Below are 57671 nucleotides of genomic sequence, written 5' to 3'. Positions count from 1 at the left end.
TCCGATAGCAAGACGGAAGTTCTGCGCCCCGACTATCAGTTCGCCAACGATGCCTTTTTCGGTTTCACGCGTTCCGTCGATGGCGTGAACGAGGAGATTGTGGCGCTCACGAGTAGTGTCCAATCCTGCGAGGGGGATATTGATCCCGAGGATGTCGATGCGGCCCAGGTAGTGTCTGCTCAGCAGCCTTTCACGGTCACCGGCAGTATCACACTGCCGGACGAGTTCACCTCGCCAGCGCTAGAGTTCGATACTCGCAATGACCGTTTCCGGCCGCTACGGTTTGGCTTCCTGGATGAAGAAATGAGCTCCACGCCAGGGGTCAGCAATACAGAAGGGTTTGACTGGGCGTTCTACTACCCGTTCGACAATTCCAGCGAGTTCGTGGCGGACCAGCCCAACCTGATCAACATCGCCTACCTGAATCGCCATGGCGGCAGCCGGGCCTGCGGGCGGGAGTTCGAAAGAGCGCCCTCTGCGGCCTATGCCCGGGTGAGCTATACCTATCAACGACTTTCGGAATACTTGTCGGGATTGGTGGAGTAGGGCCTGTTGCGCGCGAGGTGGCTATTCGCGAACGTGTGCAGAGTCATGCGTTTGCGAGCGCAGGTTTGTTGCGACATGTGCTTATAAAGGTGTCGAATTCGTAACACTTCCTGAGGGAGGAAGTGGTGCCGAGGAGAGGACTTGAACCTCCACGGGGTTGCCCCCACTAGCACCTGAAGCTAGCGTGTCTACCAATTTCACCACCTCGGCAGGTGATTTGCAGTCTCTCCGGTGGGCATTCAAACGTTTTACTTCGTTGAATTTCCGGGCTTTCTGCCGCAGCTTCGGGCATTGCCGTCAACCGATGGCGCGTACTTTAATCATTCGGAAAAAGCCTGTCAAATATTTTTTGTCCTGCCAGCGCCGGTTTTTATGCCTATTTTAGGCGGTCGGTTAGGCAGGTGGGTGCTGGCGGCGTTATACTTCTTTGCAAACGTAATATAACGATTGATTTCCAACAGGGAAGTCAGACTAAGGATACGAATGGTTTCCAGAAAGAAGACGGACAAAGACCCACATGCGCAGCGTGAGGCCAGCAAATACGACAACCCGATTCAAAGCCGGGAATTCATTCTCGACCATCTGAAGGAACGGGGAGCGCCGGCCACTCACGAAACTCTGTGTGGCGAGTTGGGGCAGCAGTCCGAGGAGGGCATCGAAGCCCTGCGTCGCCGGCTGATTGCCATGTGCCGGGACGGACAGTTGATCTGTAATCGTCGGGGAGCCTACCTGCCCATTGAAGAGGCGGATCTGGTCACCGGCCGTGTCACTGGCCATAAGGATGGATTTGGTTTTCTGATCCCGGATGACGGCGGATCGGATCTTTTCCTGACAGCTCGCCAGATGCGCCAAGTCTTCCACGGTGACCGCGTTGCCGCCCGGGTGGATCGGGTGGATGATCGTGGTCGTCGCGAAGGGGTGATAGTAGAAGTGCTGGAGTATCGCACCCATCAAACCGTTGGTCGTCTGTTTCAGGAAAGCGGCATCTCCTTTGTGGTTCCGGAGAACGCCCGTATCAACCACGAAGTATTGATTCCCGCAGAGCAAATTAATGACGCGCGGCACGGCCAATACGTTGTGGTCGACATTATGCGTCAGCCTACCGTACGTACCCAGCCGACGGGAAAGGTGGTGGAAGTGCTTGGCGAGCACATGGCGCCGGGTATGGAAATCGATGTGGCCATCCGTTCCTACGATATCCCTCACAGTTGGCCGCCGGCCTTAGGCGAGCAGATTGCCGGCATTGCCGATGAGGTGACCGAAAAGGACAAGCAGAATCGGGTGGATATCCGCAATCTGCGCCTGGTGACCATTGATGACGAAACCGCCCGGGACTTTGACGACGCGATCTATTGTGAGCCGCGCCCGCGCGGTGGCTACCGTCTGCTGGTGGCGATTGCGGACGTATCTCATTATGTGCGTCCTGGCTCTCCGCTGGATGAAGAAGCGATTAACCGTGGCAACTCAGTGTATTTTCCGGATCACGTGGTGCCCATGTTGCCGGAAAAGCTGTCCAATGGCCTGTGCTCCCTGAACCCGGGTGTGGATCGGCTCTGCATGGTGGCGGACATGACCATCAGTGCCAACGGCAGCGTCAGTGGCTACACCTTCTATCAGGCGGTGATGCACAGCCACGCGCGACTGACCTATAACAAGGTCAGTGACATGCTTGAACGGCCGGATTCCGAGCCGGGATACCGGTTGTCAGAACAGTACGCTCACGTGCTGCCGCACCTGCACAATCTCTACAACCTCTACAAATTGCTGCGCAGAGCCCGGACAGAGCGCGGTGCCATCGATTTTGAGACCACGGAAACCCGGGTCATATTCGACGCCAATCGCAAAATCGAGGAAATCGTTCCGGTTAAGCGCAACGACGCCCACAAGATCGTCGAGGAATGTATGCTCGCCGCCAACGTGGCGACGGCGCGATTCCTCAAAAAGCACAAGGTGCCTTCACTGTACCGGGTGCACGATGGCCCATCCGAGGAGCGCCTCAATGCGGTGCGGCTTTTCCTGGGCGAGCTGGGGTTGCAGCTGGGGGGTGGAGACAAGCCAACCTCCGCTGATTATCAGGCGCTGTTGTCCAGCATTGCAGACCGTTCCGACGCCAATGTCATCCAGACGGTGATGCTGCGCTCTTTGAGCCAGGCCGTCTATAGCCCGGATGAGGGTGGCCATTTCGGCCTGGGGTTTACCAGTTATGCCCACTTCACCTCGCCGATCCGCCGTTATCCGGACCTGATCGTGCATCGCGGTATCAAGTCCGTGATTCACGGCGAAGACGACAGCAAAGACGTGTCGGTGCCGCCCAAGCGTGACCCGGAACTGGCGGATTACCCTTATGACCTGCCCAGAATGCATCAACTGGGTGAGCACTGCTCGATGACCGAGCGCCGCGCCGACGACGCAACGCGGGACGTCATGGCCTGGCTCAAATGCGAATACCTCAAGGATCACGTGGGCGAGGAGTACGATGGCGTGATTGCAGCCGTTGTGCCTTTCGGGTTCTTTGTGGAGCTTTCCGGAGTTTACATTGAGGGCCTGGTGCACGTGTCTACCCTCAGTGGTGACTACTTCCATCATGATGCTGCCAAACACCGCCTGATCGGCGAGCGTACCGCTATGAGCTTCCGGTTGGGCGACGAGGTCCGCGTGAAGGTAATGCGTGTGGGCATGGAAGACCGCAAGGTGGACCTGGAGCTGGTGAGCGAGCCACAGCATCGCCAGGCAGACAGGGATGCGCTGGAAGTCACCAAGCGAGAGCCGCGGGATAAGGGCAAGGGCAAAGGTAAGGGGCGAGGTAAGGGTGGCAAAACCACCGCTGGCCGTGCCCCAGGAGCTGGCCGGGAGAAGGCTGGTGATGCGGCCGCCAAACCCCGCCGCAGGAAAGCGACTGGTTCAAAGCCCTCTGGCAAATCGGGGGCGTCCGACGCGGTCACGCCAACGTTCGATGATGATGGCGAAATGTCGGCCCGTGACAAGCTGGTGGCGGAAGCGGCCAAGCTTGCACTGGGTAAGGGCAAGAGCAAGAAGTCGCCGGCTAAAACCGCCGGCGCTGACAAGAAACGAAAGCCCCGAAAGTCAGGAAAATAGGCCGTGTCTGAAGAGTACATTTTTGGCTGGCATGCGGTTGAGGCCGTCCTCAAACGTGAGCCGGAGCGTTTACAGCAGGTGTGGATCCAGACTGGCCGCGAAGATCGCCGTGTCAAAACGGTAACGGAAACTCTGAATGAGCTTGGAGTCCGTTGGCAGGTGGTTCATCGCAAGGAACTGGATCAGCGCGTAGCCGGCGTGCATCAGGGTGTTGTGGCCGCGGTTTCCGAAAGCCGTGAATGGAGTGAGGACGATCTCCTGGCCATGCTGTCAGGGTCTGACAAGCCGCCGTTTCTGTTGATCCTGGATGGGGTTACCGATCCCCATAACCTGGGCGCCTGCCTGCGAACCGCTGATGCCGTGGGTGTCCAGGCTGTGGTCGTGCCCAAGGATAAGTCTGCGTCGTTGTCGCCGACCGTCAGGAAAGTGGCCTGTGGCGCGGCTGAAACCGTACCTCTGGTACGTGTCACCAATCTTGCGCGGTTTATGCGTACGATCAGGGATGATGGCGTCTGGCTCATTGGCACCGCCGGCGAGGCGGACAATACCCTGTATCAAGCGGATTTTACCGGCCCGGTCGCTCTGGTAATGGGTGCCGAGGGCAAAGGTATGCGGCGCCTGACCCGGGAACACTGTGATCTGTTGATCAATATCCCCATGCTTGGCCACGTGGACAGTCTCAATGTGTCGGTGGCCACCGGCGCCTGCCTTTACGAAGCCTTGCGTCAACGGCTTGCATAGTATCAGCCACGCGCCTAGAATACGTGACCCCCTTTTCAGGGGGCGGTGTTGTATTGCCTGAAATCCTGGTGATCAGTATCGGCTTTTTGAACAGGCTTTATACGTAATGTCTTGTTGGTAAAAGCAAAAAGAAGCCGGCAGCTTTGCCTGCCACCTCCTTGCTTCCTGCATTTGCCCTGTTTGTTGAAACCGGCGCCTGTGCTGGAGGCTGTTCAAACCGTAGGGAGAACTCATGCGTCACTACGAAATCGTATTTATGGTACACCCGGATCAGAGCGAGCAGGTGCCCGCGATGATCGAGCGCTATACCGGCGTCATCAATGAAGATGGCGGCAAGGTACATCGCCTGGAAGATTGGGGCCGTCGTCACCTGGCTTATCCGATCAACAAGATCCACAAGGCTCACTACGTTCTGATGAACATTGAATGTTCACAGGCAGCGATGGACGAGCTGACTCACAACTTCCGTTTCAACGATGCCATCATCCGCGACATGATCCTGCGCCGCGATGGTGCCGACATCGAACTGTCCCCGATGAAAGCTTCCGAGTCCCGTGAAGACCGTCGTGGCGGCGATGATCGTCCGCGTCGTTCAGCCGAATCTGACGAGCCACGTCAGCAGGCTGAAACCCAGGACGAAGAAGAGTAAAACCATCACCGGAGTTGAGGAGTTAAGTTATGGCTCGTTTTTTCAGACGTCGTAAGTTCTGCCGCTTCACGGCAGAAGGTGTTAAAGAGATCGATTACAAGGATCTGGACACCCTGAAAGGTTACATCACTGAAACCGGCAAGATCGTGCCCAGCCGTATTACCGGCACCAAGGCACGCTATCAGCGTCAGCTGGCTACCGCTATCAAGCGTGCCCGCTACCTGGCACTGCTGCCGTATTCGGACAGCCACGATAACTAAGTAACAGAATAAACAGGACCCGGGACCATGCGTGCACTGGCACAGTTTGTAATGCGCGGTCCTCTGCAGGCAGGCGGGGTGGCAGCAGTTACCACTGCAATACCCTTGTTGTTCTGGATAGGTGCGGCGGTTATTGGCCTGGTCATTCTCAGACTGGGTATCAGCCAGGGGCTTAGTATTGGTCTCTGGGCATTGCTTCCGGCACTCGGCTGGAGCTGGTTCGGGCAGGACCCGACGGCACTGGTGGTGTTGCTTCAGGCAATGTTAATGGCGTCCATCCTGAGAATAACCCTGTCCTGGGAGAAAGCGCTGCTCGCAGGCAGTTTCCTGGGGATTGTGACAGGCTTGATGTTGCCCTTGGTGTACCCGGATCTATTGAACGATCTGGTGCAGGCCGGGGTGAGATTTTACGAAGAGTACAACGCCGAAATCGCCAGTAGTCTTGGCAGTGAGCTGGAAACAGTCATTCGGCAAACCATGAATGCGAGCATGGCGGGCACCTACCTGGTAATCGGGGTGTGCATGACCATGCTGGCAAGATCCTGGCAGGCCGGGTTGTACAACCCCGGCGGATTCCGGACCGAGTTTCACTCGCTCCGGCTGTCACCGGCAATCGCGGTTATTTGTGTGATTACCATGGTGGCAGGGCCCGTTCTCGGGTTGAATTCCATGTTGCTGGGCTGGGTTGGAGGTTTGCCGCTGTTTGTGGCGGGCCTGGCCCTGGTTCATGGCGTTGTCGGTCGTAAGAATCTGAGTGGTCAGTGGTTGGTGCTGTTCTACCTGGCGCTGGTACTGCTTGGTCCAAGCCTGATGATTCTGTTGGTAGTTCTGGCTTTTGTGGATAGCTGGCTGGATATCCGGAGGCGAATGAAGCCCTCCGGCCCGGCTGAATAAAGCACGAAGAGGTTAACGAGATGGATGTTATTCTGCTCGAAAAAGTAGCAAACCTTGGTTCACTGGGTGACAAGGTCAAGGTAAAGGCCGGTTACGGTCGTAATTTTCTGCTGCCTTATGGCAAGGCTGTTGCGGCAACCGCTGACAACCTGAAAGCGTTCGAAGAGCGCCGTGCAGAGCTGGAAAAAGCGGCAGCTGAGAAGCTGTCTGCAGCTCAGGCTCGTGGCGAAGCTCTGGAAGGCGCCTCAGTCACCATTACCTCCAAGGCTGGTGAAGAAGGCAAGCTGTTCGGCTCCATCGGTGTGCGTGACATCGCAGATGCGATTACCGCCGCTGGTACCGACGTTGAGAAAAGTGAAGTTCGTCTGCCCGAAGGCCCGCTGCGTGTGGTTGGCGAGTACGAGATCGAGCTTCAGCTGCACTCTGACGTAACCGTTCACATTAACCTGGCCGTTGTGGCCGAGTAAATTGACGGTTTAGTCTGAACATCGGGTTACTACCCGGTGGCAGCCATACAGGCCCGGAATCCATTCAGGTGGATTCCGGGCCTGTTGCTTTCTGGTGTATGATTTGTGTTTTCCGTAGCTCTCCCATCGCATCGACAATCCCCGTAAACTGTCACGGATGTGATGCCTAGACGAAGACGTTTCCATGGCCAACCCGAATTTCAAACCGGTAAACAGCGACCCTGAGACCAGCCGAATCAAGGTTCCACCTCATTCCGTGGAGGCCGAACAGGCGGTGCTTGGTGGCCTGATGCTGGACAATCGCCGATTTGATGAGATCTCGGAGATCATTTCCGCTGGCGACTTTTACCGTCAGGATCACCGCCTCATTTTTGGTGCTGCCGAGCGACTGGCGGGCGAGAGCGAACCGCTCGATGTTGTCACACTGACTGAATTCCTGGAGCGTGCCGGTGATATCGAAGACGCGGGTGGGCTTTCCTATCTGGCAGAACTGGCCGAGAAAACCCCCGGTGCCGCCAATATCCGCGCTTATGCCGAGATTGTGCGGGAGCGCTCTATCCTGCGACAACTGGTGCAGGTGTCCGGGCAGATATCCGATTCGGCGTTTAACCCCCAGGGCCGGAACAGCAACGAGATCCTGGACGAAGCCGAGCGCAACGTCTTCCAGATCGCCGAATCGCGGGTCAAGGAAGGTTCCGGTCCCCAGGCCATCAACCCGATTCTCACCAAGGCCCTCAGTCGCATTGAGGAGCTGTTCGAGTCCGGCGAGACTACAACGGGTCTGACAACGGGCTTCAAGGACCTGGATGAGTGGACGTCGGGAATGCAGCCCTCGGATCTGTTGATCGTGGCGGGGCGACCGTCCATGGGTAAGACCACCTTTGCCATGAACATCGTCGAGAACGCCTTGATAAGCACCGGCGCGCCGATTCTGGTGTTCAGCATGGAAATGCCGGCGGATGCGCTGGTCATGCGTATGCTGTCGTCCCTGGGGCGAATTGATCAGAGCCGGATTCGTAGCGGTAAGCTTGAAGAGGACGATTGGCCCAGGCTGACGTCCGCGGTGAGTCTGCTGAAAGACAAACCGCTCTATATCGACGACACGCCTGGTCTGAGCCCAACCGAAATGCGTTCCCGGGCTCGCCGTATTGCCCGGGAGAACGAAGGCAAGCTTGGTCTGATCATGGTGGATTACCTCCAGTTGATGCGGGTGCCCGGTAACACCGAGGGCCGGACCGCTGAGATTTCCGAGATCTCCCGTTCCCTGAAAGGGATCGCCAAGGAGCTCAGTTGCCCGGTCGTGGCGCTTTCGCAGCTGAACCGGAGCCTGGAGCAGCGGCCGAACAAGCGCCCGGTAAACTCTGACTTGCGGGAATCCGGCGCCATCGAGCAGGACGCGGACGTGATCATGTTTGTCTATCGGGATGAGGTCTACAACGAAGACACCTCCGACAAGGGCATTGCCGAAATCATCATCGGTAAGCAACGTAACGGCCCCATTGGCACCGTGCGACTGGCCTTCATCGGCAAGTACACCAAGTTCGAGGATCTGGCCCACGGCGATTACGGAGGGGATTATTAATGCCACGGAAGACCGTTGCCCGTATTGATGCCCGTGCCCTCCGCCACAACTATCGCCTCGCCTGCCGGCTGGCCAGCCCGGCCCGCGCAATGGCTGTTATCAAGGCCGATGGCTATGGCCATGGTATCCGTGAAGTCGCACGGGCCCTGGCGAGCGACGCACCCAAGTTTGCTGTTGCCTGTCTGGAAGAGGCCCTGGCGATCCGGGAGGCCGGTGTTGACCATCCTGTGGTGTTGTTGCAGGGCATGCACAGTGCCGAGGATGTCGCGACGTGTGTTCGCGAAGGTTTTGAAGTGGTGGTCCACAGTCGTTATCAGTTGGACTGGTTGGCGCAGGCTGGTGAGACGCCGACGGTCTGGGTGAAAGTGAATACCGGCATGAATCGGCTTGGTTTCGCGCCGGGCGTGTTGGCCGATGTTATGGCACGACTGGGTACCATTGCTGCGGCGGAGAAGGTGGCGGGTTTCGTAACGCACTTTGCCTGCGCGGACGATATCTCCAGCGATGGCACTGACCAGCAGACGCGGATATTCAGTGAAGCAGTGGTGGACTGGCCAAAACTTGAGAAAAGCGCGTCAAATTCTGCCGCCCACTTTCTCCCCGCCCAGCCGTCGTTTGACTGGACCCGCCCCGGCATCATGCTTTATGGCGCCTCCCCGACCTTGGGCAAGACCGGCCCAGAGCTGGGTCTGGAAGCGGTGATGACACTGGAAGCCCCTTTGACCGCAGTGCGAACGCTAAAGCCGGGAGAGTCCGTGGGCTATGGCTACAGCTGGACCGCGACCCGGGAAACACGAATGGGGATTGTGGCCATTGGCTATGGTGATGGCTATCCTCGCCATGCCGGTACGGGCACTCCGGCGTGGGTCGGCGGTAACCGCATACGCCTGATTGGCAGGGTGTCCATGGACATGCTGGCCGTGGACCTGACGGGTGCCCCAAACGCCTGTCCTGGCGACTCTGTGGAGCTCTGGGGCCGGCATGTCAGTGTGGATGAAGTGGCGCAACACGCCGGTACCATTGGCTACGAACTGCTAACGGGTATTACAGCCCGGGTGCCCAGGCTGTACGAAAATTCGGGAAACGCTGCAGCAGGGTAGGTGATCAGGAAGCGGGTTCCGGCTCGTGGATGATTTCCTCGATGAAGTCGAGAATCGCGGCCAGGCTGCGGTCGTCCAGTTTCTTAAGGACTTTGTGGACAACCATCTTGCTGCCTTTGAGCATGCTGCTGATGCCCATTCTGGCCATACCCATCAGCATGCTGCTGGCGTTGAGTCGGCGCAGGGGTTCCAGGAAAAAGAAATCCAGACCGTTGTCGGTCATCTCGACAATCAGTTCGAACAGTTTGTCGATGGCTTCCTTATCTGCCTTTCCCCGCTCCCGCAGCTCATTGACGGTGTAAAGTGCGCGGGTCCGGAGCTCATCCGGTATGGGTGCAACGATATGGCTTTGTTGTTTCAGCATGTGTGATCCTGTTGTTGTATGCTCGTCAGGTCTGCTCAGTACTTCGACACGTATTCTATGGGGTGTACTTCGCGTGCCATTGGCTCGAACGTTATCGGGTGTCCGTCATATCAGTGATATCCCGTGTATACGTTCCAACAGACTGTGGGAACGATTACAGTGTGTTTAAGGTATACAAACAACTGCATACAGATTAAACGGCAACGGTACTGTCACCCGTTGCGAAGAAAGACATTGGAGGCGGTGAGCGCTCGTGCACGTTCTTGTTGTTCATGATTATGGCCCATTAGGGCGGGTATTGCTGGAGCGTCTGAGGGACACCTCGCTCCACGTCAGCCCGCTGCTGATCAGCGAGCTTGAAACCGCGGACCTTTCGGCGCTGGAAGGCTGGATTCCCGACGACACCGACTTGATCGTGAATGCGCTTTGGCTGGCGGACCCTGAAAGTGCGGAGAGGAACCCCGAATTGGCCCACAAGGCGTCGTTTTCGTTGCCCGTGGCGCTGGCCGAGCATGCCTGTGAGCGCAATATCGCGTTGCTGCAGTTGTCGTCTTCCTATGTGTTCGACGGCCGAAAGCAGAGCGCCTACATTGCCTCCAATCCCGGTCAGCCCTGTAACGAGCTGGGTAACTGGCAATGGGAATGCGAGCAGGCGCTGAGAACGCTGTTACCTCGGCATATCCTGCTGAGGACGGGCTGGAGCCTGGGTCGCTTTATCCGCAAGGTGCAGTCCGTTGCCGCAGGGTCCGACACCATCAAGTTACCCGGCAAATGCCGTGGGCAACCTGTGACTGTCAGTGATCTTGCCCGGGTGATGACCGCGATTGTCCAGCAGATAGACTGTGGCGCGGAGGTGTGGGGCACCTATCAGTACGCCGGCGCGGAAGACATCACACTCTACGAGTTGGGGCTTGCAATCACCGGTTTGAGCGGCATTCCCGATGGTATCCGGGTGGTGGATGAAACGCCCGCATGGGCAACCCTTGAGCCCGCGAACGCCACCATGATCTGCACCAAGATCCGTAACACCTTTGGCGTCAAGCAGCTCCCGTGGCGTTCGGGGTTGGCCGAGGAGCTGGAACTGCTGTCGCTGAACGGCGGCAAGGAACTCACTGACGAACCCATAAGCTAGGGTCGTCAGGGAATCAGACTTTTCCGAATATCAGCGATGCATTGGTGCCGCCGAACCCGAAGCTGTTGGACATCACTGTATTCAGTGGCGCCGCTTTGGAATCAGGCCCCACGACCGGCATTCCGGCAATGGTGTCATCCAGGTTTGTCAGGTTTTTAGTGCCGGCAATAAATCCATTCTGCAGCATGATCAGGGAATAGATCGCTTCATGAACACCCGATGCCCCCAAAGAGTGGCCGGATAGGGACTTTGTGGACGAAATCTGCGGTACTTTGTCACCGAAGACATTTCGTACTGCCTTCATTTCCGCCACATCGCCTACCGGCGTGCTGGTGCCATGCGCATTGATGTAGTCCACCGGTGTTTCAACCGTGGACAGCGCCTGTTGCATGCAACGCATGGCGCCCTCGCCAGAGGGGGCGACCATGTCGTGTCCGTCGGACGTTGCGCCATAACCGGTCAGCTCTGCAATAATGGGGGCACCGCGCTTGAGGGCATGCTCAAGCTCTTCCATTACCACCATGCCGCCACCGCCTGCGATAACGAATCCATCACGGCCGGCGTCGAAGGGCCTGGATGCGGTTTCCGGGGCATCGTTATACTTGGTGGACAAGGCGCCCATGGCGTCGAACAGCATGGTCAGGCTCCAGTCCTCTTCCTCGCCACCGCCAGCGAATACAATGTCCTGCTTGCCAGACTGGATCTGCTCCGCAGCGTGGCCAATACAGTGGGCGCTGGTGGCGCAGGCGGACGACATGGAGTAGTTCACACCGCGAATTTTGAACGCGGTGGCCAGGCAGGCCGAGACGGTACTGGTCATGATCCGTGGCACCATGTAGGGCCCGATGCGTTTGACACCTTTTTCACGCATGATGTCGACGGCCTCCACCTGGCTGGCGCTGGACGCGCCGCCGGAGCCGGCAATCAAGCCGGTACGGTCATTGGAGACCAGATCGTCTGTCAATCGTGAGGACGCAATGGCCTGCTCCATGGCGAGGTAGCTGTACATCGCCGACTGGCCCATGAAGCGTCGGGTTTTACGGTCGATGACCGACGTATCCACATCAACAGAACCTGCCACCTGGCTGCGGAAGCCCATGTCACGATAGGTTTCATTGAACCGGATGCCCGATTTGCCGGCCTTGAGGCTTTCCAGCACCGCATCCGTGGAGTTGCCGAGGCAGGAAACAATGCCCATTCCGGTAACTACAACCCGTCTCATACTTTCCTCCTTAGCAGGGCCTGCACCGCGAACCGGGCCGGTCCCCTCTGTCTCTGACTATAACCATCAGTCTAGGCGCTTTGGCGCTGCGGCGATATTTGACCTTGGTAAGGTGCAAGAAGAGGCCAGGCGAGCCGGCATAGCCGTTACGTACAAGGCGGCGAACATGGACGTTGGTAAGATGGCGTTTATCAACAATAACCCGAGGGAGATTCACCGTGCGTTCACTGTCTCAATTTCTGCATGACTACGGCGACAGCCATCAGAACACCGTCAACCAGTGGGTCCATATTGCCTGCGTTCCGGCAATCCTGATATCAACACTGGGATTGTTCTGGCTGATACCGGTAGGCAGTTGGCTTGGCCTTTCTGGCTCTGGGGCCTATTGGGTCAACGGCGCCACGATTCTCGCGGGCTTGTCGGGTATCGTCTATCTGCGCTTGTCGCTTTGGGTGTTCGTATTGATGGCGGGCTGGTTTGTACTGTCTTTGTGGGCCATACAGAGTGTGCTGGCCAGTGGTCTGTCCCTGTTCTGGACCAGTCTTGTGGTCTGGATCGTTGCCTGGGCGGTCCAGGTGGTCGGCCATAAAATTGAAGGCAAGAAGCCGTCGTTCGTGGAAGACCTTGTGTTCCTGCTGATCGGGCCGATCTTCGTTAGCATCGAGCTTGCGGCGAAGCTGGGCATACCGGTACCTCATGCCCAAGGTGGCCATAACGGTGGGCGCCAGCCTCAGAGTCACTGAAACAAGGCTGCTTGAGGTATGCTTGCAGGGAAATGCAGAGTTGAGTGACACCATGCAGGCACCGCCCTTCAAAACACCAACCAGCGATCAGAGCCACAAGGGCACCGTGTTTTTGTGGCAGGATCACTGGCAGGTACTCGGGCAATTGATGCCCAACCGCTCCCACCGCCACATAAGCGCTTCTTTGCTGGTGGGGCTCGACCGTCCCTTTCGGCTGGCTGTGGACGGTGAATGGCGGGAAACCCGCGCCGCCATCGTCGCCCCTGACGTTCCCCAAGCACTGGAGCCTGGGGAGGCCAGAATCTGGAGCGTCCAGCTCGACCCCGACAGCGTTTACTGGCGGTCCCTGAAATCTGTTACGGCAGGCATGGCCTCCACGGATCTTTCGTTGACCGGTGTGGATCTGCCTGACCCCGGGGAGACAGGCTGCGAGGCCATGGCCGGCGCGCTGGCAAAAGTAATCTCCCGGAGCGGGCACGCGCCCGTTGCGCTGGACGACCGTATAGCGGCCATTTGCGGGAAGCTGAGGGCAGAACTGCCGGAACGCCTGGAACTGAACTCTCTGGCTCAAGGTGTCGGGCTGTCCTCGTCACGGCTGACGCATCTGTTTCGCCAGGAAACGGGCGTGCCGCTGCGACGTTTTCTTCTGCACCTGAAGATCAACCGGGCATTGGCGTTCTGGGAGCCGGGTATATCCGTCTCCCGGTTGGCGACGGAGGCCGGATTCTACGATCAGCCCCATCTGGTTCGCACGGCACGTGATATGTTCGACGCGTTGCCGTCCGCCTATGTAGCAGCGGGATGGTTCAACGTATGCCGTTGTGGTCTCGATGATCAGGCTTTGTCTGACTTCTCGCGTTGACGTTCAGCTTCTTCCCGGGCTTCCTGCTCCACCATGGCGGGCGTCTCCAGCGAAATTCGCCCGAGCTTCCCGGAGCGGAATTCGTTGAGCAGTATTTCCGACACCTTGTGCAGGTCCGGAACCCCGCCTCTCCCCAGAAATCGACGTTTTTCCGCGATGCCGTCCATCAGTGCCAGGCCGTCCCGAGGTCTTTCTTCGAAGCCGTAGCGTGCCATTGCCAGTTCGGGATACGCGTCCAGCAGATAATCCGCCTCGAATAACGCCACGTCCTCAAACTCAATCACCGCACTGCGAATGGCGCCACTAATGGCCAGACGGTATCCGCAGGCCTCCGGAGAAAGCTTGGGCCAGAGAAACCCCGGTGTGTCATAGAGCAGGACGTTGTCTGGCAGCTTGATGGCCTGCTGCGCCCGGGTTACTGCGGGCTCATTCCCGGTCTTTGCTGCCGGCCGGCCCGCCATGGTGTTGATCAATGTGGACTTGCCGACATTGGGGATACCGAGAATCATCACCCGCAACGCCCGCTTCTGGCGATCATGATCCGGCGTCATTTCACCGGCCAGTCGCAGGATGTCGAGGGCTTCCGCGCGCTGGTTGTGGGTCATGGTGATGGCCCGAACGCCACGTTCCTTTTCCAACCAGCCGAGCCATTGTTCGGTAATGGCCGGGTCAGCCAAATCTCGCTTGTTAAGCACCTTGATGACGGGCGTATCGCCGCGCAGGGCAGGGACCAGCGGATTTTCACTGCTGAACGGCAGGCGCGCGTCCACGACCTCGATAATGAGATCCATCTGGGGCATTACCTTTTTGATTTCCTTGCGGGCCTTGTGCATGTGCCCTGGAAACCAGTTAATGGCCATGGTTGATACTCCTGAAGTGGCTGAACGGCGCCATTATGGACGGGAATGACTAAATTTTCACATTTCTCTCAACCCGCCCATGGTGGGAGCTGAGGCATGTGAGGGTGTGAAGTATGTACAAAAAGAAGGGGGTTCGGGGTGAAATACCCGGTTGTTTTGATTTAGGGTGTAGGGCTCGAAAACCCAAAGCGACTTAAATAATCGATTAGTGGAGATTTCTATGAAGCTCGTGAAACTGTTCGGAATTGCCCTGATTGCTATCGGGCTGTCTTCTCCGGCGATGGCGCAGCAATCTGGCGGGCAGCCGGACCAGGTTGATCAGCTGGCTCAGATGGTTGGCTTGAGTGAAGACCAGCAGAAAGAAATTCGCGGCATCATTGAAGAGATGCAGGCTGAGATTCAGGAGCTTCAGGGCGAAGCCCAGCAACTGCAGCAGCAGATCCAGGCTCAGATCAAGCCGGATTACGACGAAGACGCGATTCGTGACAACGCCGAGAAGCTGGGTGATGTAACTGGCGAGATGACAGCAATGTCTACTCTGATGCAGGCCAAGGTGGATGCTGTGTTCACTCAGGAGCAGCGTGACGAGTTGAACAAGCGCATGCAGCAAATGCAGCAGCAGATGCAACAGCAGCGTCAGATGCAGCAGGGTATGCAGTAAACATCTGTTTTCCGGGTTAACCCCCGGAGCCCGAAAAAACCGCCTTTGCCTCTGGCTTGGGCGGTTTTTTTTGTGACGGTAGCCTGCTGGTTGGGAGTCAGGTCGCGGCGGGGCGGGCCTACATCGGTGCGACAATCACCAAATTGTGAAGGCTAGGAGAGTGTTACTCACAATTCAGCCCCGAACGGCTTAACCAGCACAATAAGCCGAGGCAACAACGTAAGCGCCCCCACCAGAGCCATAAACATGGCAAAGCCCGTAAACAACCCGAAGTAGATGGTCGGGATGAAATTCGACAGCACCAGGATCGAAAACCCGGTGATAATCGTCAGCGAGGTAAAGAACATCGCCTGCCCGATACTGCGGTGGCAGCGGTGCATGGTGGCGAGGTAGTCGCCGTCTTTCTCGAATTCCGTCTTGAAACGGTGGATGTAGTGAATGGTATCGTCCACTGCGATCCCCACCGTGATGGCCGCCACCGTGATCGTCATCATATCCAGCGGAATGCCCAGCCAGCCCATCAGACCCAGCACCGAACCCGCCGCGATCAGGTTCGGGGCCATGCCGATCAGCGCCAGCTTTATCGACCGGAACAGGATCAGGAACATCACCATGATGGCTAGGAACACAATGCCGATGGTCTTGATCTGGGAATCGAACAGGCTTTGCAGCATGTTGTTGTACATCACCGTCATGCCCGTGAGCTTCACCTGATCGTCCTCAAAGCCCATTTCTTCAGTGAGGTGAGTGCGTATGCGGTCCAGCAATGCCTGCCGGCGCAGGTCCGGGGAGGTCTCCAGGATGCGGATGCTGAAGCGGGCCTGGTCGTGTTCTTCGCTGATGTAGGGGGTCAGAAGAATGTCCTTCAGATCGTCCGGCACCGCCGAGGGTACGAACGCCAGTTCCAGGGCATTCAGGGGCTCGCCACCGTTAACCTGGGCAAGGATGTCCAGGGTGGTGTCGATGGACATGACCTTGCCGGTCTCTGGCAGGCTGTCCAGGTAGTCGTGAACCTTACCCAGGCGGTCCATCTTCTGATAGGTGAACCAGGTGTCCCGGTATTCCTCGGCACCCTCGCAGTCCTCCACAAACGGATCGCAATCACTGGCAAAGGGGTCGCCGCCGGCTTCGCTTTCGGGTGGTTTCTCGTCTGTGATTACCACATCCAGAGGGGTCGTGCCTCCCAGACGGTCATCAATGGTGATCATGCCCTGGTGGATTTCGGTGCTGGACTTGAAGTAGTCGATGAAGCTGTTTTCCACCGTCAGGCGGTTCAGGCCGATGACGCAGAGCACCGCGAGGATGGCGGAGCCGACTAGTACGGTTTTGCCGTAGTGCTCGGTAAACCGCGCAAACCAATCGGTAAAGGGAATTCGGTTGGAGCGAACCCGGTCGTCCACCGGCGGTGGCAGCAGTGCCAGCAGGGCCGGGAAGATGATAAATGTGATGAGGAAGGCCACGGTCAGGCCGATGGTCATCATCCAGCCAAAATCGATCACCGGGCGGATACCGCTGAAGGTAAGCGAGCCGAAAGCAACAATGGTGGTGATGGCCATGTAGAAGCAGGGTTTGATCATCGCCAGCAAGGTGTGCCGCAGCGTATCCCGTGATTCGGCTTCAGGGTCGTCGTGCTGGAACTCCCGATAGCGAACGATCAGGTGGATGGTCAGCGACAGGGTCATGATCAGCAGCAACGACACGAAATTGGATGAGATCACCGTGACTGGCCATTGCGCCCAGCTCAGGTAACCAATCACCAGCCACACCGTAAAGCTGCAGCACAACAGTGGTACCAGCACCCAGCGCCACTGGCGGAAAATGATTGCCAGGGTCAACAGCAGGAAGATCAGCACACCAACACCGAAGGTGGACAGGTCGTTCTGGATGAAACGGATCATGTCGGCAACGATCATGGGTACGCCGCCCAGGTAGATCTCGGCGCGGTCACGGTAGCTGTCGAGGATGCCCCTGACCCGTTTGATGGTGCGGTCCCTTTCCTCGCCCTGGGCCTCGGTGAACTCGATGAATGCCTGGCTGACGGTTTCCAGTCTTTGCTGTTCTTCTGCCGAGGCTTGGCCGCTCTGCACTTTATCCCGCAGCTCGTTGCGCTCCCGGAGCAGTTCAAAATAGCGCTCGGGAGTGGGCAGATTCACCTGTATCGCAGTGGTGCGCGCGTCTTCACTGATCAGCAGGTTGGGGTACAGTGGATTGTTGAGCAGCGCTTTTTTGGCGGTGTCCGGAGTAACGTCGTCCTCGTCAATGGTCTTGATCTCTGAGTTAACGGTGTCCAGGGTCAGGTCTGGGCTGTGGAGCAGGGGGACGTTGAGAATGCTGTTGGTGGAGCTGACATTCTCCAGGGCTGCGAGCTCATCTCGCAATGACGCCAGCAACGCCAGGCCCTCGTTGCTGAACAATTCCTGGTCGGGCGTATAGGTAACAACGAGAAAATCGTCGGAGGTAGTGAAGCGGCGGTTCACTTCCCGGTACTGCTCCAGGGAGCGATCATCTTCAAGAACCAGCGACTCGGCCGAGGCATCCAGGCGGAACTGGTCCAGCCGCAGGCTGGCTATCAACAGCAGGGCACCAAACAGCAGAAGTACCAGAACAGGACGGGGGAAAATCAGCCGGTCATAGAAAGATCGAAGCCAGGACATCGTAAGAATTACCCTACACAGTGAAAGCGAGTGCAGAGTGTGCCACAAACTGTCCGTCGACGGTGCCCCTGTTTGAGGCCTATTCCAGGGAATTGATCAGTGGTTCAGTCTACCGCTTTGACCGGAATCTGCTGTGCGTTGGAGGAAGCAGGTACGTCTGGCACCGCAAGGCCCAGGTTATTCTTTTCGAACACACGATCGGCACGGTAGCTGGAACGCACCATGGGGCCTGACGGCACTTCCATGAAACCTTTTTCCAGGCCAATCTCGCGGTAGCGATTAAAGTCGTCCGGGGTTACGTAATGTTCTACCGGCAGGTGGTTCTGAGTGGGGCGCAGATACTGGCCCAGGGTCAGTATGTCGACGCCGATAGCCCGCAGGTCGTCCATGGTTTCGAGGATTTCCTCTTCGGTTTCACCGAGGCCCAGCATCAGGCTGGTCTTGGTGAGCACGTCCGGACGGTATTGCTTGGCGTGCGCCAGTACGCTGAGGGTTTTCTCGTAGCCGGCGCGGGGGTCCCGCACGCGGGTGGTCAGGCGCTTCACGGTTTCCACGTTCTGTGCGAAAACGTCCAGGCCGGAGTCCACGACCTTCTCAACGTGCGCCATGACGGCGTCAAAGTCCGGTGTCAGGGCTTCCACTGCGACATGGGGAGTGCGCTGCTTGATGGCGGACACGCAGGCTGCGTAGTGAGCGGCGCCGCCGTCGTCCAGATCGTCCCGGTCTACGGAGGTTAGTACGATATAGCGCAGGCCCATGAGTTCAACGGACTTCGCGGTATTTTCCGGTTCCTCATGGTCCAGCCAGCCTTTGGGGTTGCCGGTATCAACGGCGCAGAAGCGGCAGGCGCGGGTGCACACGGAGCCCATCACCATAATGGTGGCGGTACCGTTGGCCCAGCATTCGCCGATGTTCGGGCAATGGGATTCCTGGCAGACCGTGCTCAGCCGGTGTTCGCTGACGTTCTTGCGCACCGCTTCATAGCGCTCGCCACCGGGCATGCGTGCACGCAGCCAGGACGGTTTACGCTGGGTTTTGGTGTCGATGATGCCCGAGCCCGAGCGCTTGATGCCATCCTTGATCGCTGAGAATCCATGTTCGTTGCGGAACTTTGAACCACTGGTGACGCGTGATTTGGCACTGTCGCTCATTACTGGGGGACTCTCTTCTCGGCGGCGGATAAAAGGCTTGGCTGACCCTAAAGGGTAATCTGCGCCGGCGGAGGATACAAGGCAGGTACGGACAATCACGGGGGTTCCGGGCACGACTTTCGTCGTACCCGGCAATCACATCAGGCGGTTGCTTTGTCCAGCGCCTGGCTGATATCGGCAATGATGTCATCCACGTGTTCGATGCCAATGGACAGGCGCACCAGATCCTCACTGACGCCCGCACTTGCCAGTTCCTCCGGATTGAGCTGCCGGTGTGTCGTTGTGGCGGGGTGACAGGCCAGGGATTTGGCATCACCAATGTTGACCAGGCGGTAGATCAGTTGCAGGGCATCGATGAATTTCGCGCCATTCTCAAGCCCGCCGGTGATGCCGAAACTGAGAATGCCTGACGCACGGCCGCCGCAGATTTTGTCGCAGGTGGCTTTGTAGGGGCTGTCGTCCAGGGTGGCATAGTTTACCCATTCCACCGACGGATGGTTTTGCAGGAAATTGGCCACTTTTTCGGCGTTTTCACAGTGTCTTTCCATGCGCAGGCCGAGTGTTTCAAGGCCCTGCATGATCAAAAAGGCATTGAACGGAGCCAGAGCGGCGCCGGTATTGCGCAGGGGAACCACGCGGCAGCGCCCGATGAAAGCCGCTGCGCCAAGGGCTTCGGTATAGACCACGCCGTGGTAGGACGGGTCCGGCTCGTTGAGCATGGGGAACTTCGCCTTGTTGGCGGCCCAGTCGAACTTCCCGGAGTCGACCACCACACCCGCTACGGTGGTGCCGTGGCCGCCGATGTATTTGGTCAGCGAGTGCACCACGATGTCTGCACCGTGTTCGAAGGGCCGGCACAGGAAAGGCGTTGCCACGGTGTTGTCGACGATCAGCGGAATGCCGTGTTTGTGGGCAATGTCCGCCCAGCGCTGGATATCAACCACATTACCGGCCGGGTTGCCAATGGATTCGCAGAACAGGGCGCGGGTATTGTCATCAATGGCTTTCTCCACCGCGTCAAAATCATCGTGTCGTACCATGCGGCAGTTGATGCCCTGGTTCGGCAGTGAGTGGGCGAACAGATTGTAGGTGCCGCCATAGAGCTGGCCGGTGCTGACAATGTTATTCCCCACTTTGCAGATGGTCTGGAGCGAGTAAAGGATGGCCGCCATGCCCGAGGCTACTGCGAGCGCACCCACACCACCTTCAAGCTGCGCCATACGTTCCTCCAGTACGGCGTTGGTGGGGTTCATGATGCGCGTGTAGATGTTGCCCTGTACCTTCAGGTCAAACAGGTCCGCACCGTGTTGGGTGTCGTCGAACGTGTAGGAGGTGGTCTGGTAGATGGGCGTGGTCGCGGCGTTGGTTGTCGGATCGCCGTTGAAGCCAGCGTGAAGGGCGAGAGTTTCCGGTTTCATGGTTGAGCATCCCTTTTATCAAGCGTTGTTGTTGAGGTCGAACATCCCGATTGAGTATGCCACAGGCACAGGAACGTGAGCATTGTTTCATGTTGACCCTCATTGGCTTGTGACTTCCGTGTTTCCGCGCTAGGTTCGAACAGATATGACAGCCACAAACCTGCAAATAACAACAGGCATCATCCGCCAGACAACAACGCCCCCCCTTGGCTCCAAGACGGGGGCCGCTTGGGCCGTCCTGCTTTCCCTGTTTCTGATCGCTTGCAGTGATGATTATCCGGAAGATGATGGTGGGCGGGCCCCAGCCGGCGCTGATGTAAACGCTCCGAAAAGCCGTCTGCTGGAACATCCGGAAACCGGTGAGAGACTGGCCGAAAGGCAGGTGCTTGTTCGTGGCAATGCCAGTGAACCTGCTTCCCTGGACCCCCAGCTGGTCCAGGACAGCGTGGGTGGCGCCATCGTGGTTGACCTGTTCGAAGGGTTGACCCGCAGCGGCCCTAGAGGGGATACCGAACCGGCGATGGCGACGTCCTGGGCCTCATCGAACAATAACCTGACCTGGACATTCCAGCTCCGTGAAGACGGCCGCTGGAGCGATGGCAGTCGCGTTACCGCCCAGGATTTCGTGTATGGGTGGCGCCGGGCGGTCGACCCGGAGGTAGGCTCAAACTATGCGTATTACATCGAGTCTGCCGGGGTGGCCAATGCCGGCGAGATCATCGCAGGGGAAAAGACACCGGATACGCTGGGTGTGCGCGCTGTCGACGACTTCACCTTCGAGGTGACCCTGGACGAGCCGATCACCTACCTGCCGGATATGACCGTCCACTACACGATGTTTCCTGCCCCCCGCCAGGCCATCGAGGCCCACGGCGAGGACTGGACTAGGCCTGGCAAGATGGTTTCCAACGGAGCCTATACGTTGAACGCCTGGCATATCGGCGAGAAGCTGGTGGCGGCTCGCAATCCCCGCTACTGGGGGGATGACAGCACCATCATCGACCGGGTGGTTTACCTGCCGATCGAATCTTCGTCCGCCGAGCTTCAGCGCTACGCCAGTGGCGAGCTGCACATGACCTCCACGGTGCCGGTGTCCCAGATGGCCCGGTTGAAAAAAGAGCGGCCCAAAGAGTTGGTGATGGTACCCAGCATGGCCACGTACATGTATGCCTTCAACGTCGACAGGCCGCCCTTTGACGACGTGAGAGTGCGTCGGGCGCTGACCTACGCCATTGACCGCAATATCATCGTCAGCTACATCACCCGGGGCAACCAGATGCCGGCATTCACACTGACACCGCCCTACGTCAGCGGTTTCGACTTCCGGCAGCCGGAGTACGCTACCTGGTCCCAGACCCGCCGCGACGAAGAGGCGCGCGAAGCCCTTGAGGAAGCCGGCTACAATGAAGACAACCCACTGGAATTCGAACTGCTCTACAACACCGACGAGAGCCACAAGGCGCTGGCCATCGTGGTCAGCCAGATGTGGAAAGAGAAGCTGGGGGCAAAGGTCACCATCAGCAATCTGGAGTGGAAAACCTTCCTCTCCGAGAAGCAGGCTGGCAACTATGGTATCGCCCGGTTTGGCTGGAAAGGGGATTACAACGAAGCCTCCACCTTCCTGACCCTGCTAACCAGCGACAGCGGTAATAACGACGGCGGCTGGAGCAATGAAACATACGACCAGTTGCTGCTGGATGCCCGTTCCAGCGACGACCCTAATCCCTACTATGTCAGGGCCGAGGAGATCCTGTGGCAGGCGTTTCCGGTGGTGCCGGTGTACTTCAACACCACGGTGGCGCTGGTGAGCCCGTCCCTGAAGGGCTATCCGGAGAAGAATCCCCGTAACATTGTTTACAGCAAGGATATGTACATCACTGCGGACTGAGGGAAGCCATGTTCAGTTTTATCATCAGGCGTCTGGCGGTAGCGGTACCAACCATTCTGGCGTTGATCACTGTCTCGTTCGTGCTGATGCACGCGGCACCTGGCGGCCCGTTTACCAACGAGCGTAATGTGCCGGAAGCGGTGATGGAAAACATCGAGGCCAAATACAACTTGGATAAGCCCCTGTGGCAGCAGTACCTCATTTACGTGGGCAACGTCGCCCAGGGCGACCTGGGGCCCTCGTTTCGTTATAAGGACTTCACGGTCAATGAGCTGATCGAGTCCAGCTTTCCCCGGTCCGCCTACATCGGTGCCTGGTCCTTCCTGTTCGTGGTTGTGTTCGGGGTGGGGCTGGGTGTGGTTGCGGCCCTGAAACAAAACCGTTGGCCGGACTATACGGTGATGACCGCCGCCATGACCGGGGTGGTGTTCCCCAATTTCGTGATGGCGCCGTTGCTGGTGCTGCTGTTTGCCGTCACGTTGCGCTGGTTGCCTGCCGGCGGCTGGGAAGGCGGTCAGGTGGAATACATCGTGCTGCCGATCATCGCCATGGCGACGTCCTACATTGCGCAGGTGGCGCGGATTACCCGTAGCAGCATGATAGAGACCCTGCGCAGTCCGTTCATCCGCACCGCCCGAGCCAAGGGCATTCCCCGCCACAAGATCGTATTGCGTCATGCCCTCAAGCCCGCGTTGATTCCGGTGGTGTCGTACCTTGGGCCGGCTTTCGTGGGCATCATCACCGGTTCGGTGATCATTGATCAGGTATTTTCCACGGGCGGCATTGGCCAGCACTTCGTCAACGGTGCCATCAACCGGGACTACTCACTGATTCTCGGGGTCACCATTCTGGTGGGCGTACTGACCATCGTCTTTAACGCGGCGGTGGATATTCTCTATACCTGGCTGGACCCGAGGGTGCGTTACTGATGTTTTTCTCCGACAAACATGCGGGCATGGGCGAACTGGCGGACACCCTTGCGGAAGACGCCTACACCGAAGGCCGCAGCCTGTGGCGTGACGCGCGACGGCGTTTTATGAGCCACCGTGCGGCGGTGGCTAGCCTGGTCGTGCTGGCACTGTTGCTGTTGTTCGCGGCCTTCGGCCAGTACCTGTCACCCTGGGATAACGAGTCCATCGACTGGGCCAGTTTGCCAAACCTGGATGAAGATGGCTTGCCCAGCCTGGCGAGCCAGCACTATTTCGGTCTTGATCCCATCGGCCGGGACCTCTACCAACGCACTGTGCAGGGCAGCCGTATTTCCCTCATGGTCGGCGTTCTCGGAGCGCTGACGGCGGTGGTCATCGGCACGCTTTATGGGGCCATTTCCGGTTACGTGGGTGGCCGTACCGACGCCATCATGATGCGGACGCTCGAAGTGCTCAGCGCCTTTCCCTTCATGTTCCTGGTGATCGTTCTGATGGCGGTGTTCGGGCGCAATGTACTGCTCATTTTCGTAGCCATTGGCGCGGTGAGCTGGCTGAATATGGCCCGGATTGTGCGGGGCCAGACCCTGAGCCTGAAGCGCAAGGAGTACATTGAGGCCGCCATGTCCGTCGGTGTGCATCCCTTCCTGATCGTGCTCCGCCACATCGTGCCCAATGTGCTGGGCGTGGTGATTGTTTATGCAACCCTGCTGGTGCCGGAGATGATCCTGTTCGAATCCTTTATCTCGTTCCTGGGGCTTGGGGTGTCGGAACCCTACACCTCATGGGGTGCGCTGATTTCCGAAGGCGCGGATGCCATGTGGACCGCGCCATGGACCCTGATTTTCCCGATGCTGATGCTGGTGCTCACCCTGTTCTGTTTCAATTTTCTCGGCGACGGGCTGCGGGATGCCCTCGACCCTAAAGACCGCTGAGCCGGCAGGAACCCGATCTATGGCAATGCTGGAAGTCAATAACCTCGAAGTGGCCTTCGATACACCGGATGGCACCTTGCAGGCAGTGAGGGGGCTCAGCTACCAGTTGGAGGCTGGGCAGACTCTGGGCATCGTGGGTGAGTCCGGCGCGGGTAAAAGCCAGGGGGTATTTGCGCTGATGGGCCTGCTCCCGGACAACGCCCGGGTCAATGGCGAGGTGATCTTTGAAGGCGAGCCACTGCTTAACTTGCCGGAAAAGCGGATGAATCAGATCCGTGCGGCCCGCATCGGTATGATTTTCCAGGACCCGATGACGTCCCTGAACCCGTTCATGAAAGTCAGCGACCAGCTCATCGAAGTGCTGGTGCAACACAAAGGCATCAGCCGCAAACAGGCTCTTCAGGAATCCCTGCAGATGCTGGAAGCGGTTCGTATCCCCGAGGCCCGCAACCGAATTCATTGTTACCCCCATGAATTCTCCGGGGGTATGCGTCAACGGGTCATGATCGCCATGTCCCTGTTGTGCCGGCCGCGCCTGCTGATTGCGGACGAACCCACCACTGCCCTGGATGTCACAGTTCAGGCTCAGGTGATGGACCTGTTGCAGGAGCTGCAACAGGAATTCAATACCGCGATTATCCTGATCACCCACGACCTGGGCGTAGTGGCCGGAAGCTGCGACCAGACATTGGTGATGTACGGTGGCCAGATGATGGAATTCGCTGCCACCCGGGACCTGTTCCGGGATCCCTCCCATCCCTATACCAAAGGCCTGATGGGCGCCATTCCGCGTATTGATGAGCAGATGGATGAACTGGTCACCATCCCCGGCAACCCGCCCAACCTGATGAACCTGCCGCCGGGCTGTCCATTCTGCGACCGTTGCCCCGTGGCGGAGCCGCGCTGCTATCACGAACTCGACCCACCGGAGCGATTCGGGGCAGAGCGGATTCGTGTATGCAACCTGCCAAGGGAGGCGATTCGATGAGCGAGCAACAGCGCCTGCTGACGGTGGAAAACCTGCGGGTCACCTTCGACATCATGCCTCGCAACGCCTGGCCCTGGACCCGGCCGCAGCCACTAAAAGCGGTGAACAACGTCAGCTTCACCCTCAACGAGGGCGAAACCCTCGGCATCGTGGGTGAGTCCGGCTGCGGCAAGTCCACCCTGGCAAGGGCCATCATGGGCATGGTACCCAGCCAGGCGGGAAAGGTGGTGTGGTTGGGCGAGGACCTGCGGGGGCTCAACCTGAAACAACTGCGCAAACGTCGCCAACGCCTGCAGATGGTGTTCCAGGATCCGCTTGCTTCCCTGTCGCCACGAATGACCGTCGGCGACATCATTGCTGAGCCCCTGCGTACCCACTACCCGGATATCAAGGGCGCCGAGCTAAGGGAGAAAGTGGATGCCATCATGGATCGCGTTGGCCTGCACCCTCACCAGAAAAACCGCTACCCCCATGAATTCTCAGGCGGCCAGTGCCAGCGGGTGGGCATTGCCCGGGCGTTGATACTGGAGCCGAAACTGATCATCTGCGACGAGCCCGTCTCCGCCCTCGATGTGTCGGTACAGGCCCAGGTGATTAATCTGCTCAAAAACCTGCAGCGGGACATGGGCCTGTCATTGATCTTCATTGCTCACGACCTGAGCGTGGTCAAACACATCAGTGACCGGGTGATGGTGCTGTACCTGGGCAATGTGGCCGAAAACGCCCCCCGTGCTGAACTGTTTGCCAACCCCCGGCACCCTTACACCCAGGCCCTGATGGCCGCGGTGCCGATCCCGGACCCGGAGAGGGAACGGGCCAAGCCCCCGGCGGAACTGGAAGGCGACCTGCCGTCGCCGATGAATCCCCCCAGCGGCTGCGTGTTTCGTACACGATGCCCGCTGGCGACGGACTATTGCAGTGGGGAAGTGCCGGCACTGGAAGACAAAACCGGGGCAGGGCATTGGGTGGCCTGTCACTACGTAGAGCGACGGGAATCGTAATAAAGTGTGGAAACGATGTCGAAATTCGCAACGCTGATCCGACAAGAAGGTAACAGGGCACTAACAACCTGTTTCTACCACCTACAATCTGGAGAGCGTGAACCATGACATCAATGATTTTTGTAAACCTGCCGGTAAAAGACCTCAATGCTTCCATGGCCTTCTACGAGGCGCTTGGTTTCAGGAACAACCCCCAGTTCACCGACGATACTGCCGCATGCATGGTCTGGAGTGAGGCCATTCACGTCATGTTGCTCACCCACGACAAATGGCGCACATTTACTGACCGCCCAATTCCGCCGACCACCTCCAGCGAGGTGATGCTGGCCATCTCCTGCAACAACCGCGAAGCCGTCGACGCGATGAATAATGCTGCCGCTGACAACGGCGGCGTTGCAGACATCAACCCGTTACAGGACCTGGGGTTCATGTATAACAGAAATCTCGCCGACCCGGACGGGCACGTATGGGAAGCCATGTGGATGGACCCCACAGCGATTCCCGGAGCCAATGACGAAGGCCAGGGAAGTGCCGGTGCTTGACGGCAAGACCAGGCCGGGCACTGGGTGGCCTGTCATTACGTGGAGCGCGAGGAAAAATTGAACTAAGCTTGCGGTGTGAATGGATATCCGTTGACGAGTCACTCTTATGGACAGGAAGTCTGTGCGCTATCAGCCTCTACTTATCGCCTTCCTCGCGATCGCAATGCCCGTGAATCTTTCGCGCGCACAGGAACCGGTGCGCGTCGGAATTGTTGCCGGGATAGAGCGGGAAATAACGGTTTCGGAGGGAGCGTTGGAGGGGCGCTTTTCCGGTTTCTATCGGTGCGTGTTCGAACGGGTTCCCGGGGATTTTCAGTTCGTTGAAATGCCTTTGGCGCAACTGCTTTACCAACTGCGAAAGGGCGGTGTTGCGGTAGGCCTTCCCCTGGTCCAGACCTCTGAACGGGACCGCTACGCTGATTTCGGTGGGAGGCTCTTCCAGACAGAGTACGTCTACCTGTTTCTGAAAGAGATGCCTCCCCTCAACCAGACGGCTGGCCTCACCTATGCGTTCGTTAGGAAGTTCGTCGGGGATCAACTGGTTCAAGGCGAAAACGCAAAGATTCTACCCGTCTCCGAATGGCGCCAGGCAGTCTACCTGCTCAAGCTGGGCCGGGCAGATGTGGTGGTCATTCCCTGGGTGCTCGTTGACAAGTATATGGACGGTTATGAGGGCGATTATTTTGTGCGTAGGGCAGCCTGGGTAGACATTTCCCTATACGTTTCCCATGAGCATGGGAATGGCCGGTTGACGGAAGATCTGCGCAAGGCCATTCGATGGTGCCGGTATCGAAACGATCTCAACTGAGGCTGGCGTCGTTGTCAGGAAACACCGTGTCGTAGCACCAGGTGAAAACGAACGCATACACCAGGTAAAAGACCACGAAGGCAATGTCGACGATCAGTGCCTCAACCAGCCCAATGCCCATCCACCAGGCGATGACCGGAAGGAAGGTTATCATCAGGCCCAGTTCAAAGCTGAGCGCATGAAATAACCGCATCTTCAGTGACTTGCGAGTAGAGCCGGTAAGCTGTTTCAGGCCGTGATCGAACATGAGATTGAAGAGGTAGTTCCAGCCGGTTGCCATGGTTGCACCTATGGCAGCCAGGACGCTGGTTTTGTCGAGCTCGAAGCCAAACACAAGTGCGGCTAATGGGATGGCGATAAGCAGGCCGATGATCTCGAACGAGACGGCCTGACGGATTCTGTCTTTAGTGGTTCTCATGGAAATTCAGGAACAATGGAGGCGGGTCGTCCCGCGTTCAATTCCCGGGAAGGGCGGGGGCGTCCCCGAAACGAAAAAAGGTCACGACGTGAGTCGCGACCTTTTAAATTCTGGTAGCAAGGGGCGGAGTCGAACCGCCGACCCCGGCATTATGAGTGCCGTGCTCTAACCAACTGAGCTACCTTGCCAAATTCGTTCTGGATGAGCTCCAAACGAGGCGCGTATTTTCTGGATTTTACCCGGTACTGTCAACCCTCTTTTAGGTTTTGTGTGCTCGGATATCTTGGATTGCGATGGTTGCCTCTTGTTCGGGAACCAAAAAAACATATAATGATAATTATTATCATTATATGTCCGCTCGTATCAGCGTGCCATTCCGGCCATTTAACCACTTTCGTTGTTTTATCCATGACCATTCCCGCGCTTGCGCCGCTGTTTATTGGTGACTTTGAGTACTACCGGACGATCCTGGTGTTGCCCGACGATACGCGCCCCGCTACACCGGCGCGGGACCTGGTTACGGAGGATGGCTTGTCGTGGTTGCTGGAGTGTTATCGTCGTACCCAACCCGGTGACGATGACCGCGCACTGCTTTCCCAATGGTCGCGTACCTATTTTGCAAAGCTCGTTATTCCGACGATAACGGCCAACCTCGTGTTGGGTCGGGAATTGCCGGTCGGGCTCGACACACTTGAGATTATTATGGGTTGCGATGGTCTTCCTGAGGCTTTTCGTATTCCCGATGAAGGTCGCCCCTTTGAGCGGGTGCCAGCGTGCCCGTTTGAGCGTTTTGGAAAGCTCCTGGAGGAGAATTTCGAGCCATTAGTCGTGGGGTGGAGTCGCCAGGTTAAACTGTCTGGCAAGGTGCTCTGGAATAATGCTGCGAATTACATCGAATGGCTGGTCGGGGCGTTGACACAAATGGGTGTGCCGTCGGCCTGCCTGGAAGATGGAAGGCGGCTTATAGAATCCGAGTACCGCCCAGACGGAAAGCGAAACCCGATGTACCGTCCCGTGCGGTATATTCCCCGTAACGTGGGCCCCTCTCCGTTACGGCAGCGTCGACAATGCTGTATACGGTACCGCTTGCCAGGGTTGGAGCTGTGTGAGAATTGCCCCCATATTGATCGGCCACCCAAAGGGGCAAAGCTGCCTGAAAGTCTTGCTTATAGCGTCTGACGCTACGCGCCGGAAGCAGAATGTCCGTAGGCCGGAACCACTATCAGGCTGACAAGCCGATGCTCTTCCCGGATAAACCATGCGTCCAGTTCAGTGTGCGATGTCCATTCCTGTGACAGTGTTTTGAGCAGGCGCAATCGGGCGCTGCCGTCGGGGTGCCAGGACAGAACTTCTGCGTGTTCAAAGTAGAATCGCTGTTGAACAAGGGGGTAGAGTGCTTTGAAGAGCGTTTCCTTGAGGCAGAATGCCAGGGTAATAAAAAAACCCGCCTGACTGGTTAGCTCGGCGCTGAATCGTTCCTGCTCAGAAGGCGTCAATATTTGCCGGCAAAGCGGCAGGGCGCGTTCATCGGGCATGATGACTTCCGCGTCCAGGCCAACTCCGGCGTAATCCTGTTGCTGGCCGATAACCGCCGCAGCCCAACCCCGGGTGTGGGTGATCGAGCCCACGCAGCCAGTCGGCCATACCGGCGCCCGGTCATCGCCGAGGGCTGGCACCACCGGTTGCCCCGTGGCGCGCAACAAGCCTTCGCGGGCGCAGAAACGGCCAGCCAGGTATTCCGCCTGGCGTTTGGCAACAGCCCTTTCCACCGACGGTGGTGGGACGATGTCACTGATCGTGAAGTCGTCCGGTTTGAGGTTATCGGGGTCAAAGTCCAGGCTGATCAGCTCAAGCCCCGGCAACGATTGCGGCCAGGGCCACCGGTCATCCGGGGTACTGCAGCATGCGGGCACGAGGCTCACCGTCAGAACGCTCCTGCGCGGTCAGACATTGAACCGAAAGTGGACAACGTCGCCGTCCTGGACGATGTATTCCTTGCCCTCAAGGCGCCACTTGCCGGCTTCCTTGGCTCCGGCCTCACCGTTGTACTTGACGAAGTCATCGTAGCTCACCACTTCGGCGCGGATGAAGCCGCGTTCGAAGTCGGTATGGATCACGCCTGCCGCCTGTGGTGCGGTAGCGCCCACTTTTACCGTCCAGGCGCGGACTTCCTTCACCCCTGCGGTAAAGTAGGTCTGAAGGTTCAGCAGGCCGTAGCCGCCGCGAATGACCCGGTCCAGGCCAGGCTCGTCCATGCCCATTTCTTCCAGGAACATGGATTTTTCGTCGTCTTCCAGTTCGGAGATTTCGGCTTCTATCTTGTTGCAGATAGGCACCACAACTGCGTTCTCGGATTCCGCAATCTTTTTCACGGTGTCCAGGTGAGGGTTATTCTCGAACCCGTCTTCGCTGACGTTGGCGATGTACATGGTTGGCTTTACGGTGAGCAGGCAGAGTTCGCGGATCAGTGCCATCTTCTCTTTGTCGAGATTCATGCTGCGAACCGGTTTGCCTTCGTTCAGCACGGGAAGCAGGGTGTCGAAGACTTCAAGCTGAGCTTTGGCCTCTTTGTCGCCGCTCTTTGCGACTCGCTGAACCCGTTTGATGGCTTTCTCGACGGTTTCCAGATCAGCCAGGGCCAGTTCTGTGTTGATGATTTCGATATCCGACGCCGGGTCAATCTTGTTGGCGACGTGAATGACGTTGTCGTCCTCGAAGCAACGCACCACATGGGCAATGGCGTCGGTCTGACGGATGTTGGCCAGGAACTGGTTGCCCAGGCCTTCGCCTTTCGAGGCACCTTCTACCAGGCCGGCGATATCCACGAACTCCATCGTGGTTGCCACCACCTTTTCCGGCTTTACGATGTCAGCGAGCTTGTTGAGGCGGGGGTCGGGCATGGCCACGACGCCGGCGTTAGGCTCAATGGTGCAGAAGGGGAAGTTTTCCGCGCCAATACCGGATTTGGTCAGTGCGTTGAACAGGGTGGATTTGCCGACGTTGGGAAGGCCGACGATGCCGCAGTTAAATCCCATGGAATGCCTCTGCTGGTGCTGGAAAATTTGGGCGGATTATACCGGTTTGAAGCTGTGCAAGCGATTCATCGCAGCGGGAAGTTTGCCGCTGGCAGCGTCCGGCAGTACGCGAATGATTTCGTCGATCAGGGCGTTGAGTTCTTCGGTTTCCCGTTTGCCCAGGCGGCCGAGAACATAGCCTGTGACCTGGCGGCTGTCGCCGGGGTGGCCGATGCCGATGCGCAGGCGCTGGAAGTCGTTGGTGCCGAGGTGAGCAATGGTGTCCCGCAGGCCGTTGTGTCCGCCATGGCCGCCGCCTTTTTTTAGCTTGGCGGTACCCGGTGGCAGATCGAGCTCGTCGTGGGCAACCAGAATCTGTTGGGGCTGAATCTTGAAGAAGTCCGCCAGTGCCTTGATGGAGAGGCCACTGCGGTTCATATACGTGGAAGGGTTCAGCAGGTGCAGGTCGAGACCCTGAAGCTGAATTCGGGCGTAGAGCCCGTGGTATTTCTTTTCGGGGCGGAGCGACTGGCCCGTTTCACGGGCCAGTGCTTCCACGAACAGGGCACCGGCGTTGTGGCGGGTATTCGCATAGTCGGGGCCGGGGTTACCCAGTCCCACCACCATGAGGATATCCTGTGCCATCTGCCGTTGCCCTCATTCGTACAGGAGCGATTACTCCTTGTCTTCGCCTTCTTCACCCGCTTCGCCGTCTTCGCCTTCGTCAGTATCTTCTGTCTTGGCAGCGCGCGGCTTGTGGATTGCAACGACGGGCAGGTCGTGGTCTTCACCCTGCAGCAGAGCCGCAATACGAACGCCTTTCGGCAGTTTGAGGTCGCTCAGGTGAACAACCTGGTCCATCTCCACGGCAGTCATGTCGACTTCGAGGAACTCAGGCAGGTTCTGCGGCAGACAGATCACTTCTACTTCGTTGATCTGGTGGTTGGCAACGCCGCCCTGGAGCTTGATGGCCGGTGCAGTTTCTTCGTTCAGGAAGTGCAGCGGTACGTTAACGTGGATTTCGTGATCCTTGTCAACGCGCAGGAAGTCAGCGTGGGTCAGCAGCGGCTTGTACGGGTGACGCTGCAGATCCTTCAGGATCACGCTTTCTTTCTTGCCTTCCAGTTCGATGGTCAGAATGTGTGAGAAGAAGGCTTCGTTTTCCAGAGCTTTTTTCAGCTCGTTGTGCCAGATGGAAATCGAAACGGCTTCTTTCTTCCCGCCATAAATGATGGCCGGAATTTTACGCTCCTCACGACGCAGGCGGCGGCTCGCACCTCTCCCCTGATCGCCACGAGGAAATGCTTCGATAAGAAATTCCTGAGACATGGTTATAACCTCAATTTTCACCAGAGCGGCCCGCGACCAGGTCCTGAACCGGTGATATTTTCGATATGCCGGCTGTTTTCCGGCGGACTAAACAGACCGGGAGCCCACTGGGCTCCCGGTCTGGATTCTTTTCACTAAATCAGGTGGTTAGCTGATCAGGCGTTCTCAAACATCGCGCTGATGGACTCTTCGTTGCTGACGCGACGAATGGATTCCGCAAGCAGCCCAGCCATAGTGAGGATGCGGATCTTATCACAATTACGCGCTTTGTCACCCAGTGGGATGGTGTCGCAGACAACCAGTTCGTCCAATTCGGAGGCGTTGAGGTTGTCAACAGCCGGGCCTGAAAGGACGGGGTGGGTGATGTAGGCGACCACGCTGGCGGCACCATGCTCCTTAAGAGCGTTGGCGGCTTTGCAAAGCGTGCCGGCGGTGTCGATGATGTCGTCCACCAGGATACAGGTCTTGTCCTTTACATCACCGATGATGTGCATGACCTGCGACACGTTGGCCTTGGGACGGCGCTTGTCGATGATGGCGAGGTCGGCATCGTCCAGTCGCTTGGCAACGGCGCGGGCACGAACAACGCCGCCAACGTCAGGAGATACCACTACGAAGTTCTCAAAGCGCTGCTTCTCGATATCCTCAAGCATGACCGGGGTGGCGTAGATATTGTCCACCGGAATGTCGAAGAAGCCCTGGATCTGGTCGGCGTGGAGGTCAACGGTCAGGACCCTGTCAACGCCGATGCTGGAAATCATATCTGCAACCACTTTGGCACTAATGGCAACACGGGTGGAGCGAACACGGCGATCCTGGCGGGCATAGCCATAGTAGGGGATAACCGCGGTAACCCGGGTGGCAGATGCACGGCGCAGTGCGTCGGCCATCACGATCAGTTCCATCAGGTTATCGTTGGTGGGGTTGCAGGTGGGCTGAATGATGAAGACATCATGCCCGCGAACATTTTCGTTGATTTCAACGGTGGTTTCACCATCGCTGAAGGTTCCAACGGTGGCCTGGCCCATGGGAATGTGAAGTTTCTGGGCGATGGCCTTGGCAAGCTCCGGGTTGGCGTTGCCAGTAAAAATCATCAGTTTGGACACGACGGCATCCTTCTCGGTATCGGCGTTTGATTCAGAAGAAGCGGGAGAAAGGTGGCTGGGGTGGCAGGATTCGAACCTGCGCATGACGGGATCAAAACCCGTTGCCTTACCACTTGGCGACACCCCAGTATCGTGCTTTTTTGGCATCATTTCAGCTCTGTCAGCTTTTTGTGAAGTGGTGAAATGTTCACCCCTTGAGCTACGAACCCCGTGATGCCGGAGGGTTTGCTTTCCCAGATAATCCGGGCTGCGGATTCTGTCGGGAAACGTCCAAATATGCAAGCCCCGGTTCCGGTTAATCTTGCAGGTCCGAATTGTGCAAGCCACTCCAGGCTTTGATGAACCTCAGGATACAGTCTTCGAACTACATCCTCACAGTCGTTTCGGTACCTCGAGGCGTCTCCCTCAAAAGCGGGCGCTATTTTGATTCCGGGGGTATCCCTTGTCAACCCTTGCTCGGAAAAAATCTCTTTGGTGCTTATATCGCAAGGTGGTTTTATAACCAGAAACCAGTCTTCTGGTGGGTTGGCGTCGGTGAGTCGTTCGCCCACGCCTTCGCCCCAGGCTGCATGTCCGCGAACGAATACGGGCACATCGGCACCCAGGGACAGGCCCAGTTCAGCCAACTCGTCCAGGGAGCGGTTCAGGCCCCACAGGCGGTTCAGCCCCACCAGTGTGGTGGCGGCATTGGAGCTGCCACCACCCAGGCCACCGCCCATGGGCAACTGCTTGTCGACTGCAATACTGACACCGGGAGTCGTATGACCTGCGGTTGCCGCCAGTTGTCGCGCAGCACGGACAATCAGGTTTTCCTCGTCGGGCACCCCGGGCAGGGATTGCTCAAGGACGATTCTGCCATCGGTGCGTGCGGTCAGGGTCAGGGTGTCGCCATAATTCAGAAACTGAAACAGGGTTTGCAGTTCATGGTAGCCATCCGGTCGACGCCCGAGAATATGCAGGAAGAGGTTCAGTTTTGCCGGGGAGGGCAGAACCAGGCTGTTCACCGGCTGTCTCCATCGGTCTGGTTCCAGCTGGTAACCACCACCCTCACGCGCTTCTCGCCCTTGACCGCCGTGATACGGGCGGGCAGATGAGGGTAGCCCTCTATGAATGCTTGCCAGCGGTCGTAGCGGATCTCCCAGCCCAGTTGGCGTATGACGGCCAGTTGACCCTTGTCGTCGAAGAACAGCCGGAAGTCCCCGTCAGGGCCGGGCAGGCCCCGTATCCACCAGGCCAGGCTGTCAATGGGGAGCAGCCAGCCGGTGGCGGCGTTGACCAGGGACTCCGGGTCGCCGGACTGGTAGCGCTCGCCGTTGGGAAGTGTGAGTTCGATGAACCCGGGAACGCCTTCAAGGGTAGTGCGGCCCATACCGAGGAACGATGATGACAGCGCCAGTTCGTACGTTTCCCGGTCCTGTTTCCAGTAGTTGATGACGGCGGTGCCGCTGTCCGAGGGCTGGCGAACGGCGAGTTTGCCGGTCAGTTCCCAGTGCTGAAGCTGGTCAAGTCGGGCACTGGTCTTGCGCCAGTCGGCCGGTGGCTGTTCAGTCAGGCCTTCGGGAAGTGGTTCAACTGTCAGTGAGCTACAGCCGCTCAGAACCAGGGCGGCGAACGTCAGCGCGATAACCGATAATTTCACAGGGACGGCTCCCCGGTCAGCCTTTCAACAGTTTCAGTCAGTATCGGGTGGTCCGGGTCCTGCTCGAAGCCTTCTCTCCAGATCGAGCGGGCCTGTTCCTGATTGCCGGTTTGCCAGAGCGCTTCGCCGTAATGAGCGGCTACTTCCGGGTCAGCGTAGGCCTCCCAGGCACGTGACAGATAGCTCAGTGACTCGTCGGTGTTGCCCTGCAGATACAGTACCCAGCCCATGCTATCGAGTATGGCAGGGTTCTCCGGATCGATGGCCAGGGCTCTCTCAATATAGTCCCTGGCTTCATCGAGTCGGTCCGTGCGGGTGGTAAGGATATAACCCAGCGCGTTGAGTGCCACGGCGTTGTCGGGCTGTTCCTCGATGATTGTTCTCAGATCGGCTTCGGCCTGCTCTGGCTTATCCATGGAGTCGAGCAGCATGGCACGGGCGTAGCGAATGCGGACATTGCCAGGGAAGGATTCCAGGGCTTCATTGGCCGCCTGAAGGGCTCGCTCGTCATGATCCCGATCCAGCAGGAGATTGATTTCCAGCAGGCGGAAATTCTCGTCCTGGTCGGGGTTGTTCTTGCGGATCTCGCGAATGTCGGCCAGGGCCTCGTCCAGCTCTCCCTGTTCCGCCATCAGTTCGCTGGCACGGGCCAGGGCCGGGAAAAAGTAATTACCTTTCTCGACATTCCTGTAGTAGCCGATGGCCTGCTCGTTTTCGTTTTCCTCGTCGGCAATCCGGCCCAGGTAGTAGTGAGCCTCATCGCTGTGGTGGCCTTGTTCGATCAGGCGTGTCAGTTCCTCCTCGGCCAGCGCGATCTGATCGTTTTCAAGCGCGACCAGGGCGTAGGAGAGCCGCAGGCCGGGAACGTCGGGGAAGCGGTTAACCAGCCGGCGGAATTCGTTCTGAGCGGTTTGCAGCTCACCTTCGCCGATCAGCATGCGGCCGTAGAGGGTTCCCATCTGGCGATTGTCGGGGAATTGTCGTGTATTCGCCCTCAGGTGATCCAGGGCCTGCTGTTTCTGGTCGGTCTGGTAGAGCAGGTCGCCCTTGAGTATCAGTGCTGGCTGGAAATCCGGCTTGTTGTCCAGAAGGGGCTCCAGTTTGGCGAGGGCTTGCTGGGGCTCGCCCGTCACCTTCAGTAGAAGGGCAATGCTGTATTGCAGTTCCGGGTTGTCAGGGTGGCGCTGCTCCAGTTGCTGGTATAAGTCGAGCAGTTCCTGCTGTTGTTCCGGCGGCAGGTTTCCGGCCATCGCGGCAAGGCTGTCAAAATCCGCGTCGCCGCCCAGATCCATGATCTTTTCCATGTGGCCCAGGGCGGTCTCCAGTTCGTTCTTCTTCACGGCCTGGATGGCGGAGATACGATGTGCCTGCATGTTGTCCGGGGCTACCTCCAGCCACAGCGCCGCCAGTTTCTGCTGCGCGTTATCGGCGTTCAGTGACTGGGCAATGCGCATGGTCCGCTCAATCACGCCCAGATCGCGGGATTGCTGTGCCGCCTTCATGTAATTGACAAGGGTGACGTCGAATCGGCCCCGTTGGGCGGCTATCTCGCCGGAAAGCAGCAGGTACAGTTCTTCCGGTTCGAAATCGGCGTAACGGATGTCCGCTGACGGTTCCGCGGATGATGCAGTGGCGTCATCAGGCGACGAGGTGGATTGCGATTCCTGGTTGTCCTGGAGAAAAGCGCAGCCGGACAGGGAAAGCCCAAGCAGGCAGGTACCAAGCAGTAATGCAGACTTATGCATGCAACATCCCATGATCTGTGTACGATGCACCTGATCGGCCGGAGAAGGGTCTGGCGGCGGTCTCAGATGTGGCGTAGTGCGACAAGGCTCTATGATGGCACAAGCGCTTGATATTGCCCAACCTGTCAGCAGTTGCCGATATCACGATGGTTATGGGTGGCGACACTGGCTCCCGATCGTTAAAATGGCGGTATCGAACCGTCGTCAAAGATAAGGCAGTCTAACCCCGATATGGCACTGGTCACCCTCGGAATCAATCATCGTACCGCACCGGTAGAGTTGCGTGAGCGCGTCGCGTTCACGCCCGAGCGTATGGCCGAGGCGTTTGCCGAACTGCGTGCCACCTCCGGCGCCAGCGAGGCGGCGATCCTGTCTACCTGCAACCGCACCGAACTGTATCTGGCCGGAGATGACGACTGTGCCCCGGCGGTATTGCGATGGCTGGCGGGGTTTCATGACATGGAGGCGGCAGACCTGGAAGACGTGCTCTACGTACACCGGGACTCAGACGCCGTGCGCCACATCATGCGGGTTGCGTCGGGACTGGACTCCATGGTGCTTGGAGAGCCGCAAATTCTCGGCCAGCTCAAGGACGCCTATGCCCTCGCTCGCGAGCATGAGGCGAGCGGTGCATTCCTGTCCCGTCTGTTCGAACATACGTTCTCCGTCGCCAAGCGGGTGCGCACGCAGACTGCCATTGGCGAAAACCCGGTGTCGGTGGCCTACGCTGCGGTCAGCATGGCGCATCACATCTTTGCGGATATGTCCCGCAATCGGGCCTTGCTGATTGGCGCCGGCAAAACCATTGAGCTGGTCGCGAGGCATCTGGCCGACGCTGGCGTGAAAAATTTCCTGGTTGCCAATCGTACCCTGGAACGTGCCCAGGCGCTGGCGGACTCCCGTGGCGGGCAGGGCATTATGCTCTCCGACATTCCAGAACACCTGGCAAACGTGGACATCATCATTTCCTCCACTGCCAGCCCGTTGCCTATCCTTGGCAAGGGCGCCGTGGAGCGTGCGCTTAAAAAGCGCAAGCATCGCCCCTATTTCATGGTGGATATCGCCGTTCCCAGGGATATCGAACCCGAGGTGGGTTCCCTGGCTGATGTCTATCTCTATACCGTTGACGACTTGCGGCAGGTTATCGAGGAGAACGTTCGTTCCCGAGAGGGCGCCGCGCGGGAAGCCGAGAACATGGTTGCTGATGGCGTACAGCAGTTCCTGAGCCAGCTACGGGCCCTGGATGCTGTCTCCACCCTCAAGCAGTTCCGTCAGCGGGCCGAAGCCCTGAGAGACGGGGAGACCGAAAAGGCCATCCGCGCCCTGCGTAATGGCGCAGACCCCGAAACCGTGATGCGAAGCATGGCCCGGGGGTTGACCAACAAATTACTGCACGAGCCGTCCATCCAGGTCCGCAAGGCCACCACGGAGGGCAGAACCGAAGTCACTCAATGGCTCAGAGAGCTGCATCAGCTTGATGTGCTGGATGCCGACGCGCCCATCACCCCGGAAAAACTATGAAGTCATCGATTCAGTCCCGCCTCGAGCAGCTTGTTGACCGGTTCGAGGAAGTCAGCGCGTTGCTGAGCGATCAGGGTACTATTGCCAACCAGGATAAATTCCGCGACCTGTCCCGGGAATTTGCCGAGATTGAACCCATCGTTCACTGCTTCCAGGCATGGCAGAAATCCCGTGACGATGTTAAGGAAGCCACTGAACTGGCCCGCGACGGTGATGCCGACATGCGAGCCATGGCGGAAGAGGAGTTGGGCCTGGCGGAACAGAAGAGCGAGGAACTGGACGAAGAGCTCCAGCGCCTGATGCTGCCCAAGGACCCCAACGATGGCAAGAACGTATTCCTGGAGGTTCGTGCCGGCACCGGGGGCGATGAGGCGGCGATTTTCGCCGGTGACCTGTTCAAGATGTACATGCGTTATGCCGAACGCCAGCGTTGGCAGGTTGAGGTTATCAGCGCCAATGAGGGTGAGCATGGCGGCTACAAGGAAATCATTGCCCGCATTGCTGGTAGTGCGGTCTATGGGGCACTGAAGTTTGAATCCGGTGCCCACCGGGTACAGCGGGTGCCGGAGACCGAATCCCAGGGCCGAATTCACACCTCCGCCTGCACGGTAGCGGTGATGCCGGAGGCGGATGAAACCGAGGCCGTTGAAATCAACAAGTCCGACCTGCGGGTGGATACCTTCCGAGCTTCTGGCGCCGGCGGTCAGCACGTCAACAAGACTGATTCGGCGATTCGTATTACCCATATTCCCACGGGCATTGTTGTGGAGTGTCAGGAAGAACGCTCCCAGCACAAGAATCGGGCCAAAGCGATGAGTTTCCTGGCATCGCGCCTCCAGAATGAGGAAATTGAACGCCAGCAGAAAACCATGGCGGCCACCCGCAAGAGCCTGGTGGGCAGTGGCGATCGCTCAGAGCGAATCCGCACCTATAACTTCCCCCAGGGGCGGGTGACCGACCACCGCATCAACCTGACGCTGTACAAGCTGGATGAGGTTATCTCCGGTGATCTTGATGCCGTCATCATGCCTTTGCAGCAGGAACACCAGGCCGATCTGTTGGCCTCCCTGGCTGATGATTGACAAACCCCTGGCCTGTGAGGCGTTGCTGACAGAAGCTGCCGGGCTTATTGGCGGTGATTCTCCGCGCCTCGATGCTGAGCTACTGCTGGGTTATGTGACGGGTTGGTCCCGAACCACTTTCCGGGCCTGGCCCGAGCGTGAGGTGGACGTGGCCCTGGTCGACCGCTTCAGAACCCTTGTGGAACGACGCTGTGAAGGTCACCCGATTGCACACCTGTTGGGTGAACAGGAATTCTGGTCACTCCCGCTGAAGGTCAATCCATCCACACTGATTCCCCGCCCGGATACTGAATGCCTGGTGGAGGCAGCGCTGGCGCTGGATTTACCGAGAAATGCCAATGTGCTGGATCTTGGTACCGGCACGGGTGCCATCGCACTGGCTTTGGCCAGCGAGCAACCCGGCTGGCGGGTTTCCGCCTGCGACGCCGTCCGGAAAGCTGTGGCTCTCGCAACCGACAACGCCGACCGATTGGGCCTGCCGGTGACGGTGCGACAAAGCAACTGGTTCGAGGACTTACCATCAGTTGCTTTTGATCTCATCGTTTCCAATCCACCGTACATCGCAGGAAATGATGTCCACCTGGGAGAGGGCGATGTGCGCTTCGAACCGGCGTCGGCCCTGGTGGCCGGCGATGACGGCCTCGACGATATCCGGCGGATAGCCGCCGAAGCCCCCGCTTGGCTCTCGCTTGGGGGCTGGTTGATACTGGAACACGGCTATGAACAGGGAGCGGCTGTGCGGCAGCTTTTTACCGATGCGGGATTCACCTGTGTGGAAACCCGCCAGGACTACGGCCGGCGTGACCGCTTCACCCTTGGGAGAAAACAAGATGCTGAACGATGAGGAACTGCTGCGCTACAGTCGCCAGATCCTGATGCCCCGGTTTGATATCGCAGGCCAGGCCAAGCTCAAGTCCGCGAGAGTGCTGGTGGTCGGTGCTGGCGGTTTGGGTTGCCCAGTAGCCCTCTACCTCGGGGCCGCCGGGATTGGGCACATGACGCTGGTCGACGACGACCAGATCGAGATCGCCAATCTGCAGCGCCAGATCGCATTCGAACAGTCCGACCTGGGTGAATCCAAAGCCGAACATCTGGCTGACCGCGTTAGGCGCATAAACCCCGATGTGTCGGTGACAACCCTTACTGAACGCCTGGAAGGCGATGAACTTCAGCGGCAGGTAAACTCGGCGACCCTGGTGGTCGACTGCACCGACAACTTCAATACCCGCTTCGCCCTCAACCGCGCGTGTGTTGCTGCCCGCGTCCCACTGGTATCTGGCGCAGCCATTCGTGGGGAAGGGCAACTGTCGGTTTATGACGTCCGCGATGACAGCAGTCCCTGCTATCACTGCCTTTACCCGGAGCAGGGCAACGAAGACCTCACCTGTTCAGAAGCCGGTGTTATCGGCCCCCTCGTTGGTATGATAGGCGCTTCCCAAGCCATGGAAGCCGTAAAAGTCATCACCGGCGTGGGCAAACCGTTGATAGGCCGTCTGCTCATTCTGGATGCCTGGCAAATGGAATGGCGGGAAATGAAACTCGCCAGAGATCCAGGTTGTCCTGTCTGCAAAAGCAGAGAGTCAGAATAAGGCCGTTAGGCTGGGGCGTCGGAACCAGCGGGCAGGCTCTGCCAAAACACGCTGTGAATACGTCCCTGTACGCTCGGCTCCGCCATCCATGGCTCCGCACGGTTTTGGCAGAGCCTGCCCGCCGGTTCCCCCTAGTTCTTCAGGGCCTGAAACTTTGAAATTGCCTCTTTCCTGCTTTCTTTCAGGTCAACGATAGGTCGTGGATACCCACCGGGAATCACACCACCGACCCAGGGTTGGTGAATCCGCTTATTGTCCAGCTTTGCGATCTCGGGAACGTATTTGCGGATGAATTCGCCATCCGAATCAAACCGCTCACTCTGAGTGGCCGGATTAAACACCCGGAAATACGGCGCCGCATCAGTGCCCGTAGACGCACTCCATTGCCAGCCGCCGTTATTGGAGGCCAGGAAGCCGTCCACCAGTTTTGACATGAAATAGGCCTCACCCAGTCGCCAGTCGATAAACAGATTCTTGGTGAGGAACATGGCCGTGATCATGCGCAGCCGGTTGTGCATCCAGCCGGTCTGGTTCAGTTGGCGCATGGCGGCGTCGACAACGGGGATACCGGTGTTGCCGGCTTTCCAGGCTTCAAAATTCTCGCCGGGTGTATTCCATTGCAGGGCCTCGGTCTCCGGTTTGAACGCCCGGTGCATACTAATCCTGGGGTAGTGGTAAAGGATATTGATGTAGAAATCCCGCCAGGCAATTTCGTTGGTCCAGGTGGCCAGGCCTTCCTGGTTGCCTCCCATACCTTGCTGCTGGCGGGCGGCAATCAGGCACTGTTTGCCGGAAAGCACCCCGTTGGCCAGGTAAGGGGAGAGCAGGCTGGTACCATCTACGGATGGCAGGTCGCGCAGATCCTTGTAGTCCCCGCCGTGGTCGTCGAGGAACTGTTCCAGTTGCCGGTGGGCGGCGTCCTCGCCGGTTTCAACAAGCCGGGGTGGTGGATTATCGAAGCATTTTGGCAGGCCTTCATAATAAAGAGGCTTAACAGGCTCGCCGACGGGCTTGGGAACAGGAAAGAGGGTTGGCTGCGCCTCATCAATCCAGCTTCGCCACCGACGGGAAAACGGGGTGAAGACTGAATAGGGCTCACCCTGTTGAGTGAGGATGGTGCCAACAGGCGCTACTGTCTGGTCCCGGTATTTATTCACCGCCACGCCGATATCATCAAGGGTGTGTTTTACGGTCTTGTCGCGACGCCTTTCGTTAACTCCGTATTCCTCATTGAAATGCACATGCCGGATACTCTCGCGCCGGCAGAATTTTTCCAGTTTTTCAACGCTGTCGGCGAAGGTGGTTGCGGTGATGAATGATAGGGATATGCCCAATTTCGCCAGTTCTTCCGACAGCGCATTGGCGTGGTCCAGCACAAATTGAACCCGCGCCGGAGACCAATCATGCTCCTGCCACTGGGCCGGGGTTACGATAAAACAGGCCTGCACCGGCTGTTGTTGCTTGCAGGCTGCCGTAAGGGCCGCGTTGTCGGCAACGCGCAGGTCGTTTCGAAACCAGACGAGCTGAGTCATTGAGCTTCCTGAGATTGATGGCGGATCGACAGTTACGGATGGATATTCGCTGGAACGTGCTGATTGGATTATAGTTAATGGAAGAATTTATGGACAAAGGGCCGGAATGACGACGAGTCTGGACACGCAACGAACGATGCAGGATGGCCACTGGGCAACGCCCTACACATTGGAGCCCGGGCAGACGCAATACCACGAGCTCAGCCACACCCGAATCTGGATAACCCTGCTGGATCAGGAATGGCTGATTCGCTACCAGCGTATGCCCGAAGACGACAATCAGGAACGTTGGCAGCAAAAGGTAACCCACACACTACCCGATGCGGATCTGGAGGTTCAGCGATTCGTACGACCGGACGATGGCAGTCAGGTTTGTTACCTGCCGGCGATGTCCAGTCTTGCCACGGTGATACGTCCCTATCAGCCGCTGACCATCCCTGCGGAGAGTGAGTGCACCATTTACGTGGGCACCCTCCTGTGGATGCGAATCCAGGCTGGAAGCAAAGGCACGCACCTGATGGAACTGCCGCTGGCAGATCCGTCGTTGACCTGGGTGGGAAGAACCACGATGGAAGGCGAGCTGTGCTATTCCGCCGCCACGTTTGCGCGCCTGGTGCTCGAGGCTGTGCCTAAACGTCCCTGGCGGGCGATTACACCGGTGCGGATTGTCAACGAACGACAGGCACCGCTGCTGTTGGAGCGGTTTAACCTGCCAACGCCGCTGCTATCTCTGCATCGCAATGACAAGGGGCAACTCTGGACGCCACGCGTGACCGTGACCTGCGAAACCGATATGAATTCAGCACGCCTGAAGATTGATCAGTCGCTTATTGCTGCTGCCGGCCAGTGCGAACTTATTTCTCCGGCGCGGGAGCAAACCGCCCGTGGTGGGTTGGTACGAGCCTACGACCGTATATTTGGCTGATGTTTCCGGCCAATTGTCGACATCGAACCCGTAAACGGAGTTACCTCTTTGATTGAGCAGTTTGAAAGCAGCCTGATGCAGTTTTTTGGTGCCATTGCCTGGGGCAAGTGGATCAGCACACTGTTCCTGTTTATTCTGGGCATTGTGCTTGCGTCGTTTGCGGCCCGTGGTGTCACCCGCTTCATGCAGGACCGTGCGTCGCGGCATCACACGGTGATGTTTAGACGGCTGGTTTTCTACATCGTGCTGGCCATATTCTTCGTTGCCGCGTTGCGCGAAGCTGGCTTCTCTCTCGACGTGGTGCTGGGCGCCGCCGGTATACTGACGGTTGCTATTGGCTTCGCATCCCAGACGTCCGCCTCCAACATGATCAGCGGCCTGTTCCTGTTGGTTGAGAAGCCTTTTGAGATTGGTAACTTTATTGAAGTGGAAAACACCATTGGCGAGGTGGTTTCCATTGATATGCTGAGTGTGAAGTTGCGCACGCCGGACAACCTGTATGTGCGTATTCCCAATGAAACCCTGATCAAGACCCGCGTGGTCAATCGCTCACGCTTTCCCATCCGTCGTATGGACCTGACGGTGGGCATCGCCTACGCGGAGGATGTGGAGCGCGTTGAAAAACTGCTTCTTGCGCTGGCGAGACAGAACAGTGTGAGTCTGGAAGAGCCGAAGGCGTTTGTACTGGTCACTGGGTTTGGTCCATCCTCAGTGGACCTGCAATTCTCTTTCTGGGTACCCAGCAACAAAGTGTTGGAGGGGCGTAGCCAGATGATGGTGGCCATCAAGAAAACGCTTGATGAGGAGGGTGTTGAAATACCTTTCCCCCATACGAGCATTTATGCCGGAAGCCATTCCGAGCCCTTCCGGGTGGAGCTGCTTCGGCCGGAAACCACAACCAACAAGGGAGGCCCGGATGCCGACCAGAATGGATGATGCCTCGAAAGCCGGCCCGGTGCCGGACACAGACGGAAAACTGGCATTGGGCTGGCGCGAATGGATTGCCTTGCCGGAGTTCGACATTTCCCGGATCAAGGCAAAAGTGGACACTGGTGCCCGCACTTCATGCCTGCACACGTTTCGAACGGAACCATACACAGAGAGTGGTCAGCGTCGTGTCCGCTTCTGGGTCCACCCCGTTCAGAACGATTTGCATCATGTGGTCGAGTGCGATGCGGCGGTGTTGGATGAACGCAATGTCTCGGACTCTGGTGGCCATAAAGAACTGCGCCTGGTGATCGAGACTCGGCTGGTGCTTGGCGACATCGAGTGGCCCATCGAAATGACATTGACCAATCGTGACTCCATGCGTTTCCGTATGCTGCTTGGTCGAACCGCAATGGCCGGGCGCGCCATTGTCCTCCCTGAATGTTCCTATCTTGCCGGTGAGCCGGCCCTAAGGACAAGATAATGAAGATTGCGATTCTGTCGCGTAACCGTCATCTCTACTCAACACGTCGGCTGATAGAGGAAGGTATCAACCGGGGCCATGAAGTGAAGGTGATCGACTGCCTGCACTGCTCCATGAACATCACGTCCGCCGACCCTCGCATTCACTACCACGAGGAAGTTCTGGAAGATTTTGATGTGGTGGTCCCCCGTATTGGCGCGTCTGTGACCTTCTACGGGACGGCCGTATTGCGGCAATTCGAGATGATGGGCGTTTTCCCCGTCAATGAGTCCGTAGCCATTACCCGCTCACGGGACAAGCTGCGCTCATTGCAGTTGTTGGCCCGTAAGGGCGTTGGCATGCCGGTGACCGGCTTCGCCAATAAGCCGGACAACGTGCCGGAACTGCTGCAGATGGTGGGCGGTGCTCCCGTCGTTATTAAATTGCTGCAGGGCACCCAGGGCATTGGCGTGGTGCTGGCCGAAACCCGCAAAGCGGCGGAAAGCGTCATTGAGGCTTTCATGGGCCTGAAAGCGGACATCCTCGTGCAGGAATTCATCAAGGAAGCCGGTGGCGCCGATATCCGCTGTTTCGTGATTGGTGACAAGGTGATTGCGGCGATGAAGCGCCAGGGTGGGGAAGGCGAGTTCCGTTCCAACCTGCATCGGGGCGGTACAGCCTCACTGGTGAGGATAACCCCCGAGGAGCGCAGAACGGCCATCACGGCGGCAAAGTCCATGGGCCTGAACGTGGCCGGTGTGGATCTGCTGCGTTCCAGCCGCGGGCCCCTGGTTATGGAAGTGAACTCCTCACCGGGCCTGGAAGGTATTGAAAATGCCACCAGCAAGAACGTGGCCGGCATGATCATCAACTGGACCGAGAAAAACCAGAAGCCCTGGAAAACCCGCACCAAGGGGAGAGGCTGATATGGCTGCTCGGGCGCCGTTTGTTATCGCCGGTCACGAGGTCAAGGCCGGCACTCGACAGACTGTTGAGATTCCGGTTGCCAAACTATATACCCACACGCCACTGCATATTCCCGTTGAAGTGGTTCATGGGCGTCGAAGCGGGCCGGTACTGATGGTTTGCGGAGCGATACACGGGGATGAAATCAACGGTGTCGAGATTGTGCGCAGGGTGCTGACCAACTCCGCCCTGCGGCATTTGCGGGGGACGTTAGTGGCGGTTCCCATCGTGAATATTTTCGGGTTTGTCCAGCGCACCCGTTACCTTCCGGACCGCCGGGATTTGAACCGTTGCTTCCCGGGCAGCGAAACCGGCTCCCTCGGTGGTCGCATTGCCTACCTGTTGCGCACGCAGATCATGGAGAATGTCTCCCACATTATTGACCTGCATACGGGCGCCATACACCGGTTCAATTTGCCGCAGATTCGCGCGGAGCTCAAAAACCCGGAAACCATCCGTATGGCTGAGGCCTTTGGTGCGCCCATTATCATCAACGCCAGCCTGCGGGAGGGCAGCCTTCGCGCCTACGCTGATTCCCAGGATATTCCGGTGGTCACCTTCGAGGGCGGGGAGGCCCTGCGATTTGACGATGTGGTGATTTCCAGCGGCGTGAAAGGGGTCATCCGGGTGATGCGGGAACTGGAGATGATTCCCGCCAAGAAAGGCCCCAAGGCCCCGAGGAAACGCTCGGAAACGGCGGCAAACTCGCAGTGGGTGCGAACGGACACCGATGGCATCATGCGCCCGGTTGCCAGTCTTGGCCAGAAAGTCCGTAAAGGTCAGAGACTGGCCATGGTAGCCGACCCGTTCGGCGAGTCGGAAACCGCAGTGACATCACCCTGTTCCGGCATTGTTATTTGTGTGAATAACCTGCCGCTGGTAAACGAGGGCGAGGCGATCTACCACATTGCCCGATTTGACGAACTCAGCGAGGCGGAGAAGGCAATGGACTATTTCCGCAGTAGCTATGAAGGAGATGTGGGCGACGACGTGGTGCCCGTCCATCCCTGGGACGACCGGCAGAAATAGAAACGAGGTTGGACATGATCTGGGATCAGACCTTTATCGAACTGAAGCCCCAACCCAGGGGCTTTCACCTGGTAACCAATGAAATCCTGGCCCAGGCGCCGGCCCTGCAGAACTGCCAGGTGGGGCTTTTACACCTGTTTATCCAACACACGTCCGCCTCCCTGGCCATTAACGAGAACGCCGACCCGGACGTGCGCGGCGATCTGGAGCGCCATTTCAATGTGATTGTGCCCGAGAATGCGCCCCACTATGAGCACACCATGGAAGGCCCGGACGACATGCCGGCTCATATAAAAAGTGTTCTGGTCGGCCCCTCACTGACCATTCCCGTGAACGACGGACACCTTGCCCTGGGCACCTGGCAGGGGATCTATCTGTGCGAACACCGGGACCGGGCCGGCGGTAGGCGGGTCGTAGCAACTTTGCAGGGACGGTGGTAACCGCTTGCTGTCACATAAGAAAGTGGCTGGGTGTTCGCCCTTGTAAACCATGCATCACGGGCGTCTTTCTCTGTAGGCACCCCGAACGGGAACTCAAAGTATGCAAATACTCGACCCTGAAATCGTCGCCGAAAACCTGCCCTGGAATGCGCTCGTCGGCCAGTTGGAACGTGCTTTTGCTGGCGGCATCGTAACACCACCTCGCCACCATCATGCCGTCGAGCGTCAGGATGGGGAGGCTACGATGCTGCTGATGCCGGCCTGGGAGGATCAGGGCGAACAGCCGGGCTATCTTGGGGTGAAGATGGTGAACGTTTTCCCCCAGAACGCGAATCGCGGCATGCCCGCGATCAGCGGCGTTTACCTGCTGAGCGATGGCGCCACGGGCCAGCCCCTGGCCTGTATCGATGGTAGTGAACTGACCCGCCGGCGCACTGCCGCGGCCTCCGCCCTGGCAGCCCGCTACCTGGCCCGCGAAGATGCCGAGACCCTGGTTGTCGTGGGCACTGGCAAGCTGGCGCCAATGTTGATTGAAGCCCATGCGTCGGTGCGGCCGATTCGCCGGGTCGTGGTGTATGGTCGCAACCTGAGGAAAGCTGAGGATCTGGCCCGGTCGTACTCGGGTTACCGTAAAGGGCAGGCGGCATTTGAGTCCGTTACCGCTACCGACAACCTGGCCTCTGTGGTTCCAGAGGCGGACATCGTCAGTGCGGCGACGCTCTCAACCCAGCCCTTGATTCAGGGTGAATGGTTGAAACCCGGAACGCATCTGGATCTGGTTGGGGCATTCCGAAAAAATATGCGGGAGACCGACAGCGAATGCGTTGCTCGTTCCGATGTCTTTGTTGACTCCTATGCCGGCGCTAAAGGCGAAGCGGGAGATCTGCACTTTGCTGTGAACGATGGCTTTTTTGCCATGGACAGGATTCAGGCGGAGTTGTCTGAACTGGCAAGTGGCACCCATGCTGGCCGCAACGGTGATGATGCCATTACCCTGTTCAAATCCGTGGGTGTTTCGCTGGAAGATCTGGCTGCGGCGATCCTGGTTTGGGAGAACTATTCGAGTTCCAGTAGACAGGGTAAAGCCTGATGACACGGTATGTGTCGTGAAATATGGGTGGATCTCCACCCATTGCCTTCCTGGAAATGGGTGGAATGTTACCCGCTACTGCTTGATCTGCCACGGCTTTATTTTTGAAATATCTGTAATATCAATTGGTTGCCGTATCTGGCCTGCTAGTTGCTCATGTACGTTGCTGTAAGTGTCCAACCGGAACCTGCTGGGCTCCGTTCTAGCACCCAACAAACACAACGAAACGGGAGCATTCTCTATGAAAACCCAATCCGTCATTGCCATGGCATTTGTCTCAACGTTTGCCGCCGCCAGTCCCGCCATTGCTCAGGACCGGTCTGATTGGCCGGATAACTTCACGGTCGGTACCGCAAGTCAGGGGGGAACCTACTTTGCGTATGGGTCCGGATGGGCAAACTTTGTCGCCGAGAACCTGGGCGTATCCGGTGGTGCTGAAATTACCGGTGGCCCGATGCAGAACATGGCGCTGGTTCATACGGGCGATCTGAAGTTCGGGCTGACCACCATGGGGCCGGCGCAGGAGTCCATCGACGGTAACAGCCCGCTGGCGCCGGGCATGAAAATGGACAATGTGTGCGCGATGTTTCCCATGTATGAAACGCCGTTTTCCGTCACCGCACTTTCCAGTTCCGGCATTACGTCTATCTCTGATATTCCCGATGGCGCCACCATCGGATTCGGGCCGGCCGGCTCCACATCCGACACCTATTTCCCCCGCATCATGGAAACCCTGGGCGTCAATTTTGAACGCCGCAACGGTAGCTGGTCTGACTTGGGCGGGCAGTTGCAGGATGGTCTGATTGACGTGGTGGCCTTTGCCGCCGGTATTCCTATCCCGGCCGTCAGCCAGTTGGAAGTGCAGACCGATGTGACCATCATCGGCATGACGGATGAAGAGGCCAAGAAGGTGACTGCGAATTTCCCGGTATCGGAATTCACCATTCCAGCCAGCACCTACCAGTCCCTGAGTGAGCCGTCCCGCGTGGTCTCCATGTGGAACTTCGCCATGGTCAACTGCGACATGCCGGAGAGCTTTGTGTATGAAATTACCAAGCTGACCATGGAGAACAACGACAAGATGGTGTCCATCCACAAGGCCGCCAAAAACTCCGTTCCGGAAAACTACACGAAGAACAACGTTTTGCCCTGGCATCCCGGCGCAGCTCGTTGGTTCAACGAAAACGGCTACACGATCGAAGACAGCAAGATCAATCAGTAACCATCGTGTGTACTGGAGGGCCACGGCGGTGGCCCTCCAGAGCAAAGCCGGCGAACCGCCGGCCCCGTTTTCCCGTGAGCAGGGTTTATCATGACTGACAAACAACACCCCGAAGAACACCCGGTGAACGACATTGGCGATGACCATGTCCTGGCCCACGATGTCGATGAAGAGCCGGTCGAGGCCAATCGCCGCCTGTTTGAAGGCGGAATGCTGAAATTCGTGACGTTACTGGCCATCGCCTACTCGTCGTTTCATCTTTACAGCTTGAACATTGCGCCGCTGGAAACCTGGTCGTTCCGGATTGTCCACATTGCAGGTGCCCTGGTGTTGGGCTTCATCCTGTTTGCCGGTGCCCGTTTTGTCTCCGCCGAAGAAGGTCCCGCACGCCATCGCTGGACAACCTGGATCGGTGCCGTGGCGATGGTGCCGGCCCTATACGCGCTGTACCAGACATTTTCGTTCCACCAGATGATTCTGGGTGGCACGCTAAGAATTCCTGTTGACCTCGAAACCTGGCATTTCGGCTGGCCGCTGTTGGCCGCCAGTGCGGTCGGTATCGTGATGAGCTGGTTTCACCAGCGTGAGCGTTCGCGCTTCAGTGTGCCGGATCTGGTGCTGATTGTGTGTTCGGTGGCGGTCGCCGCCTATTTTCTGGTGGTTTATAACACCTCCATGCGCATGTCCACGGGCACCTCGTTTGCGCCGGTCGGCATTTCATTCGCAGCCATTGCCGGCACGGCCCTGATCATGGAGCTGACTCGCCGGGTGGCAGGTCTGGCCCTTGTTATAATCGGGCTGGTCTTCCTGGTGTATGTCTTCCTGGGGCCCTATCTGCCCGGCTTCCTGGGGTATCCGGGCCTTTCGGCCCAGCGCTTTTTCAGCCAGGTGTATACCGACGCTGGTATCCTCGGCCCGACCACCGCCGTGTCGTCGACCTATATCATCCTGTTTATCGTCTTCGCCGCCTTCCTGCAGGCGTCAAAAGTGGGCGATTATTTCGTGAACTTCGCCTTCGCCGCGGCGGGCCGCACCCGGGGTGGCCCGGCCAAGGTGTCGATTTTTGCCTCCGGCCTGATGGGTATGATCAACGGCACCAGCGCTGGCAACGTGGTTTCCACCGGCTCCCTGACCATTCCGCTGATGAAAAAGGTGGGTTACAGCAAACAGTCGGCAGGTGCCGTGGAAGCGGCGGCCTCTACCGGTGGGCAAATCATGCCACCGATTATGGGGGCGGGCGCCTTCATCATGGCTGAGATCACCGGCATTCCTTATACCGAAATTGCTATTGCGGCGATCATCCCGGCCATCCTTTATTTCGCCTCTGTCTATTTCATGGTGGACTTCGAGGCGGCGAAGACTGGCATGCGTGGCATGCGTGAGGATGAGCTGCCCAGGCTCAAGACCATGGTGAAGCAGTGCTACCTGTTTGTACCCATTATCATTCTGATTGTGGCGCTTTTCATGGGCTACTCAGTGATCCGGGCCGGTACGCTTGCCACCGTGTCTGCCGCCGTTGTCAGTTGGTTCTCGCCCAACAAAATGGGCATACGGAAGATCCTTGAGGCGCTGGAAATTGCGTCGTACATGGCCATCCAGATCATTGTGGTATGTGCGGCGGCCGGTGTGATTGTGGGCGTCATTTCCCTGACCGGTGTTGGAGCGCGGTTCTCCGTGTTGCTGTTGGACGTGGCCGAGGCCAGCCAATTGCTGGCGCTGATCTTCGCCATGTTCATCTCTATCCTGTTGGGTATGGGCATGCCAACCACAGCCGCATACGCGGTTGCCGCGTCGGTGGTCGCCCCGGGCCTGGTTCAGTTGGGCATCGAGCCGCTTACCGCGCATTTCTTCGTGTTCTATTTTGCGGTGGTGTCGGCCATTACCCCGCCGGTTGCACTGGCCTCCTATGCGGCTGCCGGGATTTCGGGCGCCAATGCGATGGAGACCTCCGTGGCCTCGTTCCGAATTGGTATTGCAGCGTTCATCGTGCCATTCATGTTTTTCTACAACGGCGCACTGCTGATGGATGCCGGCTGGTTTGATATCGCCCGCGCACTGATCACCGCTCTGTTCGGAGTGTATATGCTGTCCGGTGGTGTGCTGGGCTGGTTTGCACGGGCCTCCGCCGGTGTGATCACCCGTCTTCTGCTGATCGGCGCGGCGTTGCTGATGATCGAAGGCGGTTTATGGACAGACCTCAGCGGTATTGCTCTGGCGGTGGTTGCGTTCCTGGCGCAGCGTCAGAGCAAACTGCGCCCGGCGAGCACCTGAACGGCAGCGGCTGGAGTGCCCGGGCCAGGGCGGCCGAGTTGAAACTCGATTGCCCTGGCCCGGACAGGGCTATACTCTAGCGGCTTTCAACGGTTTTTCAGGAACCGGAGTGTATGTCCTACCGGATTATCGCGTTTCTTGTTTTTCTGGTGACTCTGGCCTTCTCATGGATGTTGGGTGGCTGGTATGGCTACCGGCAGGTTGAACAGGAGAGCGTGGAAGAGTCGTTTCGCTATCGCCAGCTTGTGGCCAATGAGCTTAACCGGTATGTGCCCATCCCCGAGTTGATGGCCGAGCATCCGTTGTTGGCAGAAGCCCTGGCATCACCGGGTGACCCAGCTACACTTCTGCGGGCCAACGACCAGATGCAGCGAATGGCGACCATCGTCGGCAGTTCGGATGTCTATCTTATGGATGCCTCCGGCACCACCATTGCGGCCAACAACTATCTGCGCAGGGACAGCTTCGTAGGCCGCAACTTTGATTTCAGGCCCTATTTCCAGGACGCCATGGCGAGCGGGGATTCCGCCATCTATTTTGCCCTGGGAACCACCTCCGATGTCCGCGGGCTGTATTTCTCCCATCCGGTCCGTGACGACAGCGGCGAGATTCTGGGTGTTATCGCCATGAAAGTGCTGGTGCATGAACTGGAATCACAGTGGCGTCGCCCCGCCTCATTGAGGGATTCGGAAATGGTCGTGCTGGACGACGCTGGTATCAGTTTTTTGTCCAGCAAGAGCGGGTGGCTGTACCGGAACTTTACCGGTGACAACGCCGGCGCTCCCAGTAAGCAGTCTCGCCAGCGTTACCCTGACCGTGAGCTTTCGCCGATTGACTTCGACAGCCTGGGATCACCCTGGGGGCTTTCCGACAGGGCAGGAACAATGCGTATCCACAACGATGGAGAAAGCCGCGAATACCTCAGGGTGCTTACACCCCTGCCACGACTGGACTGGACGCTTCAGGTGATGGTCAGTACCCGCACTGTGCTCTGGAGTCGGCTCGGGTTTGCGGCGGTGGGCGTGGCGATTTTCGTGGTCGGCTTGCTCGCCTCGCTGTATTTGCGGGAACGTTATCGGCGGGAGGCTGAACTGGCACACAGGGGAGAGCAACTTGAGCGCAGTGTCGCCACCAGAACGGCGGAGCTTGAGCGCTCCAACCAGCAACTTCTGGATGAAATCCGCGAGCGGGAGAAAACCCGCGATGAACTCCGGGAAACCCAGCACGAGTTGATCCAGGCAGCCAAGCTTGCCGTGCTTGGTCAGATGTCTGCGGGCCTGAACCATGAAATTAACCAGCCGCTCACGGCGATTCAGACCTATGCCCGCAACAGTCGTCGGTTCCTTGAGAAAGGGGCGACGGAGACGGTGGATGCCAACCTTTCAGAGATCATCACCCTGTGTGACAAAATGGCGGAGCTTACCCGCCAGTTCAAGGTGTTTGCCCGCAAATCGGAAGGGCCACCGGCACTGGTTGATTTGCGGCAATCGGTCGACGGTGCCCTAAAGATAATGGCGGCGCAGGAGAGCCGATCCGATATCTCCATTCAATGGCACCGCCCGGAACAACCGGTACAGTGCCATGGAGACCTGATCCGGATCGAACAGGTTATGGTGAACCTGGTGGCGAACGCCATTCAGGCAGTCGAAAGCAGCGAACGGCCGGAGATCACCATTGATGTGGAAGAAGATGACGGGCATTGGTATTGCCTTGTGCGGGATAATGGTTCCGGCCTGCCGGGCAGTACGGAGCGGATCTTCGAGCCTTTTTTCACCACCAAATCGGTGAAGCAGGGGCTCGGGCTGGGCCTTTCGATATCCCGGCAGATCGTGGACGCGCTGGGCGGCAGCCTGACGGGGCGTAACCGGAGCGACGGACCGGGCGCGGAGTTCGTATTGACACTCAGAAAGCGGGAGGCCACCGAATGACAGACGCATCGGTAATTTTTGTGGACGATGACCCGCACATCCGCCAGGCCATCGCGCAAACCCTTACCCTGGAAGACCTTTCCATTGCGTGTTTCGAGGATGCGCGGTCTGGTCTTGAGAGCATCTCACAGGACTATGAGGGCGTCGTGCTATGTGATTACAACATGCCGGGAATGGATGGCCTGGAAATGCTCGACAGGATTCGCGCCATGGATGAGACCATCCCGGTGATCATCCTGACCGGGCAGGGCGATATCAGCACGGCCGTCACCGCCATGCAGCAGGGCGCCTATGATTTCATCGAAAAGCCCTTTGATCACGACGAGCTCCTGGAGCTGCTTCGCCATGCATTGGAAAAGCGCCACCTCGCGCTGGAGAACCGGCGGCTGAAGGCCCAGCTGAAGCATCTGGCCCGGCCAGGCCCCCGAATCCTGGGGGAGTCAGCCGGTATGCAGAAAGTGATGGCGACCATCGACCCGGTACTGGATATCTCCGCCAATATCCTGTTGCACGGTGAGACCGGTTCGGGGAAGGATGCCTTGGCCCGCTATATCCACGAGAACAGCCCCCGAAGCGCTCACAACTTCGTTGCTATCAACTGTGGTGCCGTGCCCGAGAATCTGATCGAGAGCGAGCTTTTCGGCCACGAAGCCGGTGCCTTTACCGGTGCGGAAAAACGCCGCATCGGAAAAATCGAGTACGCGCACAAGGGCACTCTGTTCCTGGATGAGCTGGAAAGCATGCCCATGGCCCTGCAGGTAAAGCTGTTGAGGGTGCTCGAAGAACAGCGTGTGGAGCGCCTGGGCAGCAACCAGGTGCAGAATGTGGATGTTCGCATTATCGCCGCCACCAAGGCTGACCTGAAGCAGCTCAGTGACGAAGGCGAGTTCCGTGCTGACCTGTATTACCGGCTGAACGTGGTGAAGCTGGATATTCCGCCACTGCGCGAACGCAAGGACGACATCCCCGTCCTGTTTCACCATTTTGTGCTGATTGCGGCAGCCCGTTACGACCGGGAAAGCATCCCGCTGGATGCCAGCCAGGCCGCGCGTCTGATGCAGCATAGCTGGCCGGGGAATGTGCGGGAGTTAAGGAACCTGGCCGAGCGCTACGTTCTGCTGGGGCCAGCGGCGTTGGACGAAAACGATTCCTCCGTCACCGACAATGTGTCCGGGCGCCAGACTCTGTCCGAGATGATGGACGACTTTGAACGTTCAGCCGTCGTCAGTGCGCTCAATGCCTGCCATGGCAGCATTAAGGACACCATGGTCCAGCTAGGCATTGCCCGCAAGACGCTGTACGACAAAATGAAGAAGTACGGGCTGGACAAGTCGCAGTTCCGGGATTGACCCTAAAGGCAGGGGGTCAGACGCGATACCGCCGTTCCGGTCGACCGACGCTGCCGTAGGTAACTTCCGCGGTTAACTCCCCCCGGCCAACGAGGAATTCCAGGTAGCGTCGCGCCGTCGTTCGTGACGCGCCCATGGCCTGGCCGACTTCCTCGGCACTCCACTGGCCGGATGAAACCACCTCGCGAATTTTATCCAATGTGATGCTATCGATGCCCTTGGGCAGTCTGTCTGTAGGCGCGGGCTGACTGGCTTCGCTTGACCCTCTGGGCAGCAGGGCATCGACTTCTTTCTGGGCGATTTGCACCAGGCCAGACAGTTGCCGCAAGTGGTCGCGGTAACGGTTGACGGCTTCCTCAAGGCGTTCGAAAACCAGGGGCTTGAGGATGTAGTCGAAAACGCCTCCGCGAAGGGCGCTCCTGAGAGACTCCACTTCTTTGGCGGCGGTGATGAGGATCACATCGCTGCTGCTGTCCCTGGCCCGGAGTTCGCGCAGCAGGTCCAGCCCGTTGCCATCGGGAAAGTAGATGTCCAGCAGGATCAGGTGTGGTGCCAGAACGTCGATGAGGTCGCGGGCATCCCCGAGGCTGTGGGCAATGCCGCAAAGCTCGACATTCTGGAGTCGCTCAACAAACCGCCGCTGTATTTCGGCGATCTTCCGGTCGTCCTCAACAATCAGGATTCGAATGGTGGTCAATGGCTGTCACTCCCCTGACTGGTTTTCGGAAGGTAAAGGGTAAATCGCGAGCCCCCACCCGGTAGGGTCTCCACGGTGATGGAGCCGCCCCAGCGATTCAGAAACTGACGCACCAGGTGCAGGCCATAACCGTGTTCTTCAGCGCCCGCCTTGGTGGTTACGCCTTTCTCGAAGATCTTCTGTTGAGATTCTTCCGGGATACCGGGCCCCTGGTCTTCAACCTCAAAGATCAGTTCATGCCCCAAGTCTGTCATGGATAGCTGAACCCGTCCTCCTTCGCCCGTTTGATGAAGGGTCGCCTCGAGGGCGTTGTCGATGAGGTTGCCGAGGACACTCACCAACTGATCCCGCGGCATGTCGGCGGGTATGTCCACCATGCGGCTTTCGGCATCGATCTGTAAGCCCAGCCCCATCTCCCGGGCGCGATTGTACTTGCCCATAAGGCAACCGGCGATAACCGGATCGGGGACGGCTTCCAGAAGCAGGTGAATCAGTGCCTGATGGTCGCTGACTTCGCTGCCGATCAGATTCAACGCGTCGTCATAGGCTTCAATCTGGATCAGGCCCGCGATGGTGTGGAGCTTATTCGAGTATTCGTGAGTCTGGCTTCGCAAGGTATCGGCGTATTGTTGTATGCGAGTCAGTTGCCGGCTGACCTGATCCACCTCGTCCTTCAGCCTGAAACTGGCCACAACACCGGTAATCTCTGCGCCCTGGCGAACAGGTAACCGGTTGACGATCATCTGCCGGTTTCTCAGCCAGACCTCGCGGTCGAAGTCCGGCGTGCCGGATTCTAGTACCGACAGCAGGTCACTTTCGGGCAGAACATCGAGAATGGGGCGGCCTGACAGCGGCGTGTCGGGGTCGATACTCAGGGTTTCCAGGGCGGTGCGGTTGAAGGTCGTGATCACACCGTCGCGGTTGATGGCGATGATGCCCTCCCGAACGGACTGCAAGGTGGCGTCCCGCTCCTGGAACAGGCGTGCGATTTCTTCAGGTTCCAGGCCGAAAATGGCGCGCTTGAAGCGCCCGGCGATTACCATCGCGATGAGTATGCTGACCAGCAGGGTAAGGCCAACCACGGTATACAGTACGAAGCTGTAGCGTTTGATGGTGGCATCCACCTGGTCAACTCCGTATCCCACGGAGACAATGCCGATGATCTCGCCAGTTTCTGGCTCGATCACCGGGGCCTTGCCACGCATGGATTCGCCGAGGCTGCCCGTGGCCCTTGCCACATAGGCCTTGCCATCAACCAGGGCACGCCGGCCCAGGTCACCATCATCGTCGGCCATGGAGTGGCCAATGCGATCAGGGGAGGGGTGTGCCAGACGTATGCCCTGGTGGTCACCAATGACGATGAACAAAGCTTCGTTGGTGCGGGTCAGTCGATTTGCCAGCCGGTTCAGCCCTTCAATATCACGCTCGCGTACTCCCTCGATCACCGAGGGGGCTGCCGCGACGGTCTTCGACACCATGAGAGCCCGTTGTCCGATTTCATCAAACAGGGAGTTGCTGAGGTAATAGCCGGCGAACACGCCTATGAGGATCGTCTGCGCTGCGCTGACGAATCCGAGCGTGAGGATCATTCGGGTTTTCAGTTTGGTTTTTCGGAACACAATATCACTAAAGCGCGGTTTGTTATCATTATAGAATACGACAAGGCTAAAACACTCATCGTGCGATTACCCGTAAATTTAATGACCATAACGTCCTGTTACGATGATTTGCTCGAATTGGCGGGTTCAAGCGGGGTAGTGGTAAACATGCTGGTTCACAAGAGAGCCGCCTGTTCGGCCAGTCAATAGCTTCACTGAAAATCGGCGCAGATTCCCCGGATTTGTGGCTGCATACATTGACTATGGGCCTCAAAGTCCGGAGTTATAACTGAATCTGGTG

General features: G+C 58.1%; 54 protein-coding genes and 3 tRNA genes (1 of these 57 running past the window's edge). 36 read left to right on the top strand and 21 right to left on the bottom strand.

All coding sequences use genetic code 11. The features are described from left to right. On the top strand, positions 1–546 hold the 3' end of the coding sequence (locus B2590_RS02605; RefSeq protein ID WP_286810569.1) for a hypothetical protein. It extends 1308 nt beyond the left edge of the window; 546 of the gene's 1854 nt are visible here — the last part of the coding sequence; its start codon lies off the left edge, out of view; its stop codon occupies positions 544–546. A gap of 123 nt (positions 547–669) precedes the next feature. Here the strand turns inward: B2590_RS02605 and B2590_RS02600 are convergent. Then, a tRNA-Leu gene (locus B2590_RS02600) sits at positions 670–756 on the bottom strand. Between the two features lie 273 nt (positions 757–1029). Between B2590_RS02600 and rnr the strand changes: the two genes are divergently transcribed. The 8 genes from rnr (at position 1030) to alr (ending at position 9335) form a co-directional block, all read left to right on the top strand. Beyond that, positions 1030–3642, top strand: coding sequence for a ribonuclease R (gene rnr, locus B2590_RS02595; protein ID WP_286847831.1), 2613 nt, complete (start codon positions 1030–1032; stop codon positions 3640–3642). A gap of 3 nt (positions 3643–3645) precedes the next feature. Further along, entirely contained in the window at positions 3646–4383 is a 738-nt protein-coding gene (gene rlmB, locus B2590_RS02590; protein ID WP_286810571.1) for a 23S rRNA (guanosine(2251)-2'-O)-methyltransferase RlmB, read from the top strand. 232 nt (positions 4384–4615) lie between these two features. After that, positions 4616–5032 carry a 30S ribosomal protein S6 gene (gene rpsF / locus B2590_RS02585; RefSeq protein WP_036203898.1) on the top strand — a complete coding sequence of 139 codons (417 nt, stop codon included), beginning with the start codon at positions 4616–4618 and terminating at the stop codon, positions 5030–5032. A 29-nt stretch (positions 5033–5061) separates the two neighbouring features. Then, the gene (rpsR, locus tag B2590_RS02580) at positions 5062–5292 is read left to right on the top strand and encodes a 30S ribosomal protein S18 (RefSeq protein WP_007154918.1); all 231 of its coding nucleotides are present in this window, start codon (positions 5062–5064) and stop codon (positions 5290–5292) included. A 27-nt stretch (positions 5293–5319) separates the two neighbouring features. After that, on the top strand, positions 5320–6186 hold the full coding sequence (locus B2590_RS02575; protein WP_036203901.1) for a hypothetical protein: 867 nt from the start codon (positions 5320–5322) through the stop codon (positions 6184–6186). 20 nt (positions 6187–6206) lie between these two features. Continuing rightward, positions 6207–6653 (top strand): 50S ribosomal protein L9, encoded by a 447-nt coding sequence (rplI, locus tag B2590_RS02570; protein WP_041333449.1) that lies wholly within the window; start codon positions 6207–6209, stop codon positions 6651–6653. A 184-nt stretch (positions 6654–6837) separates the two neighbouring features. Continuing rightward, a complete protein-coding gene (dnaB, locus tag B2590_RS02565; protein WP_199448260.1) occupies positions 6838–8235 on the top strand; it encodes a replicative DNA helicase in 1398 nt (465 codons plus the stop codon). Continuing rightward, entirely contained in the window at positions 8235–9335 is a 1101-nt protein-coding gene (gene alr / locus B2590_RS02560) for an alanine racemase (RefSeq protein WP_286810573.1), read from the top strand. Before dnaB ends, alr begins: the two co-directional genes overlap by 1 nt. 4 nt (positions 9336–9339) lie before the next feature. Here the strand turns inward: alr and B2590_RS02555 are convergent, their stop codons facing one another. Continuing rightward, positions 9340–9699, bottom strand: a complete 360-nt coding sequence (locus B2590_RS02555) for a hypothetical protein (RefSeq protein WP_286810574.1) — start codon at positions 9697–9699, stop codon at positions 9340–9342. 253 nt (positions 9700–9952) lie between these two features. On the opposite strand from B2590_RS02555, the gene B2590_RS02550 reads away from it, so the two are divergent. After that, on the top strand, positions 9953–10831 hold the full coding sequence (locus B2590_RS02550) for a sugar nucleotide-binding protein (RefSeq protein WP_286810575.1): 879 nt from the start codon (positions 9953–9955) through the stop codon (positions 10829–10831). Positions 10832–10844: 13 nt separating this feature from the next. Here B2590_RS02550 and fabB read toward each other — a convergent pair whose 3' ends face one another. Beyond that, entirely contained in the window at positions 10845–12053 is a 1209-nt protein-coding gene (fabB, locus tag B2590_RS02545; protein WP_286810576.1) for a beta-ketoacyl-ACP synthase I, read from the bottom strand. 218 nt (positions 12054–12271) lie between these two features. Between fabB and B2590_RS02540 the strand changes: the two genes are divergently transcribed. Next, positions 12272–12796: a DUF962 domain-containing protein gene (locus B2590_RS02540; RefSeq protein ID WP_075194952.1), complete on the top strand. Its 525-nt coding sequence runs from the start codon at positions 12272–12274 to the stop codon at positions 12794–12796. Positions 12797–12836: 40 nt separating this feature from the next. Beyond that, positions 12837–13658: a helix-turn-helix domain-containing protein gene (locus tag B2590_RS02535; protein WP_286810577.1), complete on the top strand. Its 822-nt coding sequence runs from the start codon at positions 12837–12839 to the stop codon at positions 13656–13658. On the opposite strand, the gene ylqF is transcribed toward B2590_RS02535, so the two are convergent. After that, positions 13631–14518: a ribosome biogenesis GTPase YlqF gene (gene ylqF, locus B2590_RS02530; RefSeq protein WP_041333456.1), complete on the bottom strand. Its 888-nt coding sequence runs from the start codon at positions 14516–14518 to the stop codon at positions 13631–13633. The genes B2590_RS02535 and ylqF overlap by 28 nt on opposite strands. Positions 14519–14738: 220 nt before the next feature. Between ylqF and B2590_RS02525 the strand changes: the two genes are divergently transcribed. Beyond that, on the top strand, positions 14739–15179 hold the full coding sequence (locus B2590_RS02525; RefSeq protein ID WP_036203929.1) for a Spy/CpxP family protein refolding chaperone: 441 nt from the start codon (positions 14739–14741) through the stop codon (positions 15177–15179). 167 nt (positions 15180–15346) lie between these two features. Here B2590_RS02525 and B2590_RS02520 read toward each other — a convergent pair whose 3' ends face one another. The 3 genes from B2590_RS02520 to B2590_RS02510 form a co-directional block, all read right to left on the bottom strand. After that, positions 15347–17833: an efflux RND transporter permease subunit gene (locus tag B2590_RS02520; RefSeq protein WP_091644379.1), complete on the bottom strand. Its 2487-nt coding sequence runs from the start codon at positions 17831–17833 to the stop codon at positions 15347–15349. A gap of 104 nt (positions 17834–17937) precedes the next feature. Continuing rightward, positions 17938–18984, bottom strand: a complete 1047-nt coding sequence (gene lipA, locus B2590_RS02515) for a lipoyl synthase (RefSeq protein ID WP_036203934.1) — start codon at positions 18982–18984, stop codon at positions 17938–17940. Between the two features lie 140 nt (positions 18985–19124). Beyond that, entirely contained in the window at positions 19125–20402 is a 1278-nt protein-coding gene (locus B2590_RS02510) for an O-acetylhomoserine aminocarboxypropyltransferase/cysteine synthase family protein (RefSeq protein ID WP_036203937.1), read from the bottom strand. 145 nt (positions 20403–20547) lie between these two features. Between B2590_RS02510 and B2590_RS02505 the strand changes: the two genes are divergently transcribed. The 7 genes from B2590_RS02505 (at position 20548) to B2590_RS02475 (ending at position 27490) form a co-directional block, all read left to right on the top strand. Continuing rightward, on the top strand, positions 20548–22290 hold the full coding sequence (locus B2590_RS02505) for a peptide ABC transporter substrate-binding protein (RefSeq protein WP_091644376.1): 1743 nt from the start codon (positions 20548–20550) through the stop codon (positions 22288–22290). Between the two features lie 8 nt (positions 22291–22298). Further along, the gene (gene oppB / locus B2590_RS02500; protein WP_036203943.1) at positions 22299–23219 is read left to right on the top strand and encodes an oligopeptide ABC transporter permease OppB; all 921 of its coding nucleotides are present in this window, start codon (positions 22299–22301) and stop codon (positions 23217–23219) included. Next, positions 23219–24151 carry an oligopeptide ABC transporter permease OppC gene (gene oppC / locus B2590_RS02495; RefSeq protein WP_091644373.1) on the top strand — a complete coding sequence of 311 codons (933 nt, stop codon included), beginning with the start codon at positions 23219–23221 and terminating at the stop codon, positions 24149–24151. Before oppB ends, oppC begins: the two co-directional genes overlap by 1 nt. A gap of 19 nt (positions 24152–24170) precedes the next feature. Continuing rightward, positions 24171–25139 carry an oligopeptide/dipeptide ABC transporter ATP-binding protein gene (locus B2590_RS02490; protein WP_036203948.1) on the top strand — a complete coding sequence of 323 codons (969 nt, stop codon included), beginning with the start codon at positions 24171–24173 and terminating at the stop codon, positions 25137–25139. Next, on the top strand, positions 25136–26140 hold the full coding sequence (locus tag B2590_RS02485) for an oligopeptide/dipeptide ABC transporter ATP-binding protein (protein ID WP_286810578.1): 1005 nt from the start codon (positions 25136–25138) through the stop codon (positions 26138–26140). Before B2590_RS02490 ends, B2590_RS02485 begins: the two co-directional genes overlap by 4 nt. Before the next feature lie 104 nt (positions 26141–26244). Next, on the top strand, positions 26245–26682 hold the full coding sequence (locus tag B2590_RS02480; RefSeq protein ID WP_091644368.1) for a VOC family protein: 438 nt from the start codon (positions 26245–26247) through the stop codon (positions 26680–26682). Positions 26683–26788: 106 nt separating this feature from the next. Further along, entirely contained in the window at positions 26789–27490 is a 702-nt protein-coding gene (locus B2590_RS02475; protein ID WP_091644365.1) for a transporter substrate-binding domain-containing protein, read from the top strand. Here B2590_RS02475 and B2590_RS02470 read toward each other — a convergent pair. Continuing rightward, complete coding sequence (locus B2590_RS02470) at positions 27483–27908, bottom strand: PACE efflux transporter (RefSeq protein ID WP_041333471.1); 426 nt, start codon at positions 27906–27908, stop codon at positions 27483–27485. The two genes, B2590_RS02475 and B2590_RS02470, sit on opposite strands and share 8 nt — an antisense overlap. Positions 27909–28019: 111 nt before the next feature. Further along, positions 28020–28096, bottom strand: a tRNA-Met gene (locus B2590_RS02465). A 220-nt stretch (positions 28097–28316) separates the two neighbouring features. Between B2590_RS02465 and fhuF the strand changes: the two genes are divergently transcribed. Beyond that, on the top strand, positions 28317–29087 hold the full coding sequence (gene fhuF / locus B2590_RS02460; protein WP_286810579.1) for a siderophore-iron reductase FhuF: 771 nt from the start codon (positions 28317–28319) through the stop codon (positions 29085–29087). 2 nt (positions 29088–29089) lie between these two features. Here fhuF and B2590_RS02455 read toward each other — a convergent pair whose 3' ends face one another. The 9 genes from B2590_RS02455 to B2590_RS02415 all read right to left on the bottom strand — a co-directional run bounded on the left by B2590_RS02455 (position 29090) and on the right by B2590_RS02415 (position 36741). Beyond that, the gene (locus B2590_RS02455) at positions 29090–29830 is read right to left on the bottom strand and encodes a 4'-phosphopantetheinyl transferase family protein (RefSeq protein ID WP_286810580.1); all 741 of its coding nucleotides are present in this window, start codon (positions 29828–29830) and stop codon (positions 29090–29092) included. 21 nt (positions 29831–29851) lie between these two features. Continuing rightward, complete coding sequence (gene ychF / locus B2590_RS02450; protein WP_075196009.1) at positions 29852–30943, bottom strand: redox-regulated ATPase YchF; 1092 nt, start codon at positions 30941–30943, stop codon at positions 29852–29854. 36 nt (positions 30944–30979) lie between these two features. Beyond that, positions 30980–31567 (bottom strand): aminoacyl-tRNA hydrolase, encoded by a 588-nt coding sequence (gene pth / locus B2590_RS02445; protein ID WP_041333474.1) that lies wholly within the window; start codon positions 31565–31567, stop codon positions 30980–30982. Positions 31568–31597: 30 nt separating this feature from the next. Next, complete coding sequence (locus tag B2590_RS02440; RefSeq protein WP_036205694.1) at positions 31598–32251, bottom strand: 50S ribosomal protein L25/general stress protein Ctc; 654 nt, start codon at positions 32249–32251, stop codon at positions 31598–31600. Positions 32252–32406: 155 nt separating this feature from the next. After that, positions 32407–33357 carry a ribose-phosphate diphosphokinase gene (locus tag B2590_RS02435; RefSeq protein ID WP_036205696.1) on the bottom strand — a complete coding sequence of 317 codons (951 nt, stop codon included), beginning with the start codon at positions 33355–33357 and terminating at the stop codon, positions 32407–32409. Positions 33358–33409: 52 nt separating this feature from the next. Further along, positions 33410–33484: transfer RNA gene (locus tag B2590_RS02430), tRNA-Gln, on the bottom strand. Between the two features lie 19 nt (positions 33485–33503). Next, positions 33504–34361 carry a 4-(cytidine 5'-diphospho)-2-C-methyl-D-erythritol kinase gene (gene ispE, locus B2590_RS02425; RefSeq protein ID WP_213479486.1) on the bottom strand — a complete coding sequence of 286 codons (858 nt, stop codon included), beginning with the start codon at positions 34359–34361 and terminating at the stop codon, positions 33504–33506. Further along, positions 34358–34996, bottom strand: a complete 639-nt coding sequence (lolB, locus tag B2590_RS02420; protein WP_036204017.1) for a lipoprotein insertase outer membrane protein LolB — start codon at positions 34994–34996, stop codon at positions 34358–34360. The genes ispE and lolB overlap by 4 nt, the downstream gene beginning before the upstream one ends. Then, positions 34993–36741 (bottom strand): tetratricopeptide repeat protein, encoded by a 1749-nt coding sequence (locus tag B2590_RS02415; protein WP_091644360.1) that lies wholly within the window; start codon positions 36739–36741, stop codon positions 34993–34995. Before B2590_RS02415 ends, lolB begins: the two co-directional genes overlap by 4 nt. A gap of 231 nt (positions 36742–36972) precedes the next feature. Between B2590_RS02415 and hemA the strand changes: the two genes are divergently transcribed. From hemA to B2590_RS02395, 4 genes are read left to right on the top strand one after another with little or no spacing between them, the layout of a single operon-like run. After that, the gene (gene hemA / locus B2590_RS02410) at positions 36973–38262 is read left to right on the top strand and encodes a glutamyl-tRNA reductase (RefSeq protein ID WP_007155284.1); all 1290 of its coding nucleotides are present in this window, start codon (positions 36973–36975) and stop codon (positions 38260–38262) included. Then, entirely contained in the window at positions 38259–39344 is a 1086-nt protein-coding gene (prfA, locus tag B2590_RS02405) for a peptide chain release factor 1 (RefSeq protein ID WP_199448232.1), read from the top strand. Before hemA ends, prfA begins: the two co-directional genes overlap by 4 nt. After that, positions 39337–40188 (top strand): peptide chain release factor N(5)-glutamine methyltransferase, encoded by an 852-nt coding sequence (prmC, locus tag B2590_RS02400; protein WP_199448231.1) that lies wholly within the window; start codon positions 39337–39339, stop codon positions 40186–40188. Before prfA ends, prmC begins: the two co-directional genes overlap by 8 nt. Further along, the gene (locus B2590_RS02395) at positions 40175–40933 is read left to right on the top strand and encodes a HesA/MoeB/ThiF family protein (RefSeq protein WP_286810581.1); all 759 of its coding nucleotides are present in this window, start codon (positions 40175–40177) and stop codon (positions 40931–40933) included. The genes prmC and B2590_RS02395 overlap by 14 nt, the downstream gene beginning before the upstream one ends. Before the next feature lie 131 nt (positions 40934–41064). Here the strand turns inward: B2590_RS02395 and phrB are convergent, their stop codons facing one another. After that, positions 41065–42465 (bottom strand): deoxyribodipyrimidine photo-lyase, encoded by a 1401-nt coding sequence (gene phrB / locus B2590_RS02390; protein WP_286810582.1) that lies wholly within the window; start codon positions 42463–42465, stop codon positions 41065–41067. Positions 42466–42571: 106 nt separating this feature from the next. Between phrB and B2590_RS02385 the strand changes: the two genes are divergently transcribed. The 11 genes from B2590_RS02385 to B2590_RS02335 all read left to right on the top strand — a co-directional run bounded on the left by B2590_RS02385 (position 42572) and on the right by B2590_RS02335 (position 55075). Next, a complete protein-coding gene (locus B2590_RS02385; RefSeq protein ID WP_286810583.1) occupies positions 42572–43390 on the top strand; it encodes a hypothetical protein in 819 nt (272 codons plus the stop codon). A gap of 75 nt (positions 43391–43465) precedes the next feature. Next, complete coding sequence (locus B2590_RS02380; RefSeq protein ID WP_286810592.1) at positions 43466–44326, top strand: mechanosensitive ion channel family protein; 861 nt, start codon at positions 43466–43468, stop codon at positions 44324–44326. Then, entirely contained in the window at positions 44319–44801 is a 483-nt protein-coding gene (locus tag B2590_RS02375) for an ATP-dependent zinc protease (RefSeq protein ID WP_286810593.1), read from the top strand. Before B2590_RS02380 ends, B2590_RS02375 begins: the two co-directional genes overlap by 8 nt. Then, the gene (rimK, locus tag B2590_RS02370) at positions 44801–45706 is read left to right on the top strand and encodes a 30S ribosomal protein S6--L-glutamate ligase (protein WP_286810584.1); all 906 of its coding nucleotides are present in this window, start codon (positions 44801–44803) and stop codon (positions 45704–45706) included. Before B2590_RS02375 ends, rimK begins: the two co-directional genes overlap by 1 nt. Position 45707: 1 nt before the next feature. Further along, a complete protein-coding gene (locus B2590_RS02365; protein ID WP_036204041.1) occupies positions 45708–46775 on the top strand; it encodes a succinylglutamate desuccinylase/aspartoacylase family protein in 1068 nt (355 codons plus the stop codon). A 14-nt stretch (positions 46776–46789) separates the two neighbouring features. Further along, on the top strand, positions 46790–47215 hold the full coding sequence (locus tag B2590_RS02360) for a secondary thiamine-phosphate synthase enzyme YjbQ (RefSeq protein WP_286810585.1): 426 nt from the start codon (positions 46790–46792) through the stop codon (positions 47213–47215). 100 nt (positions 47216–47315) lie between these two features. Then, positions 47316–48305 carry an ornithine cyclodeaminase family protein gene (locus B2590_RS02355; protein ID WP_286810586.1) on the top strand — a complete coding sequence of 330 codons (990 nt, stop codon included), beginning with the start codon at positions 47316–47318 and terminating at the stop codon, positions 48303–48305. A gap of 241 nt (positions 48306–48546) precedes the next feature. Next, a complete protein-coding gene (locus B2590_RS02350) occupies positions 48547–49527 on the top strand; it encodes a TAXI family TRAP transporter solute-binding subunit (protein WP_199448227.1) in 981 nt (326 codons plus the stop codon). A 90-nt stretch (positions 49528–49617) separates the two neighbouring features. Next, entirely contained in the window at positions 49618–51798 is a 2181-nt protein-coding gene (locus B2590_RS02345) for a TRAP transporter permease (protein ID WP_286810587.1), read from the top strand. A 113-nt stretch (positions 51799–51911) separates the two neighbouring features. Beyond that, a complete protein-coding gene (locus B2590_RS02340; RefSeq protein WP_199448225.1) occupies positions 51912–53726 on the top strand; it encodes a sensor histidine kinase in 1815 nt (604 codons plus the stop codon). Continuing rightward, positions 53723–55075 (top strand): sigma-54-dependent transcriptional regulator, encoded by a 1353-nt coding sequence (locus B2590_RS02335; protein ID WP_286810588.1) that lies wholly within the window; start codon positions 53723–53725, stop codon positions 55073–55075. The genes B2590_RS02340 and B2590_RS02335 overlap by 4 nt, the downstream gene beginning before the upstream one ends. 16 nt (positions 55076–55091) lie before the next feature. Here the strand turns inward: B2590_RS02335 and B2590_RS02330 are convergent, their stop codons facing one another. Both B2590_RS02330 and B2590_RS02325 read right to left on the bottom strand, forming a co-directional pair. After that, entirely contained in the window at positions 55092–55772 is a 681-nt protein-coding gene (locus B2590_RS02330) for a response regulator (protein WP_286810589.1), read from the bottom strand. Next, on the bottom strand, positions 55769–57361 hold the full coding sequence (locus B2590_RS02325) for an ATP-binding protein (protein ID WP_286810590.1): 1593 nt from the start codon (positions 57359–57361) through the stop codon (positions 55769–55771). Before B2590_RS02325 ends, B2590_RS02330 begins: the two co-directional genes overlap by 4 nt. Between the last annotated feature and the right edge of the window lie 310 nt (positions 57362–57671).

The sequence above is a fragment of the Marinobacter sp. UBA3604 genome (assembly GCF_002375325.1).
GTDB classification, from domain to species: Bacteria; Pseudomonadota; Gammaproteobacteria; order Pseudomonadales; family Oleiphilaceae; genus Marinobacter; species Marinobacter salarius.
Note: the sequence above shows the minus strand (reverse complement) of the source record. Positions and strands in the feature narration are given on the sequence as shown.

Excerpts from the sequence above, each read along its gene's own strand:
- rnr (WP_286847831.1), top strand. The coding sequence starts at position 1,030 with ATGGTTTCCAGAAAGAAGACGGACAAAGACCCACATGCGCAGCGTGAG.
- rpsF (WP_036203898.1), top strand. The coding sequence starts at position 4,616 with ATGCGTCACTACGAAATCGTATTTATGGTACACCCGGATCAGAGCGAG.
- rpsR (WP_007154918.1), top strand. The coding sequence starts at position 5,062 with ATGGCTCGTTTTTTCAGACGTCGTAAGTTCTGCCGCTTCACGGCAGAA.
- B2590_RS02575 (WP_036203901.1), top strand. The coding sequence starts at position 5,320 with ATGCGTGCACTGGCACAGTTTGTAATGCGCGGTCCTCTGCAGGCAGGC.
- rplI (WP_041333449.1), top strand. The coding sequence starts at position 6,207 with ATGGATGTTATTCTGCTCGAAAAAGTAGCAAACCTTGGTTCACTGGGT.
- dnaB (WP_199448260.1), top strand. The coding sequence starts at position 6,838 with ATGGCCAACCCGAATTTCAAACCGGTAAACAGCGACCCTGAGACCAGC.
- alr (WP_286810573.1), top strand. The coding sequence starts at position 8,235 with ATGCCACGGAAGACCGTTGCCCGTATTGATGCCCGTGCCCTCCGCCAC.
- B2590_RS02555 (WP_286810574.1), bottom strand. The coding sequence starts at position 9,699 with ATGCTGAAACAACAAAGCCATATCGTTGCACCCATACCGGATGAGCTC.
- fabB (WP_286810576.1), bottom strand. The coding sequence starts at position 12,053 with ATGAGACGGGTTGTAGTTACCGGAATGGGCATTGTTTCCTGCCTCGGC.
- ylqF (WP_041333456.1), bottom strand. The coding sequence starts at position 14,518 with ATGGCCATTAACTGGTTTCCAGGGCACATGCACAAGGCCCGCAAGGAA.
- B2590_RS02525 (WP_036203929.1), top strand. The coding sequence starts at position 14,739 with ATGAAGCTCGTGAAACTGTTCGGAATTGCCCTGATTGCTATCGGGCTG.
- B2590_RS02520 (WP_091644379.1), bottom strand. The coding sequence starts at position 17,833 with ATGTCCTGGCTTCGATCTTTCTATGACCGGCTGATTTTCCCCCGTCCT.
- lipA (WP_036203934.1), bottom strand. The coding sequence starts at position 18,984 with ATGAGCGACAGTGCCAAATCACGCGTCACCAGTGGTTCAAAGTTCCGC.
- B2590_RS02510 (WP_036203937.1), bottom strand. The coding sequence starts at position 20,402 with ATGAAACCGGAAACTCTCGCCCTTCACGCTGGCTTCAACGGCGATCCG.
- B2590_RS02505 (WP_091644376.1), top strand. The coding sequence starts at position 20,548 with ATGACAGCCACAAACCTGCAAATAACAACAGGCATCATCCGCCAGACA.
- oppB (WP_036203943.1), top strand. The coding sequence starts at position 22,299 with ATGTTCAGTTTTATCATCAGGCGTCTGGCGGTAGCGGTACCAACCATT.
- oppC (WP_091644373.1), top strand. The coding sequence starts at position 23,219 with ATGTTTTTCTCCGACAAACATGCGGGCATGGGCGAACTGGCGGACACC.
- B2590_RS02490 (WP_036203948.1), top strand. The coding sequence starts at position 24,171 with ATGGCAATGCTGGAAGTCAATAACCTCGAAGTGGCCTTCGATACACCG.
- B2590_RS02485 (WP_286810578.1), top strand. The coding sequence starts at position 25,136 with ATGAGCGAGCAACAGCGCCTGCTGACGGTGGAAAACCTGCGGGTCACC.
- B2590_RS02480 (WP_091644368.1), top strand. The coding sequence starts at position 26,245 with ATGACATCAATGATTTTTGTAAACCTGCCGGTAAAAGACCTCAATGCT.
- B2590_RS02475 (WP_091644365.1), top strand. The coding sequence starts at position 26,789 with ATGGACAGGAAGTCTGTGCGCTATCAGCCTCTACTTATCGCCTTCCTC.
- B2590_RS02470 (WP_041333471.1), bottom strand. The coding sequence starts at position 27,908 with ATGAGAACCACTAAAGACAGAATCCGTCAGGCCGTCTCGTTCGAGATC.
- fhuF (WP_286810579.1), top strand. The coding sequence starts at position 28,317 with ATGACCATTCCCGCGCTTGCGCCGCTGTTTATTGGTGACTTTGAGTAC.
- ychF (WP_075196009.1), bottom strand. The coding sequence starts at position 30,943 with ATGGGATTTAACTGCGGCATCGTCGGCCTTCCCAACGTCGGCAAATCC.
- pth (WP_041333474.1), bottom strand. The coding sequence starts at position 31,567 with ATGGCACAGGATATCCTCATGGTGGTGGGACTGGGTAACCCCGGCCCC.
- B2590_RS02440 (WP_036205694.1), bottom strand. The coding sequence starts at position 32,251 with ATGTCTCAGGAATTTCTTATCGAAGCATTTCCTCGTGGCGATCAGGGG.
- B2590_RS02415 (WP_091644360.1), bottom strand. The coding sequence starts at position 36,741 with ATGCATAAGTCTGCATTACTGCTTGGTACCTGCCTGCTTGGGCTTTCC.
- hemA (WP_007155284.1), top strand. The coding sequence starts at position 36,973 with ATGGCACTGGTCACCCTCGGAATCAATCATCGTACCGCACCGGTAGAG.
- prfA (WP_199448232.1), top strand. The coding sequence starts at position 38,259 with ATGAAGTCATCGATTCAGTCCCGCCTCGAGCAGCTTGTTGACCGGTTC.
- prmC (WP_199448231.1), top strand. The coding sequence starts at position 39,337 with ATGATTGACAAACCCCTGGCCTGTGAGGCGTTGCTGACAGAAGCTGCC.
- B2590_RS02395 (WP_286810581.1), top strand. The coding sequence starts at position 40,175 with ATGCTGAACGATGAGGAACTGCTGCGCTACAGTCGCCAGATCCTGATG.
- phrB (WP_286810582.1), bottom strand. The coding sequence starts at position 42,465 with ATGACTCAGCTCGTCTGGTTTCGAAACGACCTGCGCGTTGCCGACAAC.
- B2590_RS02385 (WP_286810583.1), top strand. The coding sequence starts at position 42,572 with ATGACGACGAGTCTGGACACGCAACGAACGATGCAGGATGGCCACTGG.
- B2590_RS02380 (WP_286810592.1), top strand. The coding sequence starts at position 43,466 with ATGCAGTTTTTTGGTGCCATTGCCTGGGGCAAGTGGATCAGCACACTG.
- B2590_RS02375 (WP_286810593.1), top strand. The coding sequence starts at position 44,319 with ATGGATGATGCCTCGAAAGCCGGCCCGGTGCCGGACACAGACGGAAAA.
- rimK (WP_286810584.1), top strand. The coding sequence starts at position 44,801 with ATGAAGATTGCGATTCTGTCGCGTAACCGTCATCTCTACTCAACACGT.
- B2590_RS02365 (WP_036204041.1), top strand. The coding sequence starts at position 45,708 with ATGGCTGCTCGGGCGCCGTTTGTTATCGCCGGTCACGAGGTCAAGGCC.
- B2590_RS02360 (WP_286810585.1), top strand. The coding sequence starts at position 46,790 with ATGATCTGGGATCAGACCTTTATCGAACTGAAGCCCCAACCCAGGGGC.
- B2590_RS02355 (WP_286810586.1), top strand. The coding sequence starts at position 47,316 with ATGCAAATACTCGACCCTGAAATCGTCGCCGAAAACCTGCCCTGGAAT.
- B2590_RS02350 (WP_199448227.1), top strand. The coding sequence starts at position 48,547 with ATGAAAACCCAATCCGTCATTGCCATGGCATTTGTCTCAACGTTTGCC.
- B2590_RS02345 (WP_286810587.1), top strand. The coding sequence starts at position 49,618 with ATGACTGACAAACAACACCCCGAAGAACACCCGGTGAACGACATTGGC.
- B2590_RS02340 (WP_199448225.1), top strand. The coding sequence starts at position 51,912 with ATGTCCTACCGGATTATCGCGTTTCTTGTTTTTCTGGTGACTCTGGCC.
- B2590_RS02335 (WP_286810588.1), top strand. The coding sequence starts at position 53,723 with ATGACAGACGCATCGGTAATTTTTGTGGACGATGACCCGCACATCCGC.
- B2590_RS02325 (WP_286810590.1), bottom strand. The coding sequence starts at position 57,361 with ATGATCCTCACGCTCGGATTCGTCAGCGCAGCGCAGACGATCCTCATA.